This window comes from Comamonas sp. 14P8.1.4, from assembly GCF_057799285.1.
The window spans coordinates 57,067-112,534 of the sequence record NZ_JBYOKN010000004.1; the positions used below are offsets into that span (position 1 = coordinate 57,067).

General features: G+C 61.1%; 54 protein-coding genes and 1 riboswitch (2 of these 55 running past the window's edge). Of the genes, 38 read left to right on the forward strand and 16 right to left on the reverse strand.

From position 1 onward, the window contains the following. Together AC27VO_RS09530 and AC27VO_RS09535 are read right to left on the reverse strand one after the other, a co-directional pair. Window positions 1-1,681, reverse strand: partial view of a retention module-containing protein gene (locus AC27VO_RS09530; protein WP_488666474.1) — the 5' end (the start) only. Its footprint begins 3,098 nt before the window's first position; 1,681 of the gene's 4,779 nt are visible here — the first part of the coding sequence; its start codon is at window positions 1,679-1,681; the stop codon falls past the left edge of the window. Between the two features lie 265 nt (window positions 1,682-1,946). Continuing rightward, complete coding sequence (locus AC27VO_RS09535; RefSeq protein ID WP_488666475.1) at window positions 1,947-2,252, reverse strand: c-type cytochrome; 306 nt, start codon at window positions 2,250-2,252, stop codon at window positions 1,947-1,949. 106 nt (window positions 2,253-2,358) lie between these two features. On the opposite strand from AC27VO_RS09535, the gene AC27VO_RS09540 reads away from it, so the two are divergent. The 3 genes from AC27VO_RS09540 (at window position 2,359) to AC27VO_RS09550 (ending at window position 5,863) form a co-directional block, all read left to right on the forward strand. Beyond that, complete coding sequence (locus AC27VO_RS09540; RefSeq protein WP_488666476.1) at window positions 2,359-2,613, forward strand: TIGR04438 family Trp-rich protein; 255 nt, start codon at window positions 2,359-2,361, stop codon at window positions 2,611-2,613. 149 nt (window positions 2,614-2,762) lie between these two features. Continuing rightward, entirely contained in the window at window positions 2,763-4,622 is a 1,860-nt protein-coding gene (gene ilvD, locus AC27VO_RS09545) for a dihydroxy-acid dehydratase (RefSeq protein ID WP_488666477.1), read from the forward strand. Window positions 4,623-4,897: 275 nt separating this feature from the next. Next, the gene (locus tag AC27VO_RS09550; RefSeq protein WP_488666478.1) at window positions 4,898-5,863 is read left to right on the forward strand and encodes a Bug family tripartite tricarboxylate transporter substrate binding protein; all 966 of its coding nucleotides are present in this window, start codon (window positions 4,898-4,900) and stop codon (window positions 5,861-5,863) included. Between the two features lie 72 nt (window positions 5,864-5,935). On the opposite strand, the gene bfr is transcribed toward AC27VO_RS09550, so the two are convergent. Next, entirely contained in the window at window positions 5,936-6,412 is a 477-nt protein-coding gene (bfr, locus tag AC27VO_RS09555; protein ID WP_488666479.1) for a bacterioferritin, read from the reverse strand. A gap of 192 nt (window positions 6,413-6,604) precedes the next feature. On the opposite strand from bfr, the gene lgt reads away from it, so the two are divergent. The 4 genes from lgt (at window position 6,605) to AC27VO_RS09575 (ending at window position 9,670) form a co-directional block, all read left to right on the forward strand. Continuing rightward, window positions 6,605-7,450 carry a prolipoprotein diacylglyceryl transferase gene (gene lgt, locus AC27VO_RS09560; protein WP_488666480.1) on the forward strand — a complete coding sequence of 282 codons (846 nt, stop codon included), beginning with the start codon at window positions 6,605-6,607 and terminating at the stop codon, window positions 7,448-7,450. A gap of 5 nt (window positions 7,451-7,455) precedes the next feature. Continuing rightward, window positions 7,456-8,475, forward strand: coding sequence for a Bug family tripartite tricarboxylate transporter substrate binding protein (locus AC27VO_RS09565; protein ID WP_488666481.1), 1,020 nt, complete (start codon window positions 7,456-7,458; stop codon window positions 8,473-8,475). Between the two features lie 2 nt (window positions 8,476-8,477). Beyond that, on the forward strand, window positions 8,478-9,254 hold the full coding sequence (locus tag AC27VO_RS09570) for an enoyl-CoA hydratase/isomerase family protein (protein ID WP_488666482.1): 777 nt from the start codon (window positions 8,478-8,480) through the stop codon (window positions 9,252-9,254). A gap of 149 nt (window positions 9,255-9,403) precedes the next feature. Beyond that, window positions 9,404-9,670, forward strand: coding sequence for a hypothetical protein (locus tag AC27VO_RS09575; protein WP_488666483.1), 267 nt, complete (start codon window positions 9,404-9,406; stop codon window positions 9,668-9,670). Window positions 9,671-9,749: 79 nt separating this feature from the next. On the opposite strand, the gene AC27VO_RS09580 is transcribed toward AC27VO_RS09575, so the two are convergent. Beyond that, window positions 9,750-10,193, reverse strand: a complete 444-nt coding sequence (locus tag AC27VO_RS09580) for a universal stress protein (protein ID WP_488666484.1) — start codon at window positions 10,191-10,193, stop codon at window positions 9,750-9,752. Window positions 10,194-10,321: 128 nt separating this feature from the next. On the opposite strand from AC27VO_RS09580, the gene AC27VO_RS09585 reads away from it, so the two are divergent. From AC27VO_RS09585 to AC27VO_RS09625, 9 genes are all read left to right on the forward strand, one after another. Next, window positions 10,322-12,739, forward strand: coding sequence for a heavy metal translocating P-type ATPase (locus AC27VO_RS09585; RefSeq protein ID WP_488666485.1), 2,418 nt, complete (start codon window positions 10,322-10,324; stop codon window positions 12,737-12,739). Window positions 12,740-12,752: 13 nt separating this feature from the next. Then, entirely contained in the window at window positions 12,753-12,890 is a 138-nt protein-coding gene (gene ccoS / locus AC27VO_RS09590) for a cbb3-type cytochrome oxidase assembly protein CcoS (protein ID WP_488666486.1), read from the forward strand. Window positions 12,891-12,954: 64 nt separating this feature from the next. After that, window positions 12,955-14,394 carry a cytochrome-c oxidase, cbb3-type subunit I gene (gene ccoN / locus AC27VO_RS09595; protein WP_488666487.1) on the forward strand — a complete coding sequence of 480 codons (1,440 nt, stop codon included), beginning with the start codon at window positions 12,955-12,957 and terminating at the stop codon, window positions 14,392-14,394. A gap of 15 nt (window positions 14,395-14,409) precedes the next feature. Then, window positions 14,410-15,042, forward strand: a complete 633-nt coding sequence (gene ccoO / locus AC27VO_RS09600) for a cytochrome-c oxidase, cbb3-type subunit II (protein WP_488666488.1) — start codon at window positions 14,410-14,412, stop codon at window positions 15,040-15,042. A gap of 14 nt (window positions 15,043-15,056) precedes the next feature. Continuing rightward, window positions 15,057-15,194, forward strand: coding sequence for a cbb3-type cytochrome oxidase subunit 3 (locus tag AC27VO_RS09605; RefSeq protein WP_488666489.1), 138 nt, complete (start codon window positions 15,057-15,059; stop codon window positions 15,192-15,194). 26 nt (window positions 15,195-15,220) lie between these two features. After that, window positions 15,221-16,135: a cytochrome-c oxidase, cbb3-type subunit III gene (ccoP, locus tag AC27VO_RS09610; protein ID WP_488666490.1), complete on the forward strand. Its 915-nt coding sequence runs from the start codon at window positions 15,221-15,223 to the stop codon at window positions 16,133-16,135. A 71-nt stretch (window positions 16,136-16,206) separates the two neighbouring features. Continuing rightward, on the forward strand, window positions 16,207-17,637 hold the full coding sequence (gene ccoG / locus AC27VO_RS09615; protein WP_488666491.1) for a cytochrome c oxidase accessory protein CcoG: 1,431 nt from the start codon (window positions 16,207-16,209) through the stop codon (window positions 17,635-17,637). Window positions 17,638-17,703: 66 nt separating this feature from the next. Then, window positions 17,704-17,991 carry a FixH family protein gene (locus AC27VO_RS09620; protein WP_488666492.1) on the forward strand — a complete coding sequence of 96 codons (288 nt, stop codon included), beginning with the start codon at window positions 17,704-17,706 and terminating at the stop codon, window positions 17,989-17,991. A gap of 182 nt (window positions 17,992-18,173) precedes the next feature. After that, on the forward strand, window positions 18,174-18,425 hold the full coding sequence (locus tag AC27VO_RS09625) for a hypothetical protein (RefSeq protein ID WP_488666493.1): 252 nt from the start codon (window positions 18,174-18,176) through the stop codon (window positions 18,423-18,425). A 123-nt stretch (window positions 18,426-18,548) separates the two neighbouring features. Here the strand turns inward: AC27VO_RS09625 and fnr are convergent, their stop codons facing one another. Continuing rightward, window positions 18,549-19,274, reverse strand: coding sequence for a fumarate/nitrate reduction transcriptional regulator Fnr (fnr, locus tag AC27VO_RS09630; protein WP_312564539.1), 726 nt, complete (start codon window positions 19,272-19,274; stop codon window positions 18,549-18,551). A gap of 199 nt (window positions 19,275-19,473) precedes the next feature. Between fnr and hemN the strand changes: the two genes are divergently transcribed. Together hemN and AC27VO_RS09640 are read left to right on the forward strand one after the other, a co-directional pair. Next, window positions 19,474-20,853, forward strand: coding sequence for an oxygen-independent coproporphyrinogen III oxidase (gene hemN, locus AC27VO_RS09635; RefSeq protein ID WP_488666494.1), 1,380 nt, complete (start codon window positions 19,474-19,476; stop codon window positions 20,851-20,853). Between the two features lie 5 nt (window positions 20,854-20,858). Then, window positions 20,859-21,572 carry a sulfite exporter TauE/SafE family protein gene (locus AC27VO_RS09640; protein WP_488666495.1) on the forward strand — a complete coding sequence of 238 codons (714 nt, stop codon included), beginning with the start codon at window positions 20,859-20,861 and terminating at the stop codon, window positions 21,570-21,572. Window positions 21,573-21,794: 222 nt separating this feature from the next. Here the strand turns inward: AC27VO_RS09640 and AC27VO_RS09645 are convergent, their stop codons facing one another. Beyond that, entirely contained in the window at window positions 21,795-22,316 is a 522-nt protein-coding gene (locus tag AC27VO_RS09645) for a cell division protein ZapA (RefSeq protein ID WP_488666496.1), read from the reverse strand. Further along, a complete protein-coding gene (locus AC27VO_RS09650) occupies window positions 22,313-22,525 on the reverse strand; it encodes a DUF904 domain-containing protein (protein WP_488666497.1) in 213 nt (70 codons plus the stop codon). Before AC27VO_RS09650 ends, AC27VO_RS09645 begins: the two co-directional genes overlap by 4 nt. 171 nt (window positions 22,526-22,696) lie before the next feature. Beyond that, window positions 22,697-22,939: riboswitch (cobalamin riboswitch) on the forward strand. Between the two features lie 405 nt (window positions 22,940-23,344). On the opposite strand from AC27VO_RS09650, the gene AC27VO_RS09655 reads away from it, so the two are divergent. From AC27VO_RS09655 to cobT, 14 genes are all read left to right on the forward strand, one after another. Further along, the gene (locus AC27VO_RS09655; RefSeq protein ID WP_488666498.1) at window positions 23,345-24,736 is read left to right on the forward strand and encodes a cobyrinic acid a,c-diamide synthase CobB; all 1,392 of its coding nucleotides are present in this window, start codon (window positions 23,345-23,347) and stop codon (window positions 24,734-24,736) included. A gap of 12 nt (window positions 24,737-24,748) precedes the next feature. Further along, window positions 24,749-25,354, forward strand: a complete 606-nt coding sequence (gene cobU / locus AC27VO_RS09660; RefSeq protein WP_488666499.1) for a bifunctional adenosylcobinamide kinase/adenosylcobinamide-phosphate guanylyltransferase — start codon at window positions 24,749-24,751, stop codon at window positions 25,352-25,354. After that, window positions 25,342-26,250 carry an ABC transporter substrate-binding protein gene (locus AC27VO_RS09665; protein ID WP_488666500.1) on the forward strand — a complete coding sequence of 303 codons (909 nt, stop codon included), beginning with the start codon at window positions 25,342-25,344 and terminating at the stop codon, window positions 26,248-26,250. Before cobU ends, AC27VO_RS09665 begins: the two co-directional genes overlap by 13 nt. A 4-nt stretch (window positions 26,251-26,254) precedes the next feature. Beyond that, the gene (locus tag AC27VO_RS09670; protein WP_488666616.1) at window positions 26,255-27,271 is read left to right on the forward strand and encodes a FecCD family ABC transporter permease; all 1,017 of its coding nucleotides are present in this window, start codon (window positions 26,255-26,257) and stop codon (window positions 27,269-27,271) included. Between the two features lie 31 nt (window positions 27,272-27,302). Beyond that, a complete protein-coding gene (locus AC27VO_RS09675) occupies window positions 27,303-28,091 on the forward strand; it encodes an ABC transporter ATP-binding protein (protein WP_488666617.1) in 789 nt (262 codons plus the stop codon). A gap of 53 nt (window positions 28,092-28,144) precedes the next feature. Continuing rightward, the gene (cobO, locus tag AC27VO_RS09680) at window positions 28,145-28,714 is read left to right on the forward strand and encodes a cob(I)yrinic acid a,c-diamide adenosyltransferase (RefSeq protein WP_488666501.1); all 570 of its coding nucleotides are present in this window, start codon (window positions 28,145-28,147) and stop codon (window positions 28,712-28,714) included. A gap of 11 nt (window positions 28,715-28,725) precedes the next feature. Further along, window positions 28,726-29,457 carry a 5,6-dimethylbenzimidazole synthase gene (gene bluB, locus AC27VO_RS09685; RefSeq protein ID WP_488666502.1) on the forward strand — a complete coding sequence of 244 codons (732 nt, stop codon included), beginning with the start codon at window positions 28,726-28,728 and terminating at the stop codon, window positions 29,455-29,457. Further along, window positions 29,454-30,539: an adenosylcobinamide-phosphate synthase CbiB gene (cbiB, locus tag AC27VO_RS09690; protein WP_488666503.1), complete on the forward strand. Its 1,086-nt coding sequence runs from the start codon at window positions 29,454-29,456 to the stop codon at window positions 30,537-30,539. The genes bluB and cbiB overlap by 4 nt, the downstream gene beginning before the upstream one ends. Continuing rightward, a complete protein-coding gene (locus tag AC27VO_RS09695; RefSeq protein WP_488666504.1) occupies window positions 30,529-31,611 on the forward strand; it encodes an aminotransferase class I/II-fold pyridoxal phosphate-dependent enzyme in 1,083 nt (360 codons plus the stop codon). Before cbiB ends, AC27VO_RS09695 begins: the two co-directional genes overlap by 11 nt. After that, window positions 31,601-32,407, forward strand: coding sequence for a HipA family kinase (locus AC27VO_RS09700; RefSeq protein WP_488666505.1), 807 nt, complete (start codon window positions 31,601-31,603; stop codon window positions 32,405-32,407). Before AC27VO_RS09695 ends, AC27VO_RS09700 begins: the two co-directional genes overlap by 11 nt. Then, window positions 32,394-32,795: a DUF3037 domain-containing protein gene (locus tag AC27VO_RS09705; protein WP_488666506.1), complete on the forward strand. Its 402-nt coding sequence runs from the start codon at window positions 32,394-32,396 to the stop codon at window positions 32,793-32,795. The genes AC27VO_RS09700 and AC27VO_RS09705 overlap by 14 nt, the downstream gene beginning before the upstream one ends. A 20-nt stretch (window positions 32,796-32,815) precedes the next feature. Beyond that, window positions 32,816-34,261 carry a cobyric acid synthase gene (locus AC27VO_RS09710; protein WP_488666507.1) on the forward strand — a complete coding sequence of 482 codons (1,446 nt, stop codon included), beginning with the start codon at window positions 32,816-32,818 and terminating at the stop codon, window positions 34,259-34,261. A gap of 99 nt (window positions 34,262-34,360) precedes the next feature. Further along, complete coding sequence (locus AC27VO_RS09715) at window positions 34,361-34,861, forward strand: hypothetical protein (protein WP_488666508.1); 501 nt, start codon at window positions 34,361-34,363, stop codon at window positions 34,859-34,861. Window positions 34,862-35,015: 154 nt separating this feature from the next. After that, on the forward strand, window positions 35,016-36,104 hold the full coding sequence (cobT, locus tag AC27VO_RS09720) for a nicotinate-nucleotide--dimethylbenzimidazole phosphoribosyltransferase (RefSeq protein WP_488666509.1): 1,089 nt from the start codon (window positions 35,016-35,018) through the stop codon (window positions 36,102-36,104). Window positions 36,105-36,202: 98 nt separating this feature from the next. Here the strand turns inward: cobT and AC27VO_RS09725 are convergent, their stop codons facing one another. The 3 genes from AC27VO_RS09725 to AC27VO_RS09735 form a co-directional block, all read right to left on the reverse strand. Beyond that, window positions 36,203-37,552 (reverse strand): NAD(P)/FAD-dependent oxidoreductase, encoded by a 1,350-nt coding sequence (locus AC27VO_RS09725; protein WP_488666510.1) that lies wholly within the window; start codon window positions 37,550-37,552, stop codon window positions 36,203-36,205. A 288-nt stretch (window positions 37,553-37,840) separates the two neighbouring features. Beyond that, a complete protein-coding gene (locus AC27VO_RS09730; protein WP_488666511.1) occupies window positions 37,841-39,277 on the reverse strand; it encodes a sensor histidine kinase in 1,437 nt (478 codons plus the stop codon). Further along, the gene (locus AC27VO_RS09735) at window positions 39,274-39,990 is read right to left on the reverse strand and encodes a response regulator transcription factor (protein WP_488666512.1); all 717 of its coding nucleotides are present in this window, start codon (window positions 39,988-39,990) and stop codon (window positions 39,274-39,276) included. The genes AC27VO_RS09730 and AC27VO_RS09735 overlap by 4 nt, the downstream gene beginning before the upstream one ends. Window positions 39,991-40,162: 172 nt before the next feature. On the opposite strand from AC27VO_RS09735, the gene AC27VO_RS09740 reads away from it, so the two are divergent. From AC27VO_RS09740 to AC27VO_RS09750, 3 genes are all read left to right on the forward strand, one after another. Continuing rightward, window positions 40,163-41,125 (forward strand): Bug family tripartite tricarboxylate transporter substrate binding protein, encoded by a 963-nt coding sequence (locus AC27VO_RS09740; RefSeq protein ID WP_488666513.1) that lies wholly within the window; start codon window positions 40,163-40,165, stop codon window positions 41,123-41,125. A 114-nt stretch (window positions 41,126-41,239) separates the two neighbouring features. Then, complete coding sequence (locus AC27VO_RS09745) at window positions 41,240-41,791, forward strand: tripartite tricarboxylate transporter TctB family protein (protein WP_488666514.1); 552 nt, start codon at window positions 41,240-41,242, stop codon at window positions 41,789-41,791. After that, window positions 41,791-43,311, forward strand: a complete 1,521-nt coding sequence (locus tag AC27VO_RS09750) for a tripartite tricarboxylate transporter permease (protein WP_488666515.1) — start codon at window positions 41,791-41,793, stop codon at window positions 43,309-43,311. The genes AC27VO_RS09745 and AC27VO_RS09750 overlap by 1 nt, the downstream gene beginning before the upstream one ends. Before the next feature lie 66 nt (window positions 43,312-43,377). Here AC27VO_RS09750 and AC27VO_RS09755 read toward each other — a convergent pair whose 3' ends face one another. From AC27VO_RS09755 to AC27VO_RS09770, 4 genes are all read right to left on the reverse strand, one after another. Then, window positions 43,378-44,907, reverse strand: a complete 1,530-nt coding sequence (locus AC27VO_RS09755; RefSeq protein ID WP_488666516.1) for an SLC13 family permease — start codon at window positions 44,905-44,907, stop codon at window positions 43,378-43,380. A 125-nt stretch (window positions 44,908-45,032) separates the two neighbouring features. Further along, a complete protein-coding gene (gene nth, locus AC27VO_RS09760) occupies window positions 45,033-45,683 on the reverse strand; it encodes an endonuclease III (protein WP_488666517.1) in 651 nt (216 codons plus the stop codon). A 167-nt stretch (window positions 45,684-45,850) separates the two neighbouring features. Next, window positions 45,851-47,539 (reverse strand): ShlB/FhaC/HecB family hemolysin secretion/activation protein, encoded by a 1,689-nt coding sequence (locus AC27VO_RS09765; RefSeq protein WP_488666518.1) that lies wholly within the window; start codon window positions 47,537-47,539, stop codon window positions 45,851-45,853. A gap of 56 nt (window positions 47,540-47,595) precedes the next feature. Beyond that, on the reverse strand, window positions 47,596-48,828 hold the full coding sequence (locus AC27VO_RS09770; RefSeq protein ID WP_488666519.1) for a collagen-like triple helix repeat-containing protein: 1,233 nt from the start codon (window positions 48,826-48,828) through the stop codon (window positions 47,596-47,598). A gap of 338 nt (window positions 48,829-49,166) precedes the next feature. On the opposite strand from AC27VO_RS09770, the gene AC27VO_RS09775 reads away from it, so the two are divergent. Both AC27VO_RS09775 and AC27VO_RS09780 read left to right on the forward strand, forming a co-directional pair. Beyond that, on the forward strand, window positions 49,167-50,363 hold the full coding sequence (locus AC27VO_RS09775) for an aminotransferase-like domain-containing protein (protein WP_488666520.1): 1,197 nt from the start codon (window positions 49,167-49,169) through the stop codon (window positions 50,361-50,363). Beyond that, complete coding sequence (locus AC27VO_RS09780) at window positions 50,360-50,587, forward strand: SlyX family protein (protein WP_488666521.1); 228 nt, start codon at window positions 50,360-50,362, stop codon at window positions 50,585-50,587. The genes AC27VO_RS09775 and AC27VO_RS09780 overlap by 4 nt, the downstream gene beginning before the upstream one ends. A 319-nt stretch (window positions 50,588-50,906) precedes the next feature. On the opposite strand, the gene AC27VO_RS09785 is transcribed toward AC27VO_RS09780, so the two are convergent. Continuing rightward, complete coding sequence (locus tag AC27VO_RS09785) at window positions 50,907-53,498, reverse strand: [protein-PII] uridylyltransferase (protein WP_488666522.1); 2,592 nt, start codon at window positions 53,496-53,498, stop codon at window positions 50,907-50,909. A 184-nt stretch (window positions 53,499-53,682) separates the two neighbouring features. Further along, complete coding sequence (gene map, locus AC27VO_RS09790) at window positions 53,683-54,498, reverse strand: type I methionyl aminopeptidase (protein ID WP_488666523.1); 816 nt, start codon at window positions 54,496-54,498, stop codon at window positions 53,683-53,685. A gap of 242 nt (window positions 54,499-54,740) precedes the next feature. Between map and purL the strand changes: the two genes are divergently transcribed. Beyond that, window positions 54,741-55,468: the start of a phosphoribosylformylglycinamidine synthase gene (gene purL, locus AC27VO_RS09795; RefSeq protein ID WP_488666524.1), read on the forward strand. Its footprint extends 3,283 nt past the window's final position; the window shows 728 of its 4,011 coding nt (coding positions 1-728); it begins with the start codon at window positions 54,741-54,743; its stop codon lies beyond the right edge, outside the window.

A 55,468-nucleotide genomic window follows, 5' to 3' on the forward strand; every position in this document is an offset into this window, starting at 1 on the left:
GGCCGCCGGTGAACAAGTCGTTGGCCACGGGCACGGTGACCGAGCCGCTGGTCTGGCCAGCGGGGATGTCGATGGTGCTGCCATCGGCCAGCTTGAACTGCACGCCATCGTGCTGGCTCAGATCGGCGCCCGCAGGGCCGCTGAGGGTGATGGTGTAGGTGATCTGGCCACCTTCAGCGACGCTGGCGGTGTTGGCTGTCAGCGTAGCGGTCACGGGGCTGATCGTATCGGTGACCTGCACCGAGGCGGCAGGGCCGTAGCTGGGGTTCTCCAGCAGCGAGCCATCAGCGGCCTTGGCCCCTTGAATCTCTACGCTCAAGGGCGAAGCGTCGTTGTACACATCCTCGCCTTGGGCGGCGGCGGTGTAGACCACGCTGGTGCTGTTGGCGGGGATGGTGACAGTTGCGCCCGTGCTGAGCGTGACCACCAGATCCTTGGGCAGGGGCCGGTCGATGGACACCGTAAATTGCGGCTGCTGTGCCTCGGTGTAGGAGGGTTGCACAGGGGCAATCGACACGAGCACCGCATTGGCAGCGCTGGCGGGGTCGTCGCTGACGCTCACGCTGGTGTTGCCCGTGGTTTGCAGCAGCTCGAACTCGTTGTCCGAGTCGTTGAGCACTTCGGTGATCTGGTTGGTGATCGTGGGCTGGCCGCCGGTGAACAAGTCGTTGGCCACGGGCACGGTGACCGAGCCGCTGGTCTGGCCAGCGGGGATGTCGATGGTGCTGCCATCGGCCAGCTTGAACTGCACGCCATCGTGCTGGCTCAGATCGGCGCCCGCAGGGCCGCTGAGGGTGATGGTGTAGGTGATCTGGCCACCTTCAGCGACGCTGGCGGTGTTGGCTGTCAGCGTAGCGGTCACGGGGTCTTGGTCATCGACGACGTTCGTGGACGCTGTGCTGTTGGTGTTGAGCGCATCAAAGCCACCACCTGCAGTGCCAGCGATGGAAAAATTCAGGGTCTCAGTGCCTTGGACATGGATGTCGTCTGGGCGCGATGCAATAACGACTTGCCCTGAGGTAGCACCCGCAGGAATGCGGATGGTGTGGCCGGTGTTCAGGGTGATCAGCAGGTCGCTGCCAACGGGGGGGCGATCCACCGTGGCAGTGACCACAATGTCGTTGCCTTCAGTCAGTTGAGTGGGAGCGCTGAGGGTGACTGTGCCGGCGTAAGGGGGCTCCGGCTGCGCAGTCGCTGCGCCGCCTTCAATGCCGCTGCCAGGCAGCAACCGCGTGGTGTCTGTGGTGTTGGCGGGGCTGGGGTAGGCCAAAGCCAGGGGAACGGTCAGCTCCAGCACGCTGTTCAGACGCACAAAGGTGCTGCCAGAACCCTCACCGCCAGACAGTGTGGCCGCCGTGGGGTCCAGGGCGTCGAAGGGGTCTTGCTCAGCGTTGATGACCGCCAGCAACTGGTTCACATCTTGCTCGGATGGCTGGCTGATGGCGGCTTCAGCGCTGGCTGGTGGGACGAGCAAATCTTCCGAAAGCTGTACGTCCTGGTTGGCACCCAGCTGAACGGGGAGTTCACCTTCTGCCTGCACCAGGATGCTGCTGTCTGCACCAGTGATGAGCTGTGCATCAGCGGGAATCCGCATACCAGCGTGTACGGGTACCAATGTGCCTTCTGCTCCGCGCATCCATACCTGACCCACAACTTCCGTCACCAGCACTGTTAAAGACATTCCAATTTCCACTCAGTAGTTGAACTTACGCATCCGTTTGTCTAGTTCATTCACTAGGCATCGGGTAAATACTAATTACATGAAATTGATTTGTATATTGGCGTTGACGCCAATAGGGGTGAGCGGCTGCTTCCTTTGGCGTGGCCGCTACACCGTGAAATGCGTGTAGAGGCGGGGCTTGGATGGCAGTTTCTTTTTGTAAATTTATTGATCTGCACGCTACAAAAAAAGCCGCTGAAAGCGGCTTGGGGGGAGGGGGAGCTGGTTATTTCAGGCTGAGCACCCAGGCTGCCAGTTTTTGTGCCTCGGCTTCGCTCACCTGGTTGTTGGCGGGCATGGGTACAGGGCCCCACACACCGCTGCCACCTTTGACGATTTTGCTGGCCAGTTTGGCGCTGGCATCGCTTTGGCTGGCATAGCGGTTGGCCACATCTTTGAAAGAAGGGCCCACCAGTTTTTTATCTACCGCGTGGCAAGCCATGCAGTTCTTGGCGGTGGCCAGGGCCTGGTCAGCCATGGCGGGGCAAGCCACACTCAGGGTCAACGCAATGGTGATCAAAGAACGCTTCATCGCTACACTTTCCTCTAGTGGGTAATTGTTGGCGCATTGTAGAGCGCAGGGCATGCACGCGTGGATCGCCTCAGTGGGTGCATGGAGAAGAGAGGAGTAACCAATTATGTGGCTGTTGAGTGCGGTAACGCTGGTGGCATTGTTAAGGGCGCTGGCCCATCTGGATGTGGTGGATGTCGCAGGGATTTCTGCGTTGTCCTGGTGGTGGGTGCTGGGGGGCTTTGCCCTGAGTGCTGGATGGTTTGCCTATGCCGACTGGTCGGGGCTGACCACGCGCAAGGCCATGGAGCGCATGGAGCGGCGCAAGCAAGAGCGCGTGAAAAAGCAGCGGGAGTTGCTGGGTTCACGGCGCAAACGCTGAGAGGCCTGCATTCTCCAATCGCGAAGGCCGCAGCGGGCGGCCTGCGGGGTGTCACGTACCTGCGCGGCGCATGGGCTGGGCCATAATGGCCGGATGGGCTGCAAGTGCCCGCTCACGAGACATTTTCCACTCCAAGAATTAGCTCCACCATGCCTGTTTACCGTTCCAAGACCTCTACCGGCGGCCGCAACATGGCCGGTGCCCGCGCCCTGTGGCGTGCCACTGGCATGAAAGATGGCGACTTTGACAAGCCCATCATCGCCATTGCCAACTCTTTCACCCAGTTCGTGCCCGGCCACGTGCACCTGAAAGACATGGGGCAGTTGGTCGCGCGTGAGATTGAAAAAGCGGGCGGCGTGGCCAAAGAGTTCAACACCATTGCGGTGGACGACGGCATTGCCATGGGTCACGACGGCATGCTGTATTCGCTGCCCAGCCGCGATTTGATCGCTGACTCCGTCGAGTACATGGTCAACGCCCACTGCGCCGATGCGCTGGTGTGCATCTCCAACTGCGACAAAATCACCCCCGGTATGTTGATGGCGGCGATGCGCCTGAACATTCCGGTGATTTTTGTCTCCGGTGGCCCCATGGAAGCGGGCAAGACCAAACTGGCCAACCCGACGACCAACGTCATTGAGTTCAAGAAGCTGGACTTGGTGGACGCGATGGTGATTGCGGCCGACGACCGCTTTACCGATGAACAAGTCGCGCAGGTGGAGCGCTCGGCGTGCCCCACTTGCGGTTCGTGCTCGGGCATGTTCACGGCCAACTCCATGAACTGCCTGACTGAGGCATTGGGTCTGTCTCTGCCCGGCAATGGCACCGTGGTGGCCACGCACGCTGACCGTGAAGAGCTGTTCCTGACCGCAGGCCGCCGCATTGTGGAGCTGGCCCGCGATTACTACGAAAACGACAACGAGCGCGTGCTGCCACGCGCTGTGGGTTTCAAAGCGTTTGAAAACGCCATCACGCTGGACATCGCCATGGGCGGCTCCACCAACACCATCTTGCACTTGCTGGCGATTGCCAAAGAGGCCGAGATTGACTTCACCATGGCCGACATCGACCGCCTCTCGCGCGTCGTGCCGCAGCTGTGCAAGGTGGCGCCCAATACCCAGAAATACCACATCGAAGACGTGCACCGCGCGGGCGGCATCATGGCCATCCTGGGCGAGCTGGCGCGCGCTGGCAAGCTGCACACTGATGTGCCCACCGTGTACGGCGCCAGCATGGCTGAAGCGTTGGCCAAGTGGGACATTGCTGTGTCGCAAGACGAAGCGGTCAAGCACTTCTATCTGGCGGGCCCCGCCGGCATCCCCACGCAAACCGCGTTCAGCCAGAACACCCGCTGGCCCAGCCTGGATCTGGATCGCGCCAATGGCTGTATTCGCTCGTACGAGCACGCGTTCAGCAAAGAAGGTGGCTTGGCCGTGTTGACCGGCAACATTGCCGTCGATGGCTGCGTGGTCAAGTCCGCCGGTGTGGACGAATCCATCTTGGTGTTTGAAGGCACAGCCCACGTGACCGAGTCGCAAGACGAGGCGGTGGCCAACATCTTGGCCGACAAGGTGAAAGCGGGCGATGTGGTCATCGTGCGCTACGAAGGCCCCAAGGGCGGCCCTGGCATGCAGGAAATGCTCTACCCCACCAGCTACATCAAGTCCAAGGGCCTGGGCAAAGCCTGCGCGCTGCTGACGGATGGCCGTTTCTCGGGCGGTACATCCGGTCTGTCGATCGGTCACTGCTCGCCCGAAGCGGCAGCGGGCGGCGCCATTGGCCTGGTGGAAAACGGTGACCGCATTCGCATCGATATTCCCAACCGCACCATCAACGTGCTGGTCAGTGACGAAGAGCTGGCGCGCCGCCGTGAAGTGCAAAATGCCAAGGGCTGGAAGCCTGCCAACCCCCGCCCACGCAAGGTGTCGGCAGCACTGAAAGCCTATGCGGCCCTGGTGACCTCTGCAGATACCGGCGCGGTGCGCGATCTGTCCAAGCTGGACGATTGATGGCCGCAATGGCTCAGCCATGAAGCCGCCCCGTGACGGCGGCTTTTTTTATGCGCCTATAGGCCAACGCTAGGTGCTGCGGCGGCACAGGGCGCAGGAAAAGGCGCAGTGTGCTTTAAAAAAGAGAGCTGTTTGCGCACGAAAAATAAGACTTTTCATGTGAAATGGATGCAAAAGCCTTGTTTTTGGTACGCTGGCAGCTCATTTTTTAGGTGATGGCTGTTGGGGGAATGGTGATGAAAGCTCCGTCTGCATGGTTGCATCGCATGGTGTGCATGGCCGCTTGTTGGGGCAGTGCATGGGTGGCAGTGCCTGCGGCGGCCCAGGGCACGGCCTACCCGCAGCGTCCCATCAAACTGGTGGTGCCTTTTGTGGCTGGCGGCTCGACCGATATCGTCGCGCGCCTGGTGGCTGAGGGCATGCAGGCGCAGTTGGGGGAAACCGTCTACATCGAAAACATGGCCGGTGCAGGCGGCATGGTGGGCGCAGAGCTGGTGGCGCATGCCCCGCCCGACGGCTATACGGTGGGGTTGGGCTCCATCAGCACCTTGGCCGTGAACCCCGTGGTGCTCAAAGCGGCGCGCGTGCAGCCGCTGCGAGATTTCAAAATGGTGGTGCCATTGGCCTCCATCGCTTCGGTGTTCGCGGTACCGCCAGCCGCCGGGGTGCATGACTTCGCGCAGTTTTTGCAGGTGGCGCGCCAGCAGGGTGATGCCTGGGCCGCAGGCTCATCGGGCGTGGGCTCCATCGGGCATGTGATTTTGGAAGCGCTGAACGCAGAGCTGGGCTTGCAACTGCGGCACATTCCCTTCAAAGGCCAGGGCCCCGTCGTGCACAGCGCCTTGGCCGGGCAAACGCAGGTGCTGAGTGATCAGTACCCTTCTTCTGCGCCGCATATCCAGGCGGGGCGGCTGCTGCCTTTTGCCGTCGCGGCCAAGGCGCGGCTCACGCAGTTGCCGCAGGTGCCTACCTTGGCGGAACTGGGCTATCCGCGCCTGAATGCGCTGGCCATCACCTGGTTTGGGCTGGTCGTGCCAGCCGCCACCCCAGATGCTGTGGTGGAGCGCTTGAATCACGCGGCCAATGCTGCGTTGCAGCAGCAGGCCTTGCGTGCCCAGCTGGAGCGTGTGGGGGTGGAGCCGATTGGCGGCTCCGCGCAGGATCTGACCAAGATGGTGGAGCAGACCACGCAGCAAGTGCAGGCGCTGGTGCGCCAGCGCGGCATTACCGACGGTATGTGATGCGCAGGCTGCAGGCGCAAAAAAGCGCCCGGTAGGGCGCTGGTGGAATGGGCCTCAGGGCCGCGTGCTGGGTTATGCCGTCGTGCCCATTTGTGCCTGCAGGTAGTTGGGCAGGCCCATCTTCTTGATCAGCCCCAACTGCTTTTCCAGCCAGTAGGCGTGGTCTTCCTCGGTGTCCTTGAGCTGTGCCAGCAGCAGATCACGGGACTGAAAGTCCTGGTGCTTTTCGCACAGCACCATGGCTGCACGCAGGTTGTCGCGCACCTGGTACTCCACGGCCAGGTCTTTGCGCAGCATGGCTTCCACCGTATCACCGGCGGTGAAGGCGTGTGGGCGCATATCGGGCTTGCCGCCGAGGAACAGAATGCGGCGCAAGATCACATCTGCGTGCAGGGTTTCTTCTTCCATTTCATGGCCAATACGTGTGTACAGGCGCATAAAGCCCTGGTCTTCGTACTGGCGCGAGTGGATGAAATACTGGTCACGTGCAGCGAGCTCCCCGCGCAGGAGTTCGTTGAGGCAGGAGATGACTTCAGGATGGCCTTGCATGGTTCTTGTTTTCTGGAAAGTGTCAGTAAGAGCAAGTATGGCGGCAAGCCACGGGCACATCAAATAGGGCGGGCCTAAATCCCCCCATTCTGTGGATTGCATGCATGCAAAACTCAGAATCATTCGCGATTGGTGGCTGCGCGGCATCGTAGATGCACGCAGCGGCTACAGGCCTGCGGCACAATGCACACCATGCTGATGTACCCACAGATTGATCCTGTCGCCCTGCAACTGGGGCCGATTGCCATTCACTGGTATGGCCTGACTTATTTGGCCGCGTTTGGTCTTTTCCTCTGGTTGGGAACGCGCAGGCTCAAGCACCCGCCCTTCAATCGTCTGCAAGGTGATGCCGCATGGACGCGGCGTGATGTGGAAGATCTGCTGTTCCAGGGGGTGGTCGGTGTGATTGTGGGTGGGCGGCTGGGCTACTGCCTGTTTTACAAACCCGCGTATTACCTGAGCCATCCACTGGAAGTGCTGGCCGTCTGGGAAGGCGGCATGAGTTTTCATGGTGGCTTGGTCGGCGTGATCGTCGCCATGGTGTGGTTTGCCACCAAGCGCAAGCGCTCATGGTTGCAGGTGGTCGACTTTGTAGCGCCCTGTGTTCCCACGGGGCTGGCTGCCGGCCGCATTGGCAATTTTATCAACGGCGAATTGTGGGGGCGCATGGCCAATCCGGATCTGCCCTGGGGCATGGTGTTTCCCCAAAGTGACTCCATGCTGCCGCGCCATCCCTCGCAGATCTACCAGTTTCTGATGGAGGGCTTGCTGCTGTTTGTGCTGTTGTGGCTGTATGCACAGAAGGAACGCAAGCCAGGGCAAGTGGCCGCTGCATTTTTGATGGGCTATGGATTTTTCCGGTTTGTGGCGGAGTATTTTCGTGAGCCAGACGCCTACTTGGGCATTCTTTCGATGGGTATGAGCATGGGGCAGTGGCTGTGCGTGCCCATGATGCTCGGTGGTGCGGCCATGTGGCTGTGGGCCCAGCAACGCCCGGTGATGCAAAGCGGTCAACACACTCCCACATCCAGAAAGTAGGCCGCGTGCTAGAGCGACGTGCGTATCTGCAATGGCTGGCCGCGTTGGCTGCGCCAGCCCCTGTCTGGGCACAAACTGCGGCTGTGCGGCGCACTGCGCCGCAGTGGCCCAGCCAACCTGTCAATTTGATCGTGCCTTTTCCGGCAGGTGGCCCCAGCGCCATCTTGTCCAAGCAGCTGTCCCAGTCGTTTGAGCGCGTGACGCGCCAGCCCCTGCGGTTGCAGTACCAAGGCGGGGCAGGCGGCTTGCAAGGGGCCAACTTTGCGGCCAAAGCCGAAGCGAATGGCCAGAACATCTTCATTGGCGGCAGTCACTTGGCGGTGGCCCGGGCGTTGCTGACCAATGATGAGTTTGATTTGATCGAGGATTTGCGCCCTTTGGCCATGGTGGCTGAGGTGCCGCAGGTGCTGGTGATCAATCCCACACGCATCCGTTCACGCACCGTCATGGAGTGGTTGGCCGACATGGGACGAAAGCCCATGCGTTACCGCATGGCAACAGCCGGGGTGGCTTCATCCAGCCACATTTCTGCTGAAATTTTGCGGCTGCATGAATCCTTACGCTATGACTTTGTGCATTTTCGCGGTGCGGGCCCTGCTTTGCAGGATCTGCTGGCGGGCTCGGTCGACATGATGATTGATGGCCTTGTCTCGTGCCTGCCGCACATTCGCTCGGGCCGTTTGAAGGCGCTGATGGTGACCGGCACGCAGCGTGCCTCGGTTTTGCCGGATGTGCCATGTGCCCAGGAGATGGGGGTGCATGTGCTGGATCGGGTGACTTGGTATGGCTTGTTTGCACCGATTCAGCTTAGCCATCCCCAGGCCCAGGTGATGCAGGACGTTTTCATGCGCATGGGGCATGACCAGACGCTGCTCGATGGCTTTGAGGCCATGGGTATTCGCTGGGGAGGGCTCTATGGCGAAGCATTTGCCACGATGGTGCAGCAAGAGACTTTGCTGTGGGCGCAGCGGGTCAAGAGCCTTGGTTTGAAGCAGCTGTGGCTGAAAAATACGGAAGAGAGTTGAGCGTGCACGATCAGATCACGGCCAAGCCCTGGGTGAATGAACAGGGGGACACCACGGGCGTGTGGTGTGTGGAGATTGCCAACCCCGGCAAGCTCAATGCCATGACGCGTGGGATGTGGCGGCAATTGCGGGCCGTGTTTGAAGCCATCCAGGCAGACCCTGCCATTCGCTGTGTGTGCTTGTCTGGCCAAGGCAGTGCCTTCTGCGCAGGCGGTGATATCTCTGAATACCCTGCATTTCGGTTCGACCCTGTGACGCTGGCTGCTTTTCACGAAGAGGACGTGTGGGGCGGGCTCAGCGCCATCCTGGCGTGTGATGTACCGATCGTGGCCAGTATCGATGGTGCATGCATGGGCGCTGGCGTGGAGATTGCGAGTTGCTGCGATGTGCGTGTCGTGGCCGATGTGGCCAAGTTTGGCGCACCTATTGCAAAGTTGGGGTTTCCCATGGCACCTAAAGAGCTGCAGCTGGTGGCCACGTCGCTGGGTGGTCATACCGCCAGGCGGATGCTGCTGGAGGCGGCCACTTTCTCTGCGCACGAGATGGCGGCGCTTGGGTGGTGCATGCAGCCCATCCCTGCGGCACAGCTGCAGGCACAGGCACGACGGACGACGCAGCGCATTGCCAGCCTGGCGCCCCAAGCCGCACGCTTGAACAAGCAGACATTGCGTAGCCTGGGTCAGGCGCACGCCCTGTCGTCACCTTATGGCTATGCCAGCTCGGCAGAGCATCGCGAAGGCGTGGCTGCATTTTTGGACAAGCGAGCGCCGGTTTTCTGAGTCCAAGCCCTTGTGCATTTGGGCACAATGCGCGCATGTCCGATGCGATTTCAAGTGTTTCTTTGAGCGGCCCGTGGCAGGCTTACATACAGTCTGTCTCTGCGCTTTTGCAGTCAATCCCTGTGCCTGGCGGCGCTTGCATATTGCTGGTGCTTGCAGCGCCTGAGTCGCAGTTCATGGTCAGTGCAGCTGCTGCGCTAGCGGGTGGCACGTGCGCCGTGCTGCCGGCTGATGCGCCCCAGGCCGCAGTGGCACAGGCCGTGGCGCAACATCAGCCTGCCGTGGTGGTGTGTGCACCAGACGTATTTGGCTGGGTCTCCAAGCTGGCATTTCTGGGTGGAAGCGCTGCCATCTACACCTGTGGAGCCGATGGTGAGGGTACGTTGCTGGATCGCGCCTCTCATTTTGAGAGCTAGTAGGTCTTGCTGGTAGAACGTTTGAGGCTATTTTGATAGATTAAAAAGGGATCCTGCAGATCCCTTTTTTTGTTTCAACTTAGCGCAAGACCAGCACAGGCACTTGGGAGTGCGTCAGCACGTGCTGGGTTTCGCTGCCCAGCAGCAAGCGCTTGATGCCTTTGCGGCCGTGCGATGCCATGACGATCAGGTCTGCCTTTTGCTTTTCGGCTGCGGCAATGATGGACTCCGCAATCAGATCTGATTTGGCAATGCTGGTTTTGACGCTGACGCCCACGGCCTTGCCATCGACTTTGATCTTGTTCAGCACTGCTTGTGCCTGATCTGCCCACTGCGCTTCGATGCGCTTGATTTCGGACAGATCAACCGTTGCACCACCCTCCAGGTAGCTGCGTGGATAGCGAGGAATCACTTTCAATGCAATGACCGAGGCACCCGTCAGCTTGGCCAAGTCCATGGCGTGGCTGACGGCCTTGTCAGACAGGGGGGAACCATCAGTCGCAACCAGAATACGTTCGTACATTTTATTGATCTCCAAGTGGTTTTCTAGGGTCTAAGGGTCGTGCAATGAGGTCAGCTTAAAGCGTAGTGTTGGTTGCGTCTTGATGTAAGTCAATGTCTTGGGGAAGGCTTGTGGATACGCTTGCCAGCATGTCCCAAGACCCTCAACAGCCGCTTCTGGATCAGGAGGGAGCGGTATTTACCCCGGATCTCGCACGCGCGTCGAAAGCTTTGCATTTGCTGGACGACCCCGCAGAGTGGGACAGCTTTGGCCGGCCCTATGGGCAGTCGCATGCGCAGCCAGGCCATCCGGCGGATGTCGCGAGCTGGGATTCGCAAGTAGCGCTGGATGGCATGTATTGCTCGACCTGTGCACTGACGATTGAAGATGCGCTGCGTGCCGTGCCTGGTGTGTTGGTCGCAGAGGTCAGCGCAGCTGCCAAGCGTGCCAGAGTGGTGTGGCAGCCCAGCCAGGTGCTGCCCTCTCAATGGATCAAAGCCATTGAGGCGGCGGGCTACAGCGCCGTTCCTGCCCATGATGCTGCGGCACGTGAAATCCGGCAGTCCCAGCACAGGACGGCGTTGTGGCGTTGGCTGTTGGCCACGTTCTGCATGATGCAGGTGATGATGTATGCATGGCCCTCCTACAGTGCCAAGCCTGATGACCTGATCATGGAATATGAGCGGCTGCTGCGCTGGGCTTCATGGATGATTTGCATTCCCATGTTGATTTTTGCCTGTGGCCTTTTTTTCAAGGGCGCTTGGCGCGATTTGAAACACCGCCGAATTGGTATGGATCTGCCAGTGGCCTTGGGCATGGCGATCACTTTTGCGGTGAGTTCTATCGGCACTTTCATGCCCGAAGGTGTTTTTGGCCAAGAGGTCTTCTATGACTCTTTGACCATGTTCGTCTGCTTTTTATTGACAGGGCGCTGGCTGGAGGTGCGCCTGCGAGATCGCACGGCTGGGGCATTGGATGCGGTGCTCAACCGCTTGCCTGACAGTGTGGAGCGGCGGCTGCCTGATGGCCAGTTTGAGCGGGTTGCGCTGCGTCGCATTGGCGTTGGTGACGTGCTCAGGGTGCTCCCAGGTGAAGCATTTCCGGCAGATGGCAGGGTGGTGAAGGGGCGCACCCAAGTTGATGAAGCCTTGTTGACGGGGGAATCACACCCTGTGTCTCGTGCAGAAGGTGAAGTCGTGATTGCGGGCAGCTACAACCTGACGGCGGCGGTAGAAATGCAGGTGGAGCACAAGGGCGAACAGACCAAGTTTTCGCAAATTGTGGGTCTGATGGAGAGTGCGGCAACGCAAAAGCCAAGACTGGCGCAGCTGGCAGACCGAGTGGCCGCTCCCTTCTTGGCTGTGGTGCTGGGGCTGGCGGCTGCATCGGCCATGTACTGGTGGTCTACAGACCCCGGTCAGGCTTTGATGATTGCTGCGGCGGTGCTGATTGTGACGTGTCCCTGTGCCTTGTCGCTGGCCACGCCGGTGGCCATGTTGACGGCAGCCGGAACCTTGGCGCGCCATGGCGTTCTGGTGCGCAATCTGCAGGGCTTGGAAGCCTTGGCATCGGTGGATAGCCTGGTCTTTGACAAGACGGGCACTTTGACACGCGATGGCATTCAGGTCTCACGCATGGTGGCTGCAGAGGAGGCAGAGGCACTGAGCTTGCAAGGTTTGGCAGCTGCTATCGCGGGCCAGTCCAGGCATCCTGTGTCCCAAGCCGTGGCTGCCTATGGGCAGTCTTGGGTTTCCAAATGGCAGGTCCTGCGGGTGGAGGAGATCAGCGGCCAAGGCTTGAGCGCGCAGGTGCTGCTGGTCGGTGTGGGTGCGGCGGAACCCCTGTGGGTGCGTCTGGGGTCTCGCCAATTCGCGGGGGCCGAGCAGCTGGCCTGTGATGCGCAGGCGGTGTATCTGGCACGCGAGACCGGGGCACAAGACATCCAGCCGCTGGCGTTTTTTGAGTTGAATGAAGGTGTGCGGCCCGAGGCGCGCGACGTGATTGCGGGCTTGCAGCAGCAGGATGTGGGTGTGCAACTGTTGTCCGGAGATGGTCATCAAGCGGTGGCGCGCATTGCTGCGCAATTGCGCATCCAGCACTACACCGCGGAGTGTTCGCCGCAGTCCAAGCTGGCAGCGATCAAGGCCTTGCAGGCAGCTGGCCATCGTGTCGCAATGGTGGGCGATGGCTTGAACGATGGCCCTGTTCTGGCGGGCGCAGATGCTTCCTTTGCGTTTGGGCGTGCGGTGCCCCTGGCGCAAGCAAAGTCAGATTTTGTGGTGTTGAGTGACAACTTGCAGCTGGTGCAACACACCGTGTTGCTGGCGCGCAAAACGTTGCGTATTGTTCGGCAGAACTTATGGGGCTCGGCGCTCTACAACGCCGTATGCATTCCGCTGGCCATGGTGGGCTGGATGCCGGCATGGCTGGCGGGTCTGGGCATGGCGTTGAGCTCGTTGCTGGTGGTGCTCAATGCGGCGCGTTTGGCAAGGCCATTGAAGCTCCAGTCTGCCTCGGCCCACGTACCCCAGCCAGCAGCGCCCGTGGGTGCTGTGGCGGCGGCTTAAAGAAAGACAAGTTGTGGAAATTCTTTATCTCTTGATTCCTCTGTCCGTGGTGCTGGTCTTGATCATTGCCGGGGGGCTGTGGTGGGCCATTTACCGCGGGCAATTCGAGAGCGTCGAGCAAGAGGCAGAGCGCATTCTTCGAGACGATTGATGTTTGTCAACAACGCAAAAACCATAACAGTGAACACTTTCGCTTGCATATTAAGAGGTGCCCGATGGATTCTCTAAAAACCAGTGCTGCACACTACAGTGATACCGTAGTCAGGCAGTTTTCAATCATGGCCGTCGTGTGGGGGGTAGTAGGCATGTTGGTCGGCGTTTTTATCGCCGCCCAATTGGCTTGGCCCGAACTCAACTTCGGTATTTCTTGGCTTAGCTTTGGGCGTCTGCGTCCATTGCATACAAACGCGGTGATTTTTGCGTTCGGCGGAAGCGCCTTGTTCGCAACAAGCTACTACGTGGTGCAGCGTACCTGCCAAACCACGTTGTTCCTGCCCAAGCTGGCTGCCTTTACCTTCTGGGGTTGGCAACTGGTGATCGTGGCTGCAGCAGTGTCTTTGCCACTGGGTTTCACTTCGGGCAAGGAATACGCCGAGCTGGAATGGCCCATTGACATTCTGATCACTCTGGTCTGGGTGTCGTACGCGATTGTGTTTTTTGGCACAGTCGGTACACGCAAGGTCAAGCACATCTACGTGGCCAACTGGTTCTTTGGTGCGTTCATCATTGCAGTGGCATTGCTGCACGTAGTGAACAGCGCAGCCATTCCTGCCGGTTTCATGAAGAGCTACTCGGCCTATGCCGGCGTGCAAGATGCCATGGTGCAATGGTGGTACGGCCACAATGCGGTCGGCTTCTTCCTGACCGCAGGCTTCCTGGGCATGATGTATTACTTCGTGCCCAAGCAAGCAGGCCGCCCTGTGTACTCGTATCGTCTGTCGATCGTGCACTTCTGGGCCCTGATCTTCACTTACATGTGGGCGGGTCCTCACCACCTGCACTACACCGCACTGCCTGACTGGACACAGTCTGTCGGCATGGTGTTTTCGCTGATCCTGCTGGCACCTTCGTGGGGCGGCATGATCAACGGTGTGATGACGCTGTCTGGCGCCTGGCACAAGCTGCGCGAAGACCCCATCTTGCGCTTCCTGATCGTGTCGCTGTCGTTCTACGGTATGTCCACCTTTGAAGGCCCCATGATGGCCATCAAGACGGTGAATGCCCTGTCGCACTACACCGACTGGACAGTGGGTCACGTGCACTCCGGCGCTTTGGGTTGGGTGGGCTTGATCACCATGGGTTCGCTCTACTACCTGATTCCCCGCTTGTTTGGCCGCAAGGAGATGTACTCCAAGTCCGCCATTGAGCTGCACTTCTGGATGGCCACGATCGGTATCGTGCTGTACATCGCTGCCATGTGGATCTCTGGCGTGATGCAAGGCCTGATGTGGCGCGCAGTGAATGCCGACGGTACTTTGACGTACACCTTTGTGGAAAGCGTGAAGGCTTCTTACCCCTTCTACGTGATTCGCATGATCGGTGGTCTGCTGTACCTGATCGGTATGTTGATCATGGCTTGGAACGTGATGAAGACTGTGGCTTCGGGTCGTTCTGCGAAGGTCGCAGTGCCTGCCGTTAACCCAGCACACGCCTAAGACGAGGAGCCCAAAATGTCTGTAAACAACAATAAGGCTTCCAAGGGTTTCACCCACGAGAAAGTGGAAACCAGCAACTTCTTGATGATCGTTTTGATCTTGCTGGTGGTCGCTGTCGGTGGCCTGGTGGAAATCGTTCCTTTGTTCTTCCAAAAATCGACCACAGAGGCGGTGCAAGGTGTTGAGCCTTACCAGCCTCTGCAGTTGATGGGGCGTGATGTCTACATCCGTGAAGGTTGCTACAACTGCCACTCGCAGATGATTCGCCCCTTCCGCGCTGAGACCATGCGCTATGGCCACTATTCGGTTGCCGGTGAGTTCGTGTACGACCACCCCTTCCAGTGGGGCTCCAAGCGTACCGGTCCTGACCTGCACCGCGTGGGCGGCAAGTACAGCGACGAATGGCACCGTGTTCACCTGAACAACCCACGCGATGTGGTCCCAGAGTCGAACATGCCTGAGTACCCATGGCTGAACAAGAACACGGTGGACCACACCGTGGTTGCTCAGCGCATGAAAGCACTGCGTACCGTGGGCGTGCCCTACACCGATGAGCAAATCGCCGGTGCAGCGGAGCAGGTCAAAGGCAAGACCGAGATGGAAGCAGTGATTGCTTACCTGCAAGGTCTGGGTACCGCACTGAAGTAAACAAGGAGAGGGCTATGGATATCACCACCATGCGCATTGTTGCAACTTTGGTGTCGATGGCGTTGTTCATCGGTATCTGGTGGTGGGCCTACGCCCGCCGCAACAAGGAACGTTTTGACGAAGCGGCGCAACTGCCGTTTGAGCAAGACTGATTTCTCCTCCAGAACGAGAACATCCCATGAGCGATTTCGTAAATAACTTCTGGTCGGTCTACGTCGCTGGCATTACGGTGGTGGGCATCATTGCCTGCTTCGTACTGCTCATCATCACTGCCCGTAAGAAGGTAGCCGCTGACAGCGACAACACCACTGGCCACGTGTGGGACGAAGACCTGCGCGAACTGAACAATCCGATGCCACGTTGGTGGGTCTGGATGTTTGTGATCACCCTCGTATTTGGCTTGCTGTACTTGCTGGCATACCCCGGTTTGGGTGCCTATGCAGGCAAGATGCAGTGGAGCCAAGTGGGGGCCTATGAGGCGGAAGTGGACAAGGCCAAGGCGGAGCTGGAGCCTTTGTACGCACGCTTTACGGCGATGAATGCACAAGACATGTCCCAGGACAGCCAGGCCATGGCTGTGGGCGAGCGCTTGTTCATGAACAACTGCGCACAGTGCCACGGCTCGGATGCTCGCGGCAGCAAGAGCTTCCCGAACCTGACTGACAGCGACTGGCTGCACGGTGGCGCGCCTGAGAACATCAAGCAGACCATCACCGAAGGCCGCATGGCCATGATGCCTCCCCAGGCTGAAGCGGTGGGTACAGCCGACGATGTGCGCAATCTGGCGCACTACGTGCTGAGCCTGTCGGGCAGCCCCCACGATTCCTTGAAGGCTTCGTTGGGCAAGTCCAAGTTCACGGTGTGTGCGGCATGCCACGGCATGGATGCCAAGGGCAACCCTCTCTTGGGTGCCCCCAACCTGACCGACGATGTGTGGCTGCATGGCTGGGGTGAGCAAGCGATCATCGACATGATCACCCATGGCAAGATGAACGAAATGCCTGCGCAGAGCAAGAAATTGACACCTGCACAGATCGACGTTCTGACCGCCTATGTGTGGGGCTTGTCCAACAAGCCCAAAGCAGGTAACTGAGCGTTGTGACGATGTGGAAGGCGGCACTCTGTGCCGCCTTTTGCTTTGGTGCAATTTAGGGAGTGTGACGCATGAGTTCCGAGCAACAAAAACCGCAAAAAATCATTCCGATCCAAGCGGATAGCCAGGAAAAGACCATCTCGTTTTTTGAAGCGCACAAGAAGGTTTATCCGCGCTCCATCAGCGGCAAGTTCATGAATTGGCGCTGGGCCATGGTGCTGCTGACACAGTTGCTTTTCTACGGCTTGCCGTGGCTGGAGTGGGGGCAGCGCCAGATGGTGCTGTTCGACCTGGGCACGCGCCGTTTTTATTTGTTTGGCCTGGTGCTGTACCCGCAGGACTTTATCTACCTGACGGGCTTGCTCATCATCAGTGCCCTGGCGCTGTTCTTGTTCACGGCGGTGGCCGGGCGCCTGTGGTGTGGCTTCACCTGTCCGCAAACGGTGTACTCCGAAATCTTCATGTGGATTGAGCACAAGGTCGAAGGTGACCGCAGTGCGCGAATCCGCCTGGACCAAGGAGGCTGGACGGCCGAGAAAATCTGGAAAAAGTCGCTCAAGCAACTGCTCTGGATTGCCTTGGCGCTGTGGACGGGCTTCACGTTCGTCGGCTACTTTGTGCCCATTCGTGAACTAGGCGGTGAGCTGCTGGTTCTGGACGGTGGCTGGCAAATTTTCTGGGTGCTGTTCTACGGTTTTGCCACCTACGGCAATGCGGGCTACATGCGTGAGCAGGTGTGCAAATACATGTGCCCGTATGCGCGCTTTCAAAGCGCGATGTTTGACAAAGACACGTTGATCGTCAGCTATGACGCACCCCGCGGTGAAGCGCGTGGTCCACGCAAAAAAGAGTCCGATTACCGCTCCCAAGGGCTGGGTGACTGCATTGACTGCAAGCTGTGTGTGCAAGTCTGCCCGGTGGGCATTGATATTCGCAACGGCCTGCAGTACGAGTGCATCGGTTGTGGCTTGTGTGTGGATGCATGCAACAACGTGATGGATAACATGAACTATCCACGTGGCCTGATTCGCTTGACCACCCAGAATGCGGTCAGTCAGGGCTGGTCGGGCGCGCAAATTCTGCGTCGTATTGTTCGGCCTCGTGTATTGATTTATTCAGCCATTTTGCTGGCGCTGTCGGTGGCCATGGTGGTCAGCATGGCTGTGCGTGAGCCGCTGAAAGTCGACGTGATTCGTGACCGTGCCTCGCTGGCGCGCATTGCCTCGGGTGGCAAGCTGGAGAATGTGTACCGCCTGCAGGTCATGAATGCGACAGAGCTGGCGCAGACCTATGTGGTCACGGTCAAGGGGCTGCAGGGCATTGAGGTGGCGGAAGCTACGGCTGTTGCGGTAGATGCAGCGCAGACGCGTGGGGTTGCGGTGCGGGTGCAGATCCCATATGGGTCTGCGCAGGCGGGCTCACACCCGATCGAGTTCGAGATCACGGCGCAAAGCGGCCAGGGTCACGTGCTGGAGAAGTCGGTGTTTATCGTGCCGCGCTAAAAGCGGTGCATGGTGTGTGGAAGGCGTAGCCCTTGCACACCCTGTTTGATTCAAAGAGAGTTTGGTATGTCTCAGATTGCAAAGAAGCTGGAAAAGAAGTCGGGCCCCTGGTGGAAATACGGGCACGTATGGCTGGTGCTGGCAGGCCCTGCGATTGTCGTGGTGGCCGGTGTGACAACGGCCATGATTGCCATGCGCGGTGCAGATCCGGTGGTCGATGAGAACTACTACCAAAAGGGGCTGCATATCAATCAGGAGCTGCGACATGCCGAAAAAAGCCTGGCCCCAGCCGGTGCGGCACGCAACCATGCCACCACGCCGGATGCAGACTTGCCTGATCTTTCACCCAAGTAAAACGGGTGCTTCACTATCAGTAGCTGCTAGCGCTTGGTATGCAATGGCTTGAGGATTGAATCCATTTCAAATCATTGCTTGATAAGCGCTTGCAGCTATTGTTTTTATTGAGTGTTTCTCCCACACACCAGCCAAAGGATCGATGTTCACAATAGGTACAGACTTCATGCGAAGGAGGGTGTATGTGGACACGTCGTTTAATGTGGATTCTGTGGCCTGCCTTCTTGGCGGCCGGTGTGATGGAAATGCTGGTGTTTGCCGCCTTTGATCCGCAAGACATGTTGTGGCTGGGGCAGGGTGTGCAGCTGTCCCGCACGGCCATTTACACCTTGGCATTTTTTGCATTCTGGGCCGTGTTTGCGGCGGCGGGTTATCTGACGGTGCTGCTGTCCATGTCTGCCGCTGAGGTGAATGCACAGCCCTCTGCACTGTGAAGTGAAGCGCCTGGCCGCATAAGTCGCCTGCGCTGGCGCTGCGCCGCTGGTTAGCCTGAACGTTGGCCATAAAAAAACCTCCCTGGCGAAAGCGGGGAGGTTTTTTTTGATGGTGGGTAGCGCTTATTTATTGCATTCGTGCTGGCTGTTGACCAGACGTTGCAGGGCCGCCGTATCCAGAATGCGCACGTGGCGCTGTTTGACTTCCACCATGCCTTCTTCCACAAACTTGGAGAACGTGCGGCTGACGGTCTCCAGCTTCAGGCCCAGGTAGCTGCCGATTTCTTCACGCGTCATGCGCAGCACCAGCTCAGAAGACGAGAAACCGCGGGCATGCAGGCGTTGCACCAGGTTCAAAATGAAGGCAGCCAAGCGCTCTTCGGCGCGCATGCTGCCCAGCAGCAGCATCACGCTGTGCTCACGCACAATTTCGCGGCTCATGACTTTGTGCACATGGCTTTGCAGTGCGGTCACTTCGCGCGAGATTTCTTCCAGACCATCGAAAGGCATCACGCACACTTCCGCGTCTTCCAGTGCGACGGCGTCACAGGTGTGGTGGTCATTGACAATGCCATCCAAACCAATGATTTCGCCGGCCATCTGGAAACCGGTCACTTGATCGCGACCATCTTCTGTGGCGACGCAGGTCTTGAAAAAACCGGTTCGAATGGCGTAGAGCGATGTGAATGCTTCTCCATTGCGAAACAGCGTTGCTCCGCGTTTGACTTTGCGGCGCGTGGCCACAATGTCATCAATGCGCTGCAGCTGCTGCTCATTCAGGCCTACGGGCATGCAGAGTTCGCGCAGATTGCAGTTGGAGCAGGTAACTTTGATGGTTGGAGGAGTCATGTACTCAAAAGCCCGGGGTCTTGGAGAGATCAAAGGCTTGTGCGGTTAAAGATCAGAAAAAAGAAACTATCGAATTGCTCGCAGTTGCTATGAATGATGTAAGTTAAATTGTGACATCGCTTGTACAGCAACCTCTTGATGCACGTCAAGGATGAAGGTGGCCAATTGTTGCAAAGTCCTGTCATCAAGGAAGAACTTCATGACAGTTGTCACCCCCGAGCTCTTGCGTCGCTATGACGTGCCAGGTCCACGCTACACGTCCTACCCCACAGCGGATAGGTTTGTGGAGGCGTTTGGCGATAGTGACTATATCTTGGCCCTCAAGCAGCGCAAAGTGGCCGCTGCGGCCAAGCAGCCGATGTCGCTGTATGTGCACATCCCGTTTTGCGATTCGCTGTGCTACTACTGCGCCTGCAACAAGATCATTACCAAGCACCATGAGCGTGCGGTCACCTATATGCGCTATCTGGAGCGTGAGGTGGATCTGCACCTGCAGCATTGCGGTCGTGGCCAGGCGGTGAGCCAGTTCCACGTCGGTGGTGGGACACCAACCTTTCTGACCGATGATGAATTGCGCGCGCTGTGGGGCATGCTGCGCGAGCGCTTTCAGTTTGACCCTGCGGGGGAGTATTCGATTGAAGTCGACCCACGCACTGTCACGCGAGAGCGACTGGCGGTACTCAAGGAAATCGGCTTTAACCGCCTGAGCTTTGGCGTGCAGGACTTTGATCCCGAGGTGCAAAAAGCCGTGCACCGCGAGCAGCCCGCAGAGCAGGTGTTTGATTTGGTGGCGGCTTCGCGCGAGCTGGGTTTTGAGTCGATCAACGTTGACCTGATCTACGGACTGCCCAAGCAAAATCCGGAATCGTTCGCGCGCACGCTGCAGCAGGTGGCGCAGTTGCGGCCCGATCGCATTGCGCTGTATGCCTATGCACATTTGCCAGAACGCTTCAAGCCTCAGCGGCGCATCTTGCAGGCCGATTTGCCATCCGCGCCCGACAAGGTGGGTATGTTGTCGGCCGCGATTGAGAGCTTTATGGCTGCGGGTTACGTCTATGTGGGCATGGATCACTTTGCCCTGCCGGAGGATGCATTGGCAGTGGCCAAGCGCCAAGGGCGTTTGCACCGCAATTTCCAGGGCTACAGCACGCAACCCGATTGCGACCTGATTGCGCTGGGCGTGTCTGCGATTGGCCGTGTGGCAGCAACGTACAGCCAAAATGCAAAAACGCTGGAAGAGTATTACGACCTGTTGGACCAAGGGCGCTTGCCCGTGGTGCGTGGTTTGGCCTTGTCACGGGACGACACCATTCGCCGCGCGGTGATCATGACCATCATGTGCCAAGGCGAGGTGTTCTATGAGTCCATCAACAGTGCGTGGCTCATCGATTTCAAAAAATATTTTGCAGCAGAAATTGAGGCGCTGGCAGACCAGCAGGACGAAGGTCTGGTGACGATTTCCGATGACTGCATCACGGTCACCCCCAAAGGGTGGTTCTTTGTACGTGGCGTGGCCTTGGTGTTTGACCGTTATTTGCAGGCAGATCGCAATCGTGCCCGATTCTCGCGGATCATCTGATCCCTATGATTCTTTCCTTGCTTTGGACCGCATTTTTCATGGGGCTCGTGGGTGGGCCCCATTGTCTTGCCATGTGTGCGGCACCTTGCCATGCGGTGATCCAGGGCCATGGTCAAGTCGTGCAGATGCATGCAGCATGGTCACCGCAACGCCGGGCCTGGAGCTGGAGCACCTGCCAGTTTCATCTGGGGCGCCTGCTTGGCTACGCTTTGCTGGGCGCCGTGGCCGCTTTGGCCATGGAGCAAGTGGCCTGGTTTTCGGATCAAACCTCTGCCTTGCACCCTGTATGGGTCCTCATGCACCTGGCGATTTTGGCCTGGGGGCTGCTCATGCTGTTTCAGGGACAGCAGCCCGTGTGGCTGGAGCGCGCAGGGCGTGTGGTCTGGGCCAAGGTGCAGCCTGTGTTGTCTTTGCGCGGTGGTGCCTTGCTGGCGGGAATGGCCTGGGCATGCATGCCCTGTGGCTTGCTTTATTCGGCGGTTCTGGTCGCGGCACTGAGCGGCTCTGCATGGACGGGGGGCATCAGCATGCTGGCATTTGGGGTGGGCAGTGGGCTGTGGCTGCTGGCTGCACCACTGGCGTGGCGCTGGCTCAGCGGGAGGGTCAACCGCTGGCGTTCAGAGTGGGGAACACGCGCTGCAGGCCTGATGCTGGTGGCCGTATCACTGTGGGCGTTGTGGATGGACTTGGTCTACAAGCCGTCCCTGTGGTGCCGCTAGAAGGGAAATCGCTGGGGGGTGGTGCCGAATGGCGAATGAAGGTGTCTGCAAAACCACCGAGCCGTCATCCTGAACCGGGGGTTCAGGTGGGCGAGAGCAACCTAACGTTGGGTTCGTCTGACGCGAGACGATCACGCTTGCTAGGCAATGTATCAAGCCCGTGCTCAATGAGCATTGGTTCAAGGCAATATAAAGCCCGGCGGATTGCAGACAGGTGCGATTTTACAGGCTTTCCGCAGGCGTGGAGGGCAATTCCACTTGAGCGGCGTTGTCTAAATCTGTGTCGATGCCGATATCGGTGGTTGCGGGCATTGCGTCTACCATGGCTTCCATGGATGGCTGCGTGTGCGCCAGCGGTTGGCTTGCCTGCGCCAAGGCTTGATCGATGCGATCCACCAAGGCACTGGCAAGCGCCTGATCGTGGCTGGCTTGGGCTTCCAAAGCGTGCAAACGCTCGGCATCGGCGTCAGTCAGTGCTGCACCATCAGTGTCCTGGGCACCTTGCAGTGCAGCAAGTTGTTGTTGCAGGGCTTGCAGCTGGTTGCGCAGCTCCAGGCTTTCAAACGCCAGATTGACGGCCAGCAACACACCAATACGCTCGCGCGAACGCAGCTTGGTGTTGTCCAGCATTTGCTGGAACTGGTGATCCACCCGTTCCACCGCCTCGAGCAGCTGTGCTTCCTGTCCGTCAGGGCAGGTCAGCAGATAGTCCTGGTGCAGGATTTGTGTTTCTAGCTGGCTCAAGATGCCTCCTGATTGACCGGCAAACGTTCGATCAACTCATCCACGCGTGCCCGCGCAGCTTTCAGGCGTGACTTCAGCGAGTCACGCTCCTTGTGCAAAGCCTGGATCTCTTCGCTGAGTTGGCGATTCGCGTGCTGCATAGCTTCGTACTGCTCCAGTAGCAGCTCTACACGCCCTGCAACGGGGTCAAGAATGGATGGTGTCGTCATGGATTGCTCCAATTGTAGGACTGCCCTTTTGAAGGGAATCGCAAATTTAGGGCAGATCGCAAGATATAGCTACAAAAGCTTGTTTCAAGCTGTCAATGCTGGCGTGCATTGGGCCCGGTGCGGGCTGTGAATGCCGGTTGCGCTGCCCAGCAGACTTTTTCCAGCATTAGAATCGACCACTCAAATGTTGGTGCTCGCAGCTTGGTTCACAAGTTTGCAGTTCAACGGGAAGCAGGGTGGCGGTGTTGACCTTCAGCACCACCTAGCCTGCGCTGCCCCCGCAACGGTGAGTTCTTGGCGCTAGTCATAGCGCCCATCCATCATCACAAGCCACTGAATGCCTTGAACAAGCATTTGGGAAGGCGATGGACCTGAGGAACCAGCCCGGATACCGGCCAACATTGGTGTGCCCGCTTCGGTGGGCATGGTTACCCATTGCTGGCGGGGAGGCTGGCGCGGGTCGATATCTCCAAAATCCCCCATGTTCTTGATGAATCCACGGTGCGCTGGTGTCGTTGCATTGGCATTGCGTCGTTCTGCTGCGTGGTGCATGCCGTGGCGTAGCTCGGTGGGCTTTCAGCATCTGTGCAATGCCACGGCAGGGTCGTGGCCGGCACATCGTTCGCAACGGCATGCCACGTTGGGTGCTGAAACCATGGCGCCAGCTTGGAAGCCGGGCACGAAAGTGCAGGCGGCCAGCTGCCATGACAAGGGTGGGGGGCGTGCACCTGCTGGTGGGTTGTGGCTTGGAGAGCGTCTCGGATTCAGCAACCATCACCAAGGTTCATTTTTATCTTGCTACGCATTGCCCGTTGCTCCATGACCCAGTCTTCAACATCTCCTTCCTGTGTGGCGCTTTTGATTGCCGCCCCCGCATCGGGGCAGGGAAAAACGACTGTGACGGCTGCCTTGGCCCGCTGGCACACGCGCCAGGGGCGCCGGGTGCGGGTGTTCAAGTGCGGGCCTGATTTTCTGGATCCTTACTGGCACCAGCTGGCCAGCGGAGCCACGGTGCACAACATTGATGCCTGGATGGTGGGCATGGAGGAGGTGCGGGCCCGTTTGGCCGATGCCGCACGCCATGCCGATGTGCTTTTGATTGAAGGCGTGATGGGGCTGTTTGATGGCAGCCCCACGGCTGCTGATCTGGCTGCACAGCTAGGGATTCCGGTGCTGCTGGTGATTGATGCAAGCGCCATGGCAGGCAGTTTTGGCGCCTTGTTGCTGGGCATGCAGCAGTATCAGCCAGGGTTGCCCTGGGCGGGGGTGCTGGCCAACCGCGTGGGCAGCAGCATGCATGCCCAGATGCTGCAAGCCAGCGTGCGCGATCCCGGCGTGTGGCTGGGCGCTTTGCAGCGTGTGGGAGAGGGCAAAAACGCGCAGTTGCTGCCTGAGCGCCACCTGGGTTTGGTGGCTGCACACGAGCTGCCCGACGCCATGGAGCGCCTCAATGCAGCGGCCGATGCGCTGGCTGCCACGGCCTTGGGGCAAATGCCCTGGCAGGAATGGCAGCAGCGCTGGTCGGTGACGTTCCCTGCAGAGCCTGCTGCGCTCATCCCACCCATGGAGCCTTGGCTGCAAGGCCGTACCGTGGCGGTGGCACGCGATGCAGCATTCAGCTTTATCTACCCCGCCAATCTGGATTGCTTGCAGGCCATGGGCGCGCGCCTGGCGTTCTTCTCGCCTTTGGCGGGAGAGCGCTTGCCGGCGTGCGATGCACTCTGGTTGCCAGGCGGTTACCCAGAGCTGCACGCCGCCACACTGGCTGCGAATACGGCCCTTCAGCAAGATGTGCGTGCCCATGTGCACGCAGGCAAGCCAGTGTGGGCCGAATGCGGTGGCATGCTGGCGCTGGGCGACAGCATCCAGACCGCGTCGGGTGAGGTCTACCCCATGTGGGGCATCCTGCCCGGTACGGCGCAGATGCAGCCGCGCCTGGCAGGCCTGGGCATGCAGCAATGCGTGCAGCAGGGTGGCGTGCTGCGTGGCCATACCTTCCACTACTCACGCTTTCACAGCCCGGTGGCGGTCATGGCCCGCACCAGCCGCGCCCAGCAACCGGTGCAGGCGCAGCAAGGCGAGGCGGTGTACCAGCACGGCAGTGTCCACGCCAGTTACTTTCATGCCTGGTTTCCTTCCCACCCACGCGCAGTGGCGGCCTTGCTGGGCGCGCACGCTGTGGAATGGTCGGCTGCGGCAGCCCCGGCATAATTTGCAACTCTTATGAATGCTTTGAACAACAGCACTGTGACGCCCTGGCAAGAATTGATCCTGGGTGGTCAAAAAAGCGGCAAAACCCGCCGCGCGGAGCAAGCTGCGCGTGACTGGCTGGACGCGGCGGCAGGTCGCAGTGCGGTGTACCTGGCGACGGGGCAGGCGTGGGACGCCGAGATGCGCACCCGCATTGCACGCCACCAGGCCGATCGCGCCGCACGTGTGCCCGGTATGCAGACGGTGGAGGCACCGCTGCAGCTGGCACAGGCCCTGCAAGCCCACAGCCAGGCGCAGACGCTGGTGGTGGTGGATTGCCTGACCTTGTGGCTGACCAACTGGATGATGCCTGCAGAGGAATTGGAATCTGCCTCTAATTCGGCTCAAACCGAGGACTGGAGCGCGCAGCGTGCTTTGTTTTTGGAAGTTCTGCCCCAGTGCCCGGGCCCCGTGGTGGTGGTGGGCAATGAGATTGGTATGGGCGTCATTCCCATGGGCCAAGCCGTGCGTGCCTTTGTGGATGCGCTGGGTAGTTTGAACCAGGACGTGGCGCGCGTATGCAGCCGCGCCACTTTGATGGCAGCAGGCTTGCCGCTGCAACTGAAATGCAACCATTGATACGACGTAGCCTGCATCTGCTGCTGTGGGCATGTGCCGCCCTCGGTGGTGTGACCCATGCGCTGGAGGTGCCAGAGGCCGCGCGCCGCGATGACCGGGGCCGCGCCATTGCCCAGGCGCAACCGCCACAGCGCATTGTCAGCCTGCTGCCTTCGCTGACCGAAACGGTCTGTGCCCTGGGGGCGTGCAACAAGCTGGTGGGGGTGGATCGCTATTCCAACTGGCCGGTCACGTTGCAAACCACCTTGCCCGTGCTGGGTGGGGGCATGGACCCGAATGTCGAAGCGATTGTGGCGCTCAAGCCCGATGTGGTGCTGCTGTCCAACGCCTCGCGGGTGGTGGCGCGGTTGGAGTCGCTGGGCCTGCGCACCCTCACGCTGGAAACCCGCACACAGGCCGATGTGCACCGCGTGCTGCAAAGCATGGGCTTGCTGTTGGGGCTGCCGCCCGAGCAGGCAGAGCGCGAATGGCAGCGTGTGCAAGCTGGCATGGATGCAGCCGCACAGTCGCTGCCCACGGGTGTGCAAGGGGCCAAGGTGTACTTTGAGGTCAGCCGTGGCCCGTACGTGGCTGGGCCTTCCTCCTTCATTGGAGAGCTGCTCACGCACATGCGCGTGGGCAATGTGGTGCCGCCAGAGATGGGGCCTTTCCCGCGTCTGAACCCGGAATTTATCTTGCGGGCCCGCCCTGACGTCATTTTGATGGGCAACCACAGCATGCAAGTGGCGCACACCTACCCGGGCTGGGGCACGCTGGGTGCTGTCAAGCACCAGCGCGTGTGCGCGTTCGATGCGCAAGAGTCCGGCATCATCGTGCGCCCCGGCCCCCGCATGGATGAGGCTGCCCGCATCATTGCCCGCTGTTTGGCGGAGAAAGCCCCGCGCCGTGAACATTGAAACGATGCACCACGGCGGCACGGATCGCCGCAGCCACTGGCTGGCGCTGGGTTTGCTGGTGCTGACTGCCGTGCTGGTGCTGCTGGGCGCCAGCGTGGGTAGCACGGGCTGGGAAAGCGCGCTGCGCATGCACAGCGACCCTGTGGCGCAGCAAATTGTCTGGGACATTCGCTTGCCGCGCACCCTGGGGGCATGGCTGGCCGGGGCCTTACTGGGCCTGGCTGGCGCGGTGGCGCAGGGCCTGTTTCGCAACCCCTTGGCAGATCCCTACCTGCTGGGTAGCGCATCGGGCGCTGCGCTGGGCGGTGCGGTGGCCATGGTTCTCAGCGGCACGGCCGCAATGGGGATGGAATGGATGCAGCGCCTGGGCATGACGGGCATGGCCTTTGCGGGCGCTGCCGCTGCCGTGCTGCTGACGCTGATGCTGGCGCAAGGCGTGCAAAACAGCTTGCGCCTGCTGCTGGCAGGTGTGGTGGTCGGCGTGGTGCTGGGCGCGGTGCGCGACATGCTGGAGATGCGCTACCCCGATATCTTGCAGCCCATGAAGGCGTTTGGCCTGGGCAGTACTGCCTTCATTGGCTGGGCCTCCTGTGCCTTGATGCTGGGGGCCTGGGCATCGTGCGCGTTGCTGGCCTGGGGCCTGGCGCGTGTGCTCGATGGACTGACGCTGGGGGAATCCACCGCCGCCAGCCTGGGCTTGCCACTGGCGCCCATGCGTGCGGGGCTGATTGCTGTGATGGCACTGGCCACCGGCACGGCCGTGGCACAGACGGGATTGATCGCTTTTGTCGGGCTGGCCGCCCCGCACCTGGTGCGCAGCATGGTGAGCGTGGGGCATGGCCGCAGCACCTTGCTCAGCAGCCTGATGGGCGGTGTGGTGCTGTTGACCGCAGACGTGCTGGCGCGCTGGGTGATGGCGCCCGAAGAATTGCCCGTGGGGGTGCTGACAGCCTTGCTGGGCGGCAGCTATCTGTTGTGGTTGATGCACCGTGGCCATGCCGCGCGGCAGGGCAGGGGGTGATATGGCTCAAGTGCTAGATCCCGTACGCGAGATGCCTCCGCTGGCCTTGCAAGCGCAGGGTGTGCAGGTGCAGGCAGGCGCCCACCAGCTGCTGCATGGGGTGGATATGTATGTGCCCGCCCAGCAATGGACAGCGATTGTGGGCCCCAACGGAGCGGGTAAATCGACCTTGCTGCGTGCGCTGGCGGGCTTGCAGCCGCGCAAGGCGTGGCAGGGGCAGGTGCAACTGCTGGGCCGCCCGCTCGGTGGCTGGGCAGTGAAAGAGCGTGCACGCACGCTGTCGTGGCTGGGGCAGAACGAGGCCGTTTCGCAAGAGCTGTGCAGCTACGACGTGGTCATGCTCGGGCGTTTGCCGCACCAGGCCTGGCTGGCAGCGCCCAGCGCGCAAGACCATGCGGTGGTGCAGGCCTGCCTGCACACCACCCAGGCCTGGGCTTGGCGCCACCGCCCCTTGGCCGAACTGTCTGGCGGCGAGCGCCAGCGCGTGCTGCTGGCACGTGCCCTGGCAGTGCAGGCCCAGGTGCTGCTGATGGACGAACCCCTGGCCAATCTGGACCCCCCGCACCAAAGTGCCTGGATGGACACGGTGCAGGGCTTGGTCGCCAGTGGCCAGACCGTCGTCAGCGTGCTGCATGAGCTGGGGATTGCGCTGCAATCGGACCACATGGTGGTGATGCAGGCCGGGCGGGTGCTGTACCAGGGCGCTACACACGATGTGGCCACGCACGCGGCGCTGGAGGCGGTGTTTGACCACCGCATCCGCATCCGCGCGGTCGATGGCATGTGGATGGCCTTGCCGATGGTGGCCAGGTTCGCGTGAATATTTTTTGAAGAAAAGTGTCGCTAGCCCTTATGGGGCAAACGCTGTTAGCTATGCAAATTGAGAATCCACCCTCAGAAAAACCTTACGAGAAACCAGAGGGCGAGCGCCGTGGGCTGGTCATCGTCAACACGGGCGACGGCAAGGGCAAAAGCACGGCCGCCTTTGGCCTGGCGTTTCGCGCCACCGGCCGTGGCAAGGCGGTCAAAGTGTTTCAGTTCATGAAGGTGCCCACGGCACGCTTTGGTGAACACCGCCTGGCCGAGCAAGTCGGCCTGCCCGTGGAAGGGCTGGGCGATGGTTTCAGCTGGAAGAGCAAAGACCTGGAGCAGTCGGCCCAACTGGCGCGCGATGGCTGGGAAAAAGCCAAGGCCGCCATTGTGTCGGGGGACTGGTTTTTGGTGGTGCTCGATGAAATTACCTACCCGCTGATCTATGGCTGGCTGCCGCTGCAAGACGTGCTGGACACCCTGCAGGCACGGCCCAAGCACGTGCACGTGTGCCTGACAGGGCGCCGCTGCCCGCCAGAGATCATTGAGATTGCCGACACGGTCACCGAGATGCAAATGATCAAGCATGCGTTCAAAGCAGGCATTCCTGCACAACGCGGCATTGAGGACTGACAATCCCTGTCATGAGCCAAGCCAACGATCCCACACACGACCTCGATCACTACCAGACCATTGCTGCCACGCCTTTTTCAGACGCTGAGCGGGCAGCGGTCTATCGGGCCATTCATGAGCGGCGCGACATGCGCCACTTCGCCCCGGGTACGGTGAGTGACGAGGTGCTGCTGCGCCTGCTGCGCGCGGCGCACCATGCGCCCAGCGTGGGGTTCATGCAGCCGTGGCGCTTTATTCGCATTCGCTCGCGCAGCATGCGCGAAAGCATCCATGCGCTGGTCGAGCAAGAGCGCGTGCTGACCGCGCAGGCGCTGGGCGTGCGCCAGGAAGACTTCATGCAGCTGAAGGTGCAGGGCGTGCTGGACGCGGCCGAGGTGCTGATCGTGGCGCTGCCACCGGGGCGCGAAGCCCATGTGTTTGGCCGCCGCACCATGCCTGAGATGGACATGGCCTCGGCCGCCTGTGCCATCCAGAACATGTGGCTGGCAGCGCGCGCCGAGGGGCTGGGCATGGGCTGGGTCTCCATTTACGACCCGGTGGCCCTGGCCCAGTGCCTGGAGATGCCTGAAGGCAGCTACCCCCTGGCCGTGCTGTGCCTGGGCCCGGTGCAGGCGTACTACACCGAGCCCATGCTGCAGCAGGAGAAATGGGCCGCCCGTGCGCCGCTGCAGGACATGCTGTTTGATGAGCGCTGGGGCCAGGCCGCGGTGACCACAGCTGTGCCCGCACCCGACGCCCCATGACCACCATCGATTTGACCACCACGCTGGCAGTGGCCCTCAGCCCGGCTGCATGGGTCTACCAGCTGTGGGACGCGCAAGGCGCGGCACAGGTTTTCTGGGCGCAGCAAATCATGGCTGCCGCCTTGGCGGTGCTGGTGGCGCTGCTGCTGGACCGCTTGTGGGGCGAGCCCCCGGCATGGCTGCACCCCGTGGTGCTGATGGGCAAGCTGCTGGCCGCCTGCGGCGCACGCTTGGCCCCGCGCACAGAGCGGGCCAAAGACTATGTGTCTTTTTGGCTTGCAGCCATTGTGTGGTTTGCGCTGGCAGCTCTTGTTTTTATGTTTTATGCGTTGTGCCAGTGGCTGTTGCCGCCTGCGCAGTGGTGGTGGCATGGGCTGGTGGTGGGCGTGTTGCTCAAGCCGCTGCTGTCGTGGCGCATGCTCAAGGACGAGGTACTGGCGGTCGAGGCCGCGCTGCAGCAGTCGCTGCCTGTGGGGCGTGAACGCTTGTCTTGGCTGGTCAGCCGCGACACCAGCCAGCTGGATGCCAGCACGGTGCGCGAAAGCGCCATCGAGACACTGGCCGAGAACCTGAGCGACTCCGTCATCGCCCCCTTGTTCTGGTTTGCGCTGCTGGGCCTGCCCGGCGCGGCGCTCTACCGCTGGGCCAACACGGCCGACGCCATGTGGGGCTACCCCGGCTGGCGCGGGCAAGGCGCCCAGCGCCGCTACTGGCAGTGGGCCGGTAAATGGGCCGCCCGTGCGGATGACGTGCTCAACTGGCTGCCCGCACGTGTCACAGCAGCCTGGCTGGCCCTGGTGGGCGGCGGCCTGGCGTGGCAGGGCTTGCGACAGGACGCGGCTGTGACCCCATCGCCCAACGGTGGCTGGCCCATGGGCGCCATGGCCCAATTGCTGGGTGTGCAGCTGTCCAAACCCGGTGTCTACCGGCTGCACCCCCAGGGCAGAGCGCCCGGGGCGCAGGATGTGCAGCAGGCTGTGAAATTGGCATCAAAAGTGGTTGTAGCCCAGGTGGTGTTTGTGCTGATAGCTATGGTTTTGATGCTTGTGTGGACGATGGGGTGGGGCGACCATGGGGCATAAGCCGGGCACAGTTGTGCATGGCGGCACCGATGCGTTGGGTGTGCCCGCGCACGACTTCTCGACCAATCGCAATGCCTGTGGCCCGTGTCCGGCAGCGGTGGCGGCCTTGCAGGCGGCGCACAGCGCCCAGTACCCGGACCCCAGCTACACCGCCTTGCGCGCACAGCTGGCGCAGTTTCACGGGGTGGATGCACAGCGCATCGTGATTGCCGGCAGTGCCAGTGAATTCATTCACCGCATCACCATGCATGCCGTGCGCCAGGGCGCACATTGCGTGACCTTGCCCCCGCACTACTACGGCGACTATCCGCAGGCCGCGCAGCTGTGGGGCCTGGCCCCCATGCCGCGCGCCAGCCATGCAGCCGGTGCGGGCCTGCACTGGGCCTGCGCACCATCCAGCCCCCTGGGGCGCGACGATGACATGGGTGCGGTCTGGGCCAGTGCCCCGCCAGCAGGGGCGTGGCGCGTGGTCGACTGTGCCTATGCGCCGCTGCGTCTGGGTGCTGCGCCTGCGGCCCCGCTGCCGCCAACGGCCTGGCAGATGTGGACCCCGAACAAAGCCCTGGGCATGACGGGGGTGCGTGCTGCCTATGCGATTGCCCCGGTGGGCACCGACGAGGCCACGCTGGCCGCGCTGCGCCAGCTGGCACCCTCGTGGCCCGTGGGCGCGCACGGCGTGGCCCTGCTGCAAGCCTGGGTGAGCCCCGAGGTGCAGCACTGGCTGGCCCACAGCCTGCGGACACTGCAGGACTGGAAAACGCAGCAGCTGGCCTTGTGCGCGCGCCTGGGCTGGCAGGTGCTGGAAGGCCACCAGGCCAACTATGTGACGGCCCAGTGGCCGCAGGCGCTGCATGCGGTCTTGCCGCAGCGCCTGGCGGCTTTGCGCGCCCACAGCATCAAGTTGCGCGACTGCACCAGCTTTGGCCTGCCCGGGCATGTGCGCATGGGGGTGCTGCCACCCGCCTCGCAAGCGGTGCTCGAACAGGCCTGGGTTACCGGGCTGGTGCCAGGTGCATCGACTGCGCCCGCGGTGCCCGTTGTGCAAACAGGTAGTATTTCGTATGAACTCTGAAACCTTCCAACTGCCGACGGTGATGGTGGAGCGTTATGTGACCCCGCTGCGCGAGGGGGGCTCCATGCCCGCCATCGTGGAGGCCGATGACCTGGGCACCTATGTGCTCAAGTTCCGGGGCGCGGGCCAGGGCGTGCGCGCGCTGATGGCCGAAATCATCGCTGGCGGCATTGCGCGGGCACTGGGTTTGCCCATTCCGGAGATGGTGCTGGCGCAGCTGGACCCGCTGCTGGCACGTACCGAGCCAGACCCCGAGATTCAAGACCTGATTCGCGCCAGCGCGGGCCTGAACGTGGCGCTGGACTATCTGCCGGGGGCTATCAACTTTGATCCGTCGGTGGATGTGGTGGATAGCGATCTGGCCTCGCGCGTGGTCTGGTTTGACACCTTGGTCAGCAACGTCGATCGCACGGCACGCAACACCAATATGCTGATGTGCCGGGGGCAGCTGTGGCTGATCGATCATGGCGCCAGTCTGACGTTTCACCACGCGTGGAATGGGCAGGTGGCAGACCCGGCCAAACCGTTTGCCCCCAGTGCCGAGCATGTGCTGCTGCCGCGCGCCAGCGCTCTGGCTGAGGTAGATGGACCGCTGGCCCAGCGTTTGTCTGTGGATGTGCTGCAGGCGATTGTGGCTGCGGTGCCCGACAGCTTTTTACAGCTGGCTGCGACCGATCTGGAAGATGGTGCGCTGCATGATGTACAGGCCCACCGGGCGGCCTATGTGAATTATTTCCAAGCCCGCCTGCAAGCGCGTGGCCGCTGGTTGCAAGGAGTGATCGATGCACGCGCATGAGCTGTACGACTACGCCATCGTGCGCGTGGTGCCACGCGTGGAGCGCGAAGAATTTGTCAATGTGGGGGTCATCCTCTCGTGCCAGCGCACAGGCTTTTTGCGTGCGGCCATGGCGCTGGATGCCGCGCGGCTGAAGGCGCTGGACCCGCAAGTGGATCTGGATGCCGTGCGCCGTCACCTGGGGGCCATGGTGGCCATCTGTGAAGGTGCGGCAGACGGTGGGCCGATAGCGCAGCTGCCCCTGCGTGCGCGTTTTCATTGGCTGACGGCCAAGCGCAGCAGCATCATTCAGACCTCGGCCGTGCACACCGGAATGTGCCAGCAGACCGATCAGGCGCTGGAGCGCATCTTGCAGCGCATGGTGCTGCCGGTGGCGGTGGGGGCGTGACGGTGGCGGCACGGTGCATCATGGTGCTGGGCACCAGCAGCGGTGCGGGCAAAAGCTGGGTGACCACAGCCTTGTGTGCCTGGTTGCGTGCGCAAGGCCTCAAGGTGGCGCCTTTCAAGGCCCAGAACATGAGCAACAACGCCCGCGTGGTGGCCACACCGAACGGGGATTGGGGTGAGATCGGCACCGCCCAGTATCTGCAGGCACTGGCAGCAGGATGTGAGCCCGATGTTCGCATGAACCCGCTGCTGCTCAAGCCCGAGGCCGATACACGCAGCCAGGTGGTGCTGATGGGGCAGGCGGATGCGGCGCTGTCCACACTGCCGTGGGGTGAGCGCAGCAAGCATGTGTGGCCGCACATCACCCGTGCCCTTGACAGCCTGCGTGCTGACTACGATGTGGTGGTGATTGAAGGTGCTGGCTCGCCCGCTGAAATCAATCTGCATGGCAGCGATGTGGTGAACATGCGTGTGGCCAGGTACTGCCAGGCGCACTGCCTGCTGGTGGCAGACATTGACCGGGGCGGTGCGTTCGCTCACCTGTACGGCACCTGGGCACTGCTGCCGTCTGAGGAGCAAGCGCTGATCCGCGGCTTTGTGCTCAATAAATTTCGGGGCGATGCCGCCTTGCTGGCCCCGGCGCCGCAGATGCTGCAAGAGCGCACCGGGGTGCCCACCGTGGCCACCATTCCCATGCAGCAGGGCCATGGCCTGCCCGAAGAAGATGGCGTGTTTGATGCCCGCAGCACCGGCAGCGGCCGCATTCACACCACGATCGCCATCGTGGCCTACCCGCGCATGAGCAACCATGACGAGTTTCAGCCGCTGCTGAGCGTGCCCGGCGTGCGCGTGGTGTGGGCACGCAGCCCGGCAGACATGGCGGGGGCGGACTGGGTCATCCTGCCTGGCTCCAAAGCCACCGCCGCCGATTTGCAGTGGATGCGCACCCAGGGGCTGGATGCTGCCGTCGTGGCACACGCCCATGCGGGCCGGCGTGTGCTGGGGATCTGCGGTGGTTTGCAAATGCTGGGCGAGGCGCTGATCGACTTGCACGGCATTGACGGCAATGAGGCAGGTTTGGGCCTGCTGCCTTTGGTGACGGTGTTTGCACCGCAAAAAACGGTGCGCCGTGTGTCGGTGCAGCTGCCGGCACTGCGCGGGGCCTGGTCTGCGCTGGATGGGCTGACGTTGCAGGTGTATGAGATTCACCATGGCCAGACACAGCTGCGTGCCGACATGGAGGCCTCCCAGGCGCAGCGCGCTGATGCGCCGGTGCCAGGCCTGGTGTGGCAAAGCGCGCAAGGCCATGTCTGGGGGACGTACTGGCACGGCATGTTTGAAAACACGGCCCTGCTGCAGGCTTTGTGGGGCGCAAACACGCCGTCGCTGGACGATGTATTTGCGCGCATGGCGCAGGGGGTGGATCAGTGGTTTACCGCGCATAGTGAGCAGCTGCTCTCGGTGTAGGCCTGAGACTGCAAGGGCTGTTGGGCTGAACTGATAGGCGTGGCCAGGGGCTTGCCGGATGCTGGAGCATCTGCACTGTCAACCTAGGAGAACACGTCAATGAAGCTGCATCTGATCTCTTCCTTCCGTATCACCCTGTGTGCCATGGCGGTCATGGGGGCTGCGGCAGCCCATGCGCAAGCACAGCCGGCATCTGCGCCTGCACCAGCTGCTGCAGCGGAAGCGCCCCAACCGGTGCACAAAGCCATGCCCAAACACAAAGCGCCGCACAAACCCATGCACAAAGGCAGCCACGGCACATACGCGACGCCTGAGCAGCACGAAGCAGCGGCTGTGGCGGGCGAGCGCCACCGGGGCGCTCGCCCGTCCAACCACGGGGCAGCGCAAGGCAATGCGTTTGAGCACAACGCCCTGCGCCGTTGTGACATTTTTAAAACCGATGACGACCGCCGTGCCTGTGTCGAGCGGGTGCGTCAGCCCCAGATTTCCGGCAGCGTGCAAGGCGGTGGTCTGATTCGCGAGTACACGCAGACCGTGCAAGTTCCGCCACCTCCAGCCCCTGCGCCCATGATGGTTCCGCCCGTGCAGCCTGTGCGCTGATCGGCGCGCCAGCGTCACCCATCTCACCACCCGGCTTTGGCCGGGTTTTTTCATGGGGGCGGATTGACGTGGTTCACGCCAGCGTCTTGCGGGAGGCGGCATACTGGCAGCAAGGCGCTTCGGCGCCATCTTTGTTTGCTCTGAGAGGACCCCCATGTCTGCCGTGATTCCCGAAATCGCTTCCATCCACGATGCCAGTTTTGCCGCCCATGTGCAAGCCTTGCTGGACGACAAGACCAAGCCTGTGGGCTCTTTGGGCGTGTTGGAGCAGCTGGCGCACCGCATCGCTTGCATTCTGGGCACGGACCAGCCGGTGCTGCACGCCCCCCAGATGGTGGTGTTTGCGGCCGACCATGGCCTGGCGGCGCGCGGTGTTTCGGCTTACCCCGTGGATGTGACCTGGCAGATGGTGGAGAACTTCATGGCCGGTGGCGCAGCCGTGAGCGTGCTGGCGCGCCAGCACGGCATTGCCCTGAACGTGGTGGACTGTGGCGTGGCCCGCGACTTTGCCGTGCGCGAGCAAGATCCGCATGACAAGCTGCCCAAGGCCGGTGCTCCGCGCCTGTGGCGCCGCAAGGTGGCTTATGGCACGCAGGATTGCAGCCAGGGCCCGGCCATGTCCGAGCAGGAATGTGCGCTGGCCCTGCGTAACGGCGCAGAGCTGGTCAAGCAGCTGCCGGGCAATGCGCTGCTGCTGGGCGAGATGGGGATTGGCAATACCTCCACCGCCTCGCTGCTGCTGGCCAAGCTGTGCGGCACCTCGGTGGCGGAAGTGACGGGCATGGGCACGGGGCTGGACGCTGCAGGCATTCAGCGCAAGGTGGCCGTGCTGCAGCAGGTGCTGCAGATGCACCAGGACGTGACCGACCCGCTGCAGGTGCTGGCGGCCATGGGCGGGCTGGAAGTGGCCACCATGGTGGGCGCCGTGCTGCAGGCCGCGCTGGAGCGCCGCGTGATTGTGGTGGATGGTTTCATCACCACCGCGGCCGCGCTGGTGGCCAGCCGTTTGCAGCCAGCGGTGCTGGAGCGCTGCGTGTATGCCCACCGCTCTGGCGAGCGCGGTCACACGTTGATGCTGCTGGAGCTGGGCGCGCAGCCCTTGCTGGACTGGCAGCTGCGTCTGGGAGAGGGGTCGGGCGCGGCCACCGCGTGGCCTTTGCTGCCCGCCGCCTGCGCCATCTTGCGCGAGATGGCCAGCTTTGCCACAGCGGGCGTGGCCACCAAGGACGCTGGAGCTGCATAAAAAAGGAGCTGGCAGCGCGCGTGCGATCTGATGATTCAGGCGATTAAGGCCTGAATGCTAGATGGGGCGGGCGCAAGCAGCTCCTTTTTTTTAAGAAATTAATCCAGGCGGATGGTGGGGCGCAGGCGGGAATTCATCAAATCCACCAGCCACAGCAGCCCACCGCGCCAGAAGCCGTACAGGCGCGCCTGGTGCGAGCGGTACAGCCAGATGTGGCTGAGCATGGCCATGCGGCCGCGAATCAGCCCGCCGTTGAACAGCCCGAACTTGCCCAGCGACCCATAGGCGTCGTAATGCGCCAGCGAGACCAGCGCGCCAAAGTCGCGGTAGGCAAAGCCGCGGCCCGCATAAGGCTGTGGGCTGGCCAGCACCTTGGGCAGCAGCTCAATCAAATAGCGCGCTTGCTGGTGGGCCACCTGGGCGGTGGGCGGCAGCGGCTGTTGCTGGCCGGGCAGGGTGTAGCTGGCGCAGTCGCCCACGGCGTAAATGTCGGGGTCGGCGGTTTGCAGATCGTCGTTCACGATCAGCTGGTTACCGCGTGTGGTCGGCAGGCCTAAGGTGGACAGAAACGCCGGAGCCTTCACGCCCGCGGCCCAGACGCTCAGGCCCGCGGGGACCAGCTCGTCACCGTCCAGCACCAGGCCGTCGGCGCGGGCGGCTTGCACCCTGCGGTTGACCAAGACTTGCACGCCCAGGTGCTCCAGGCGTTGCTGCGTGGCCTGTGAAATCTCTTCGGGAAAGCTGGGCAGAATGCGCGCGCCGGCTTCGATCAGCACGATCTGGAATTTGGCTGCCTTGCCCAGCGCACCATAGGCCTCGGCACTTTCGGACAGCTGCACCAACTCGGCCGCCAGCTCCACGCCCGTGGCCCCTGCGCCGACGATGGCTACTTGCAGGGTTTCGCCTTCGGTCATGCCGCGCAGCATGCGCAGGCGGATTTCGCTGTTGAAGTCATCAGCCTTGCGGCGCGAGTCGATCATGAAGCAGTGCTCCAGCACACCGGGGGTGCCGAAGTCGTTGGCACCGCTGCCTACGGCGATGACCAGCTTGTCGTAGCCGATGCGGCGCGCAGGCACCACTTCACGGCCGTCCTCGGCCATGATGGGGTCCAGGATGACTTCCTTGCTGGCCCGGTCCAAGCCTGACATGGCGCCGGGCTGGTAGGCAAAGTGCGCGTCAGTGGCCTGGGCCAGGTAGGTGGTTTGCTGCTGCGCCAGGTCGCGCGTGCCTGCGGCAATGGTGTGCAGCATGGGCTTCCAGACGTGGGCAGAGTCTGCATCGACCAGTGTGACCGAGGCGATATGGTCATCGCCCAGCTTGCCAAATGCAGAGGCTATCTCCAGCCCTGCGACGCCCCCGCCCACGATGAGTACGCGTGCGGGTTGGATGTGTTGTTGATCGCCCATTGCTGATTCCTTGCCTGTTTGGTTATGTGTTTTGGCTGGCATGCAGTTGATGCAAGGCGCCGATTGTGATTCCTTTTTTTATAGCGCTCAGCGCTTGTATTCATTGGCTTTTCTTTGAATTTATGTCTTACATGAGAGTGCTACGCAATACATAGCTGCACATCGAGTGTTCATGCGTGTTTTGCTGCGGTGCAGCAATTTCAGCGGCAACAGCACGTGGATGCCCATGCAGTGTGGCTGGGTATTGGGCGCGGGAATGTGGGGCAAGACGCCAAATTCGCAGCAGCCAAAAGGCCTGCGGGCAGGCTGGTCAGTGTGCTGTGGACCGTGTCAGGCGTCAGGGGTGCTGGCCAGAGGCAGTGTGGCCACGGCCAGCAGCCCTGGCATGGGCTGCGTGGGGCGGTGGTTGCGCAGGGCCAGGTCACCGTCCAGCGCACGGATGATTTCCATGCAGATGGCCAGCCCCAGACCGGATCCATGGCGGCTGTCGCCCGCCGAGAACGGCTGGTACAGGCGCTGGATCAGTTCTTCGGGCAAGCCGGGGCCTTGATCCAGAGTGCGCAGACACACCTGCGGGCGCCCCGGTACGGGCGCCAGCGTCACCAGCAGGGCGCTGCCTTCGGGTGCGTGGCGGATGGCGTTGTGCAGCAGGTTGCGCACCAGTTCGCGCAGCATCCAGTCGTGGGCGTTTACAGCCAGCGGGGTGTCGGCCTGCAGCTCAAAGTCCAGCGCCTTGTCGGCAATCAGCGGTGCCAGATCCAGCGCCACTTCACGCACAATGGCATCCCACGCTGTGGTTGGCGCTGTTTGTTGGCGCAACTGCTCGACCTTGGCCAGCGATAGCATCTGGTTGGCCAGGTTGGTGGCGCGGTCCACGGTGGCTTCGATGTCTTGCAAGGCCTCAGCGGCGGGCAGATCGCCGCGGCGTGCCGATTGCACCTGCACCTTCAGCACGGCCAGCGGGGTGCGCAGCTGGTGGGCGGCATCGCGGACAAAGCGCTTTTGGTGCAGCAGCAGCCCGCGCAGGCGGGCCATGACGTGGTTCATGCCGTCGACCAGCGGTTGCAGCTCACGCGGGGCAGCGGTCAGCTGGATGGGACGCAGATCATTGGAGGGGCGGTGGGCCATGGCCTGGCCCACCGCACGGATGGGGCGTGTGGCGCGCTGCACCACGACCCAGACGGTGGCGGCAATCAACAGCAAAAGCACGCCGTGCTGCCAGATGGTCTCCGTCAGCAGGCGCCAGGCGGGTGTGCGGCGCAGCTGCAGGGTTTCGGCCACCTGGATGATGGCCATGCCCCGTCCGGTGGCGCTGGCCACGGGTTGCAGCAAGATGGCTATGCGCACAGGCTGGTCGCGGTAGTGGCTGTCATAAAAGTCGACCAGCGCCGCGTAGGGGGGCTGGGCGGGGATTTGTCCTCGCCACAGCGGCAGGTCGTCAAAGCCGGAGATCAGGCCACCATCGAGCGTGGAGACGCGGTAGTACATGCGCGTGTGCATGTCGGCTTCAAACGCTTCCAGCGCGGAATAAGGCACCACGGCTTCGATGTGGGCATGCGCGTCGTAGCCGTCCACCGTCAGCTGCTCGCCAATGGTCTTGGCCGATGCCAGCAAGCTGCGGTCATAGGCGGTGTGCAGGACCTCGAGCGAGGAGTGGTAGTCCCACCAGATGTTCAGGGCAATGCAGGCCGTGACGGGCAGCAAGATGCCGGTGAGCAACTGCTTGCGCAGCGACCAGGTGCGTGCAGTGGCAGCGGGCGTGCTCATGGGGCTGTCAGCGCTGAGGCTGGTGGCGTTGCGGGTTTAAGCAGATAGCCCAGGCCGCGCAGCGTAACTAGGTCGGTGCCGGTGCCGCTGAGTTTTTTGCGCAGGCGGTAGACCACCACTTCAATGGCCTCGTATTTCACGTCCACCTCACCGGGGAACACCAGTTCATACAAGCGTTCTTTGGCCAGGGCCTGGCCGGGGCGGGCCAGCAGGGCCTGCATCAAGGCCCGCTCACGGGGGGGGAAGTCCATGGTCTCGCCCAGGTGGTAGATGGCACCGCTGCTGCGGTCCAGCCGCAGGGTGCCAAACACCACGTCGGGTGGCTCTGCCGTGGCGGCGGAGTGGGCGCTGGCCGGTGTGCGGCGCACCAGGGCGCGCAGGCGCGCTTCCAGTTCGTCCAAATCAAAGGGTTTGGCCAGATAGTCATCGGCGCCGGTATTGAGCCCCAGTACCCGGTCACCGACAGTGCCGCGCGCGGTCAGGATCAACACCGGGGTGGTGGCGTGCTGGGCCCGCATCTGCTGGAGCACCTGCAGACCGTCCATGCCCGGCAGGCTCAGATCGAGGATCACCACATCGGGCTGCAGGTTGGACCAGAGGGTGGTGGCTTGCAAGCCATCGCTGCACAGGCTCACCTGCATGCCCCGGCGCGCCAGCGCGCGCTCCATGCTGGTGCGCATGGCTGTGTCGTCTTCCACCAAAAGAATGTGCATGCCGCACGTTAGCACTGTGCGCCGCCTGTGCAGCGCTGGTGGGCTGCGGGTTTTCACCAGCGTGGGCGGACAGCCGTTTGACAGGACGAGGGCGCATCATCGCTCCAAGCCGCGTACCGCACAGGTCGTGCGGCCCATCCTGACATTCCACAGCTACACAGGAGACACAACGATGCGTCGCGATACTTTTTTGAAGAGCATGGCCGCTTTGGCCGCAACCGGCATGCTGCCGCACACCAGCTGGGCGCAGGCAGCCGCCGTCAAGATGATGCTGCCTGCCAACCCCGGTGGCGGTTGGGACACCACAGGCCGCGCGCTGGGCAAGGCCCTGCAGGATGCGGGCGTAGCGTCCTCGGTAACGTATGACAACAAGGGTGGCGCTGCAGGCGCGATTGGCCTGGCGCAGTTTGTGAACGGCAGCAAGAACGATGCGAACGCCATGATGGTGATGGGTGCGGTCATGCTGGGCGGCATCATCACCGGCAAGCCGCCGGTCACGCTCAAGCAGGTCACGCCGCTGGCACGCCTGACCAGTGAATACAACGTGTTTGTGCTGCCCCCCAACTCGCCCTTCAAAAGCATGGCCGAGGTGGTGGCACAGCTCAAGAAAGACCCCGGCAGTGTGAAGTGGGGCGGTGGCTCGCGCGGATCAACCGAGCACATTGCGGCAGCCATGATTGCCAAGGCGGTGGGCGTGGACCCCGCCAAGATCAATTATGTGGCCTTCCGTGGGGGCGGAGAGGCCATCTCGGCCATTTTGGGTGGCAACGTTACGGTGGGCGGCAGCGGTCTGAGTGAATTTGCCGAATACATTGCCAGCGGCAAGATGAAGCCGATTGGCGTGACTTCGGCCCAGCGTCTGCCTTCGCTGGATACACCGACGCTCAAAGAGCAGGGCATCGATGTGGAAATTGGCAACTGGCGCGGGGTGTACGGTGCGCCTGGGCTGAACAAGACCCAGCGCGACGAGCTGGTGGCCAAGCTGGAAAAGGCCACCAAGAGCGCAGCCTGGCAAGAGGCCCTAAAGAAGAACGACTGGACACCGGCCTGGTTGGCGGGGGACGCTTTTGCCAGCTTTGTCGACAAGGAGTTTGCCGACCTGCAAGACACCATGAGCCGCGCTGGCATGGTGTGACCGCCGCAGCACCCTGCCGCAGGTGCTGCGGGGTGTGATTGCTTAGTTATTGATAGCTTCTAGCGTTTATTAAATAAGGGCTAGAGCCTGTTTTTGTGCTTAAAGGAGTGCGGCATGTCTGATCACGTGCAAGCCCCCCCATCCCCGGACGTGATGCCCACGGTCCCTTCCGCGCGCTGGCAGGCTGCCATGGGTGCGGCCGTGGTGGTTGTGGCCATTGGTATGGGCATTGGTGCCCGAATGATTCCGGGTGACGCAGGCTACGGCGGTGTCGGCCCTAGCTTTCTACCCTGGCTGTCCGCCGCGGTGCTGGCACTGTGCGGCGTGTGGCTGGTGTGGGAGGCGCTGTCGGGCGGCTACCGCCATGCAGCACCGCCCAGCGGCAGCCAGCGTGCAGACATCGGGCCGTTTGTCTGGGTCTCTGCGGGCCTGTTGCTCAATGCGGGGTTGATTGAGCATCTGGGCTTCATCCTCAGTTGCACGCTGTGCTTTGTGATGGCGGTGCAGGGCCTGCGCCGTGCCCAGGGACAGACGCAGACTTTGCGCTGCAGCGCCTTGCTCAAGGATGTGTGCATCGGGCTGGCCATTGCCGCCCCCGTGTTTTGGGCTTTCACACAATTTCTGGCCATTAATTTGCCGGGACTGACGCAAACGGGGTGGCTGTGATGGAACTTTTTGATGCACTGATGCAAGGCTTTGCCGTCGCCGCTACGCCGGTCAACCTGCTGTGGGCGTTGCTGGGTTGCGCCTTGGGTACGGCCGTGGGCGTGCTGCCAGGGATTGGCCCGGCCGTGGCGGTGGCGATGTTGTTGCCCATCACGGCCAAGGTGGAAATTACGGCCTCGATGATCTTTTTCGCGGGCATTTACTACGGGGCGATGTATGGCGGCTCCACCACCTCCATCTTGCTGAACACCCCGGGGGAGACGGCCAGCATGGTCACTGCCATGGAAGGCAACAAAATGGCCAAGAGCGGCCGTGCCGGCGCAGCACTGGCTACGGCAGCCATTGGCTCGTTTGTGGCTGGCACGGTGGCCACGGTGGTCGTGACCTTGTTCGCCCCGACGGTGGCCGACTTTGCAGTGCGCCTGGGGCCGCCCGAGTACTTCATGCTGATGGTGCTGGCTTTCACCACGGTGAGCGCGGTGTTGGGTCAAAGCAGCCTGCGCGGTATGACCGCGTTGTTTGTCGGCCTGGCCATGGGCTGCGTGGGGATGGACCAGATCTCTGGCGCCGCGCGCTATACCGGCGGACAGATGGAGCTGATGGACGGCATCGACATTGTGCTGGTGGCCGTGGGACTGTTTGCCGTGGCGGAGGTGCTGTATGCCGCTTTGTACGAAGGCAAAGTGGTCGAGACGCAAAATCGGGTGGCCCGGGTGCATATGACACGCCGGGACTGGAAGCGCTCGGTGCCCGCGTGGTTGCGCGGCACGGTGATCGGTACGCCGTTCGGTTGCATCCCCGCTGGTGGCACGGAGATTCCTACTTTCTTGAGCTACGCCACCGAGAAAAAACTGGCCAAAGGCGCCGACAAGGCCGAGTTTGGTACACAAGGTGCCATTGAAGGGGTGGCTGGCCCCGAAGCGGCCAACAATGCCACGGTGACGGCTGCGTTGATCCCGCTGCTGACGCTGGGCATTCCGACCAGCAACACCACGGCGGTGCTGCTGGGCGCCTTCCAGAACTACGGCATCAACCCCGGGCCACAGCTGTTCAGCAGCGCAGGGGCACTGGTGTGGGCACTGATTGCTTCGCTGTACATCGGCAACCTGATGCTGCTGGTGCTGAACCTGCCCATGGTGGGCTTGTGGGTCAAGCTGCTCAAAATTCCACGTCCGTACCTGTACGCCGGGATTTTGATTTTTGCCACCGTGGGTGCCTACGGCATGCGGCAAAGCACGTTCGATCTGTTCTTGCTCTACGGCATTGGCTTGCTGGGCGTGGTGATGCGGCGCTTTGATTTTCCGACGGCCCCCGTCGTGGTCGGCATGATTTTGGGGCCACTGGCCGAAGCACAAATGCGCAACGCCGTGGCCATTGGGGAAGGCAGCTTCGCCATCTTCCTGCAGCGACCCATGGCGTTGACGCTGGTGATCATTGTGCTGCTGGTGTTTGTGGTGCCGCGTGTGCTGCACCGCTGGTCGCAAAAGCGTGCGCTGCGCATGGAGCAGGCGGCAAGCTAAGCCGCATCGGGACGCTGCATGTCAAAAGCCCCGCATTGCGGGGCTTTTGACTGCTGTGTGCGAGGCTTAGCCTGCCGACTGCAGCGTCATGTAACCCATCATGGGCCAGTAGGTCAGTGCGAACACCACCAGCAGCGCCGTGGCGGCGACGGTCAGCACCAGGCCGGTGCGCACATAGTCTTTGATGTCAAAAGTGTCGGTGCCGTAGGCCAGCATGCCTTGCGGCGAGTTGACCGGCAGGATGAAACCAAAGCTCACCACGAACTGCAGCAGCATGGTCATGCCGATGGGGTTGATGCCCGGTGTTTCCACGGCTTGCAGCACGCTGATGATGATGGGGATCATGGTGGAAGCCAGCCCCGTGGCACTGGCAAAACCCAGGTGAATCACAATCAGGAACAGCGACAGCAGCATCAGAATGGCGAAAGCCGTGGCATTGGTCAGCCCCAGGTTGTCCACAATCAGCTTGGCCAACCAGGGCGCTGCCTGGGTCTTGAGCAAGGCCGAGCCCATGGCAATGCCGATGGCAAACAGCACCACTGTGCCCCACGGAAAGCCCTTTTGAGATTCCTTCCAGGACATGACGCCCAGACGCGGCATGAGCATCAGCGCAATGGCCACAATGGTGGAAGAAGTGGTGTCAATGTTGTGCAGCACACCTTCGGTGGCCCAGAAGCCCAGCAACACCAGCGTGATGGCCAGCAGCTTCCACTGGTTGAGCGTCATCTGACCCAGGGCCAGCAGTTGCTGGCGCACGGCTTCACGGCCTCCGGCAATGTGGTCCATCTCTGGCTTGAGCATGCGGGTCATGATGAAGTACAGCAGCACGGTCAAGCAGGCAGAGAAGGGCGCGCCGGCGACAAACCATTCACCCCAGGTGATGGTCTGGCCAAATTGCTTTTCGATGAAGCCGATGGCCACCATGTTCTGGGCGGCAGCCGTCTTGATGCCCACGTTCCACACGCTGCCGGTCTGGGCTGCGGTGATGACCACCAGGGCGGCAAACTTGCTGCGGCGGTCCGCACCAAAAGCGGTCAAAAAGCCCAGCATGATGGGCATCAGGCAGGCCACACGTGCGGTGGCGCTGGGCACGATGAAGGACAGCAGGAAGCCGACCAGAATGGCCCCCATGACCACGTGGTTGGCACGTGCCGGGACATAGGACAGCACTTGCAAGGCAATGCGCTGGTCCAGTCGTGTAGCGGTCATGGCTGCGGCAATAAAGCATGCCGCTGCAACCAGCACCACGGCGCTGTTGCTGAAACCATCGAGGGCATAAGGCAGGGCCGCTTTGGTGCCCATCATGACCGCGCTGATTCCCTCTTTGCCTGGCACAGGGCTGATGGCGAGCAAACCGATCATCAATGCGCCAATGACCAAAGCGGACACCGCGTAGTCCAGCGCCTCCGTCATCCACACAATCACGGCGAATGCCAAAATACCCAGCATCATTTGCCCTGCTTGGGGCAAGCCGGCAATGGGTGGCATGAAGACGATGGCCAGCAGGATGATGAAGGCCGCAGCGAGACCGATTCTCGGCATCAGCTTGGCGGGTGCAGGTGCGGCCGGGGTGGCGGCAACAGAGGCGCTTGACATTGAGGTCCCTCTTGGTGGGTGTTGGTGACCAGTTCAATGTACGAGAGCTAGGGTTAACGCTTATTGCTTTGCGTCAAGCCTTGGCGGAAGTCAAATTCACGAAATATTTTGTGACAAAGCGGTGCTCAGCGGCTGGCTTTGGGCGCTTCGCTTTTGGGCTGGAAATCGCACTGTTGGGTGACCAAGCATTCCCAGCATTTCGGTTTACGCGCCTGGCAGACATAGCGCCCAAGCAGAATCAACCAGTGGTGGGAGTCCACAGCAAACTCTGCAGGCACGCGCTTGAGCAGTTGTTTTTCGACTTCCAGCGGTGTTTTTCCTGGGGCCAGTCCCGTGCGGTTGCTGACCCGAAAGATGTGGGTGTCCACCGCCATGGTGGGCTGGCCAAAGGCGACATTCAGCACCACATTCGCGGTTTTTCGGCCAACGCCAGGCAGGGCCTCCAGCGCTTCACGGGTGTTGGGGACTTTGCTGTCGTGTTGCTCGACCAGAATCCTGCAGGCCTCCATCAAATGTTTGGCTTTGCTGCGGTACAGACCGATGGTTTTGATGTAACCCTCCAGCCCTTCCAGGCCCAGATCCAAAATAGCTTGCGGCGTGTTGGCCACTGGGAAAAGCTTGCGCGTTGCCTTGTTGACGCCCACATCGGTGGCTTGCGCGGACAGCAGCACCGCGGCGAGCAACTCGAAAACGGTGGTGTATTCCAGCTCGGTCTGGGGCGTGGGGTTGGCTTCACGCAGGGTGGTGAAGAAAGGCTCTATCGCAGATTTTTTCATGGGGCATAAAAAAGGATGGTCGTATTTTCTACGAACCATCCTGGGTGTGTGCGGGATTGCGCACTTAGGCCCACGCGAGCCATTTGCGGCACAGCTGTTTGGCCAACCCGTCTTTAGCGCTACGTTGGGGGGGGGACCTTGAGAGCGCTAGGTGGAGTGGGTGCCGCTTATTGACCTAACTGATACGTCAATGCCAGGCTATAGCGCAGTTTTTGCTCTGGGTTGTAGGGGCTTTTATCGCCATGGGGTTTAGAGACTGCCAGATCCAACGCGTAGTGCTTGCTATCGCTCAGGCGCACACCCAGACTGGTGGATTGCAGTGTTTGGCCTGAAAAATCGGCGCTGTGGAACCAAGTTTTTGCATGTTCGTAGAGCAGATAGGGCTCCAGTGTCTTCAGCCATTTTCCATCAGCGAATGAAAATTGGCGATTGGCTTCGAAGCTGACACCCAGCCCTTGGTCGCCTGCAGCCTCACCACTGCGATAACCATGACCAAACCGTGTGCCACCGAAGGAGATCCGTTCGGAGGTCGGCAGCGTATGCGATGTAGTTTGTCCGCCGAGCCCGAAACCTGCACCAAACATATTCTTGGCACGCCAGCGTACGTTGTAGTCAACGGACAGCCTCGAGAAATCCAGTTTGGCGTCATTGTTTCCCAATAGCACCGAGCGATTGAGCTCCGCTCCCAGTGCGTCAATACCTTGGGTAAAACTCAAGCCTGCAGATTGCTGTGATTGAGGGGATACCTTGATCCAGTTCCAGTGGGCTTGGATGGCCCGGACCTTCTCTTCGTCCATAAAGGCCAGGTTAAGTGCAGGGAACTCGTAGTTCTTTTTGTAGTTCAATCCAAAAACAGTAGCGCCAATCACGGTGCTGCCAGTGTTGGAGAGGTGAAGTGGGTGGGTGATGCCGGCACTGAGCTTGCGTTGCGATGTGGTGTCCTGCAAGGAGTTGCCAATGAAATTGTCTTGCCCACGGAATTCAGAGGCAACAACCGACAGGCGCGTGCCTTTGGCGTTCAGTGTTTGATTCAAGGTGGCAGAGACAAAGCGCTCCTTGTTCCAGTCATCCAGCAGCGAAGTGAACTGCCATTGAGAGCCTCCCCACAAGGGATCGCTCAAAGTGAGCGTCGCAACCGCTTTGGGGTCTCCCTGGCGCAAGTCGGCGCCTACATTGAAGAGCACGGGGGGTCGGTCCAGCATAAGGGTAAGTGGCGTGCCACCGTCGGTCGTGGTGGGCAGTGCCGCAGCAACGCCCACTTTCAGATTGTCTAGCCGCGACATCAAGAGTGTCTGCCGCTCAAACACTTCTTTGCTCAAGGGGCGCTGCTCAACCACGGGTTGAGCCATGGCCTCTAAGAGTTGCTGAGATTTGCCGCTATCCCCTTGCAGAACGACGCGGTTGATATGGCCTTCCACAGCCACCACTCGTACAACGCCCCCTTCAAAACTCTGCTCAGGCAGGTACACAAAGGAGAGGGCATAACCTGCTTTTTGGTAGGCATCGGTAGCTTGCGCTACTGCATTTGCCAAGTCTGCGATGGTGATGCGTTTGCCCGAGAGGGGTTGAAAAAAAGCAGCAATGGTTTCAAAAGGCAGGGCATGGACGCCGGAAATTTGAATATTGTTGGCTTGAACAGCTTGCTGCAGAGGTTGTACCGGCTGCAGCCCCTTGCTCAGGGTGAGCGCAGAGGCGGGCGTGCTCCAAGTTTGATTGAGCAGCTGCGTGGTTTGTGGCAGCGTATCCAGAGGGTTACCTGTTGGAGCACCAGTTTGTGCCCAGGCAGAAATGAGATTGGCTGTGCCCAAAGAGCACAGCCAAACAGGGTGACAAATCCAACCTAATTTAATTCGCATGGCACTCCCAATTATTTGGAGGGGGAAGTGCCTACCTCCCCCTCACCGAAGGCGATTTACTTTTTAGCGATGCTGCCCAAGCCATTGAGCAAGTTGAAGACAGGGCTCAACAATCCGTTGGATGTGGCGGTGCTCCCTGCGGTCGCGCTGCCCGCGACAGTGACTGTGCCACCGCTCAGCAAGCTGCCACCCAGCAATCCGCCATTCAGAAGGCCCCCTGTCAGACCGCCCAAAAGCCCTCCGGACAGTATCGTCCCGCCACCTGCCGTGGCGGAACCCGTAGAACCACCAAGCAGGCCACCGCCCAGCAATCCGCCACCCAGCAGGCTGCCGCTCAGCAGGCCGCCTGACAGCAGGCCACCTTGACCTAGCAAGCTGCCGGTGAGCAGGCCACCACTCAGCAAGCCACCGTTGCCGCTACCCAGCAGATTGCCGCCTAGGAGCCCACCAGTCCCTGAGGCTGTAGCGCCCGTGCCAACAAGGCCTCCCAGAGAGCCAACGACCTGGCCCACTTCTCCAACCAGCAAACCTACCGGTGCAATCACAGGCACCTGGGTGTTGTAAGCGGAAACACCGACGTTGGTGACAAGGCCTCCCACCATGGTGAGCAGGTTGTTAATGGGTTGTCCCAGGCCGGTGGTGTCACCCACTTGCTGCACAACGCCGACGGTATTGATCAGCAATGGGGCTGCCAGGTTGCTGACGGTGCCGGTGACGCTGCCCAGAGGCCCATCAGTAATGAGCCCGCCGACGGTGTGGCCCAGGTTCCCCACCACGCCGCCTACTTGGTTCACAGCACCGCCAGCCACATCGGTGACCAGCGCTACAGGCCCTAGGTTGGCGCCAACACCCTTGACCAGCCCGCCCACGCCAGAGACAGCCCCCCCAACGTGCACAACGGTACCTTCCAGGCCCGACAATGTGGTGCCTACAGGATCGGTGGTCTCACCAATTTTGCCGAGGCCGCTGCGCAGGCCCAGGGTCAGCGAGTCCACCGCTTTACCGGTTTCACTCAAAACCGTAGCGGTTGGCGCCGCCGCACTGGCAAGCACAGGGGCATTGCCTAAAACGCTGGTGGTAACACCCGCAACATCGGTAGTGATTTTGCTGACGGTGCCGGTGGTGTCGGCTGTTTCTTTGACGGTGGCCTGCAATGCGGCTACCGCCGCATTGGGCTTGGTCGTGGTCGTGCTGCCGCCGGGCGTAGAAGAGCCTCCGGCGCTGGAATGGACGGAACCGCTGGAGCCGCAAGCGGTGAGCGCTACAACGGCCGCAGAAACCGCTAACATTTGTGCAGTTCGGTGTAAGTGAAAGGTGGGTGAGCGCATGTTGGACTCCAGGTTGTAAAACTAAGTAAGTGCATGCTCTCTACTCGTGAAAATGTGTGCCAATTAATATTTTCGGTAAGTTTTTATATTTGAATAGTTGAAATTTAAATATTGAATAATCAAAATATTAAATATATGAATTATTAATAGTTTTTATATTTAATATATGACGCAATAATCCCTCCTCACGGATTTGTTCGAAAGATTAGCATTCGAATAAAAAGCCGCTTGTCGGAAATTGCTGATTTGCAAGACAGAATTCATAAGGCATTGAATTTTTAAATGAAAGGAAATTCTTGATGCAATTTGCCAAACGATTGGATAACGTAGAAACATCGGCCATACGCGAATTATTTAAACTGCTGGGTAAGCCAGGGATTATTAGTTTTGCAGGCGGATTTCCCGACAGCGCCATGTTTGACGTGGCGGGTATTCAAGACGCCTCGAATAAGGCCTTGGCTGAAAATGCCGGCCTGGCGCTGCAATACGGTGCAACAGAAGGTTTCGGCCCGCTGCGTGAGCAGTTGGCGGCCTTCATGGCAACCAAAGGCGCCAAGGATGTGTATGCGGAGCAACTGATCGTCACTACCGGGAGCCAGCAGGCGCTGGATTTGCTGGGCAAGTGCATGATCAGCCCGGGCGACAAGGTGATTGTGGAAGGGCCGACCTTCCTGGCCACCATCCAGTGCTTCCGTCTGTATGGCGCAGAAGTGATCAGTGCGCCGGTGGATGCGCAGGGCGTGATCGTGGAAGAACTGGAAAAGCTGATAGCCGAGCACCAGCCCAAGCTGGTCTACCTGATTCCCACCTTTGGCAACCCCAGCGGTGCCACTTTGAGCCTGGAGCGCCGCAAGCGTGTGCTGGAGTTGGCGGTGCAGCACCAGACACTGGTGGTGGAAGATGATCCCTACGGTGATCTGTACTTCGATGTGCCTCCGCCTGCCAGTTTGCTGGCGCTGTCCAGTGAGGTGCCAGGCAGCCGTGAATGGCTGGCGCACTGTGGCTCGCTGTCGAAGGTGCTGAGCCCTGGTCTGCGCATTGGCTGGCTGATTGCCAACCCCGAGCTGCTGGCCAAGGCCGTGATGTGCAAGCAATTCAGTGATGCCCACACCAGCACGTTTGCCCAAGCCACTGCTGCGCAGTACCTGCTGGCGGGTCATATGCCTGCCACTTTGGCCAAGGTGCGCAAGGTGTACGCCGCGCGTGCCCAGGCCATGATGGCGGCTTTGCGTGCGGAGCTGGGCGATGCTGTTGCGTTCACCGAACCGCAAGGCGGCCTGTTCCTGTGGGTTACGCTGACCGGTCAGAGCGGTAAACTGGCGGATGCGAATGTGTTGGCCAAAAAAGCGATCGAAGCCGGTGTGGCCTTTGTGCCGGGCGCTCCGTTTTTTGCGCAGCAGCCCGATAACGCGACCTTCCGTCTGTCGTTTGCTACGGCCGATGAAGACAAGATCCGCGAAGGCGTGGCGCGTCTGGCCCAGGCGATGGCAGCATGAGCGATGCCCCGTCTTTTTCCGCGCTGGAAGCGCGGGTGATGGATCTGGAGGTCAAGGCCAGTTATGCCGACGACCTGCTGGAGCAGCTCAATATGACCATCTACCGCCAGCAGCAGCAAATTGATGCGCTGATCAACGAGGTGCGCCAGCTGAAGCTGCAGGTGCCCGAAGGCGCCCAGGGTGCGTCCCGCAACCTGCGGGACGAGCTGCCGCCGCACTATTGACGGTGTGCCTCTGCCATCCGCAGGATGGCGGTGGTTTTGTGAAAAAAGTAGCGCCTAGCGCTGGTCTTTCAAGAATTTCAGATAGAAAACTATGTGAAATCCTTGGTAGGTCAGCGCCAGGCGCTCTTTATTTGTGGATGGCTGCCGTAGATGTTGGCGGATGGGAGTGATGGCGGCATGTGAGGAGGTCGCTGCTAGCTATCCGCTGTTCACGGTGCCTGCTGCGCCAGCAGACCTTGCGGTCGCCCTGTGTGCCAGCGCGGCTGTGCAGTCAGGCAAGCCCCGGCCAAGCCACCTTGGTATGAGCCTGAAAAAGCGCTTACTCCTCCAGCATCTGCACCAGCTGGGTCTCGATCTGCAGTTGCTTGGCGTTGTTGGCCAGGCTGGCGCCTTGCACCAGAAAGCTGTCTTCCACGCGCTCGCCCAGGGTGGAGACTTTGGCCAGCTCCACGCTCAGGCCGTGTGTGGCCAGAATGCGCGCTACCGAATACAGCAGACCGGCGCGGTCGCTGGCCGAGATGTTGAGCAGCCAGCTTTGCGCCTTCTCATCCGGCGTGAGGGTGACGCGCGGCACCATGGGGAAGCTGCGCACGCGGCGCGACAGGCGGCGTTTGATGGGCTCGGGCAGCGGCTCTTTGCTCTGAATGGCTTGGGGCAGGCCGTTTTCAATCAATGCAGTCAGCTCGCGATAGTGCATTTGTAGTTGTTCCGAGGCGATCTGGAAGGTATCCAGCGCATAGCCGTTGCGTGCGGTGTGAATGCGCGCGTCGACCACCATCAGTCCAGCGTTGTCAAAGTAGCCACAGATGCGGGCAAACAGGTCGGTCTGATCGGGTGCGTACACCAGCACCTGCACCCCTTCACCGGCCAGCGACTGGCGTGCCCGCACGATGGGCGTGGGGCTGCCTACGTGGCGTGAGAGCTGGCGCGTGTGCCAGGCGATGTCAGCAGGTTCGTGGCGCATGAAGTAACTCACGCTCAGCGTGTCCCACAGGGCTTGGTGCGACTCGTGGGGCTGGGCCGACAGCGCCAGTTGCACCAGCGCGTCGCGCTTGCGCGCTTCCACCAGTGACTGGGCATCGGGCGCGCGCCCACCCAGCACGCGCATGGTGTTGTGGAACAGGTCTTCCAGCAGCTTGGCCTTCCAGCCGTTCCAGACCTTGGGGCTGGTGCCGCGAATGTCGGCCACCGTCAGCAGGTACAGCGCGGTGAGTTGGCGCTCATTGCCCACGCGCTCGGCAAACGCACGGATGACATCGGGGTCTGACGTGTCCTGCTTTTGCGCCACGGTGCTCATCTGCAGGTGCTCGCGCACCAGAAACTCGACCAGTGCGGCGTCTTCGCTGCTCATGCCGTGCTGGCGGGCAAAACGCTTGACCTCGATGGCACCGATTTCGGAGTGATCGCCCCCGCGGCCCTTACCAATGTCGTGGAACAGGCAGGCCAGGTACAGCAGCCAGGGCTTGTCCCAGCCGCTGGCCAGCTGGGAGCACAGCGGGTATTCGTGCGCATGCTCGGCCATGAAAAAGCGGCGCATATTGCGCAGCACCATCATGGTGTGCTGATCCACCGTATAGACGTGGAACAGGTCGTGCTGCATTTGACCGACGATGCGGCGGAACGACCAGAGGTAGCGCCCCAGCACCGAGGTGGCATTCATCAGGCGGAAGGCGTGGGTCTGCCCGCTGGGTGCCTGCAGAATCTGCATGAAGGTCTGGCGGTTGACCGGGTCCTGGCGGAAGCTGTTGTCCATCAGGTCGCGGGCACTGTAGAGGGCGCGCAACGTGCGTGCGGACAAATCGCGTAGACCGGGGGATTTTTGGTAGGTCAGAAAGGTCGCCAGGATGGCCTGGGGGTCTTTTTGGTAGAGGTCGTCGCTGGAGACTTCGATCAGACCGTCCTTGTCGAAAAAGCGCTCGTCGATGTATTTGAGCTCGGCGTTGTTGGGGTACAGGTGGGCCTGAATGTTCAGCAGCAGAATTTGCTGTAGCTGCATCACCGCCTTGGCGGCCCAGTAGTAGCGGCGCATCAGCACCTCGCTGGCGCGCACGGGCATGGTCTCGCCGGCGGGCGTGTGGCTTTGAATGCCAAAGGATTCAGCCACGGCAGACTGCAGATCAAAAATCAGGCGGTCTTCGTGGCGGCCCGACAAAGCATGCAGCTTGGCGCGGATCAGGCTCAGTGTGGCCTCGTTGCGCTCCAGCTGGGTGGCTTCAAACTCGGTGGCAATCCCTGAGGCAGCCAGCTCGCGCCAGGTGCGCCCCAGCCCCGCCGCTTGCGACACCCACAAAATGGTGTGCAAGTCCCGCAGGCCGCCTGGCGATTCCTTGCAGTTTGGCTCCAGCGAATAGGGGGTGCCCTCGTGCTTGATGTGGCGCTGGCGCAGCTCCAGCGTCTTGGCGGTGAAAAAGGCCTTGGGGTTCAGGCTGGAGCGGTACTGCTTTTGAAACTCGGCAAACAGCGCCGCATCGCCGTCGATAAAGCGTGCCTCCAGCATGGCGGTCTGGATCGTGACGTCATTCTTGGCTTCGGCCACGCATTCGCTGATGGTGCGCACGCTGGAGCCAATTTCCAGACCGGCATCCCAGCAGGCACCAATAAAGCGTTCCAGGTCTTCCGTCAGGGCCGCGTGCTCTTCGGTGCGGTTGCCGGGCAGCAGCAGCAACACGTCCACGTCGGAGGCCGGGAACAGTTGCTCGCGCCCATATCCGCCCACGGCAACCAAGGCAATCTCCGCGGGCAGGGTGGTGGCTGTGCGGATGGCGCACAGGTGCTTGTCCGTCAGGCGTGACAGCTTTTGCAGCACGCCGCGAATGCCCCGGGTGCTGGCGGCGGGTGTGCGCAGCGCATCACTGATGGCTGCTTTTTCCTGGCGGTAAGCGGAACGCAGGGTGCCGAGTTCGGAGTTCATAGCGCAAAAACCTGTCTGACAAAAACTGGCAACAACCTAAGCAAGAAATATGCACACGCAAGCGGTGCTAGCGAAGATTGGCTCAAAGTGTGCACCAATCTCGGTGCCTGCGTGCCCAAAGTGGGGCACAAAAAAAGGCAGCGGGCCGGAGCGCGCTGCCTGGAGTATTCAGTACATGGGCTGCTTAGCAGCGGATGCTTTGAATGAAGTCCGGTGGGGTGGGCGAACCTTGGGACCAGGTCAGGATGTCGTAGCCGGTCTTGGTGACGGCCATCATCAGCTCCCACTGGGCCGACAGGCTGCGGTCCTTGGTGACGATGGTCCAGCCGTCCTGGCCCATTTCTTTCACATCGCGCTTGCCCAGGTTGAGCATGGGCTCAATGGTGAAGACCATGCCTTCTTCCAGCACTACGCCTTCGCCGGGCTTGCCGTAGTGCACCACCTGGGGTTCTTCGTGGAACTTCTGGCCAATGCCGTGGCCGCAGTACTCGCGCACCACCGACAGGTTGTTTTTTTCTGCAAAGGTTTGAATGGCGTGACCAATGTCGCCCAGCGTGGCGCCGGGTTTGACTTGCTGGATGCCCAGCCACATGGCTTCAAAAGTCAGTTTGTCCAGGCGCTTGCCGGCAATCGTGCCTTCACCGATCTGGAACATGCGGCTGTTGTCGCCGTACCAGCCGTCTTCGGTGATCACGGTGACGTCCACATTGATGATGTCACCCTTCTTCAAGGCCTTGTCATTGGGAATGCCGTGGCAAACCACATGGTTGGGCGATGTGCACAGGTGCCCTGGGTAGGGTGGGTAGCCAGGGGGCTGGTAGCCAATGGTGGCCGACTTGGTGCCCTGCTGGGCCATGCATTCGGCGCCCAGACGGTCGATTTCTGCCGTGGTGATGCCGGGCTTGATGTGGGGGGTGATGTAGTCCAGCACTTCCGAAGCCAGGCGGCCTGCAATGCGCATGCGCTCAATGTCTTCGGGTGATTTGATGGTGATGCTCATGGTGGGTGATTATTCCACTGGCTGGGTTTGGGCGACGGCGCAGGTGCACTTGTTGACATTGCTAGCAGGGTGTTGGGGATTGCGTGCAAGGCATACGTCTATTCCCCCTGCTCATATCGCTTTCCATATAAAGAGTATTCAGCCCGGTAAAATAAGCACTCTCTCGATTCAGCGCCCAGCTTTGCGGGTTGCCCCACGGGGCTGGACGCTTTTCACAAGCCTTCACATAAACAGGCCGCCTCGTGACCTTGCATTTGACTCAGTTGGAGGGTGGAAACGCCCTGAGCTCGTTCCGCGCCCAGCAACTCTTGACCGATCTGGTCGCCATCCATCCAAAGATCACGGGTATCGATGCCCGCTTCATCCATCTGGTTGCCACCGAGGCCGCCCCGACTGCTGAACAAACCCAGCGTCTGGCGGCCTTGTTGACGTATGGGGATCCGTATGTGGGCGCAGGCGACGGCGTGGCGCTGGTGGTCACCCCGCGCATGGGCACGATCTCGCCCTGGGCGTCCAAGGCAACCGACATTGCCCGTAACTGCGGCCTGAACGTGTTCCGTGTGGAGCGCATCACCGAGTACCGCGTGGCCCTGAAGTCCGGCTTGCTGGGCGGCACACCCGAGCTGAGCGCGGAGCAAACCGCACAGATCGCCGCCTTGCTGCACGACCGCATGACCGAATCGGTCTTTGCCACGCGTGCCGAAGCGGAGCAACTGTTCTCCGCCCTGCAAGCGGCGCCCATGGAGTTTGTGGATGTGCTGGGCGGCGGTCGCGCTGCCCTGGAAAAAGCCAACAAGCAATGGGGCCTGGCCCTGGCCGAGGACGAGATTGAATACCTGGTCAACGCTTTCAATGGTTTGAAGCGCAACCCCACCGATGTGGAGTTGATGATGTTTGCGCAGGCCAACTCGGAGCACTGCCGCCACAAGATCTTCAACGCCCAGTTCACGATTGACGGTGTGGCGCAAGA

Bases quoted from the DNA above. Each gene is read 5' to 3' on its own strand.
- AC27VO_RS09535 (WP_488666475.1), bottom strand. From the start codon at position 2,252: ATGAAGCGTTCTTTGATCACCATTGCGTTGACCCTGAGTGTGGCTTGC.
- AC27VO_RS09540 (WP_488666476.1), top strand. From the start codon at position 2,359: ATGTGGCTGTTGAGTGCGGTAACGCTGGTGGCATTGTTAAGGGCGCTG.
- ilvD (WP_488666477.1), top strand. From the start codon at position 2,763: ATGCCTGTTTACCGTTCCAAGACCTCTACCGGCGGCCGCAACATGGCC.
- AC27VO_RS09550 (WP_488666478.1), top strand. From the start codon at position 4,898: ATGGCCGCTTGTTGGGGCAGTGCATGGGTGGCAGTGCCTGCGGCGGCC.
- bfr (WP_488666479.1), bottom strand. From the start codon at position 6,412: ATGCAAGGCCATCCTGAAGTCATCTCCTGCCTCAACGAACTCCTGCGC.
- lgt (WP_488666480.1), top strand. From the start codon at position 6,605: ATGCTGATGTACCCACAGATTGATCCTGTCGCCCTGCAACTGGGGCCG.
- AC27VO_RS09580 (WP_488666484.1), bottom strand. From the start codon at position 10,193: ATGTACGAACGTATTCTGGTTGCGACTGATGGTTCCCCCCTGTCTGAC.
- AC27VO_RS09585 (WP_488666485.1), top strand. From the start codon at position 10,322: ATGTCCCAAGACCCTCAACAGCCGCTTCTGGATCAGGAGGGAGCGGTA.
- ccoN (WP_488666487.1), top strand. From the start codon at position 12,955: ATGGATTCTCTAAAAACCAGTGCTGCACACTACAGTGATACCGTAGTC.
- ccoO (WP_488666488.1), top strand. From the start codon at position 14,410: ATGTCTGTAAACAACAATAAGGCTTCCAAGGGTTTCACCCACGAGAAA.
- AC27VO_RS09605 (WP_488666489.1), top strand. From the start codon at position 15,057: ATGGATATCACCACCATGCGCATTGTTGCAACTTTGGTGTCGATGGCG.
- ccoP (WP_488666490.1), top strand. From the start codon at position 15,221: ATGAGCGATTTCGTAAATAACTTCTGGTCGGTCTACGTCGCTGGCATT.
- ccoG (WP_488666491.1), top strand. From the start codon at position 16,207: ATGAGTTCCGAGCAACAAAAACCGCAAAAAATCATTCCGATCCAAGCG.
- AC27VO_RS09620 (WP_488666492.1), top strand. From the start codon at position 17,704: ATGTCTCAGATTGCAAAGAAGCTGGAAAAGAAGTCGGGCCCCTGGTGG.
- AC27VO_RS09625 (WP_488666493.1), top strand. From the start codon at position 18,174: ATGTGGACACGTCGTTTAATGTGGATTCTGTGGCCTGCCTTCTTGGCG.
- fnr (WP_312564539.1), bottom strand. From the start codon at position 19,274: ATGACTCCTCCAACCATCAAAGTTACCTGCTCCAACTGCAATCTGCGC.
- hemN (WP_488666494.1), top strand. From the start codon at position 19,474: ATGACAGTTGTCACCCCCGAGCTCTTGCGTCGCTATGACGTGCCAGGT.
- AC27VO_RS09640 (WP_488666495.1), top strand. From the start codon at position 20,859: ATGATTCTTTCCTTGCTTTGGACCGCATTTTTCATGGGGCTCGTGGGT.
- AC27VO_RS09650 (WP_488666497.1), bottom strand. From the start codon at position 22,525: ATGACGACACCATCCATTCTTGACCCCGTTGCAGGGCGTGTAGAGCTG.
- AC27VO_RS09655 (WP_488666498.1), top strand. From the start codon at position 23,345: ATGACCCAGTCTTCAACATCTCCTTCCTGTGTGGCGCTTTTGATTGCC.
- cobU (WP_488666499.1), top strand. From the start codon at position 24,749: ATGAATGCTTTGAACAACAGCACTGTGACGCCCTGGCAAGAATTGATC.
- AC27VO_RS09665 (WP_488666500.1), top strand. From the start codon at position 25,342: ATGCAACCATTGATACGACGTAGCCTGCATCTGCTGCTGTGGGCATGT.
- AC27VO_RS09670 (WP_488666616.1), top strand. From the start codon at position 26,255: ATGCACCACGGCGGCACGGATCGCCGCAGCCACTGGCTGGCGCTGGGT.
- AC27VO_RS09675 (WP_488666617.1), top strand. From the start codon at position 27,303: ATGCCTCCGCTGGCCTTGCAAGCGCAGGGTGTGCAGGTGCAGGCAGGC.
- cobO (WP_488666501.1), top strand. From the start codon at position 28,145: ATGCAAATTGAGAATCCACCCTCAGAAAAACCTTACGAGAAACCAGAG.
- bluB (WP_488666502.1), top strand. From the start codon at position 28,726: ATGAGCCAAGCCAACGATCCCACACACGACCTCGATCACTACCAGACC.
- cbiB (WP_488666503.1), top strand. From the start codon at position 29,454: ATGACCACCATCGATTTGACCACCACGCTGGCAGTGGCCCTCAGCCCG.
- AC27VO_RS09695 (WP_488666504.1), top strand. From the start codon at position 30,529: ATGGGGCATAAGCCGGGCACAGTTGTGCATGGCGGCACCGATGCGTTG.
- AC27VO_RS09700 (WP_488666505.1), top strand. From the start codon at position 31,601: ATGAACTCTGAAACCTTCCAACTGCCGACGGTGATGGTGGAGCGTTAT.
- AC27VO_RS09705 (WP_488666506.1), top strand. From the start codon at position 32,394: ATGCACGCGCATGAGCTGTACGACTACGCCATCGTGCGCGTGGTGCCA.
- AC27VO_RS09710 (WP_488666507.1), top strand. From the start codon at position 32,816: ATGGTGCTGGGCACCAGCAGCGGTGCGGGCAAAAGCTGGGTGACCACA.
- AC27VO_RS09715 (WP_488666508.1), top strand. From the start codon at position 34,361: ATGAAGCTGCATCTGATCTCTTCCTTCCGTATCACCCTGTGTGCCATG.
- cobT (WP_488666509.1), top strand. From the start codon at position 35,016: ATGTCTGCCGTGATTCCCGAAATCGCTTCCATCCACGATGCCAGTTTT.
- AC27VO_RS09725 (WP_488666510.1), bottom strand. From the start codon at position 37,552: ATGCCAGCCAAAACACATAACCAAACAGGCAAGGAATCAGCAATGGGC.
- AC27VO_RS09730 (WP_488666511.1), bottom strand. From the start codon at position 39,277: ATGAGCACGCCCGCTGCCACTGCACGCACCTGGTCGCTGCGCAAGCAG.
- AC27VO_RS09735 (WP_488666512.1), bottom strand. From the start codon at position 39,990: ATGCACATTCTTTTGGTGGAAGACGACACAGCCATGCGCACCAGCATG.
- AC27VO_RS09740 (WP_488666513.1), top strand. From the start codon at position 40,163: ATGCGTCGCGATACTTTTTTGAAGAGCATGGCCGCTTTGGCCGCAACC.
- AC27VO_RS09745 (WP_488666514.1), top strand. From the start codon at position 41,240: ATGTCTGATCACGTGCAAGCCCCCCCATCCCCGGACGTGATGCCCACG.
- AC27VO_RS09750 (WP_488666515.1), top strand. From the start codon at position 41,791: ATGGAACTTTTTGATGCACTGATGCAAGGCTTTGCCGTCGCCGCTACG.
- AC27VO_RS09755 (WP_488666516.1), bottom strand. From the start codon at position 44,907: ATGTCAAGCGCCTCTGTTGCCGCCACCCCGGCCGCACCTGCACCCGCC.
- nth (WP_488666517.1), bottom strand. From the start codon at position 45,683: ATGAAAAAATCTGCGATAGAGCCTTTCTTCACCACCCTGCGTGAAGCC.
- AC27VO_RS09765 (WP_488666518.1), bottom strand. From the start codon at position 47,539: ATGCGAATTAAATTAGGTTGGATTTGTCACCCTGTTTGGCTGTGCTCT.
- AC27VO_RS09770 (WP_488666519.1), bottom strand. From the start codon at position 48,828: ATGTTAGCGGTTTCTGCGGCCGTTGTAGCGCTCACCGCTTGCGGCTCC.
- AC27VO_RS09775 (WP_488666520.1), top strand. From the start codon at position 49,167: ATGCAATTTGCCAAACGATTGGATAACGTAGAAACATCGGCCATACGC.
- AC27VO_RS09780 (WP_488666521.1), top strand. From the start codon at position 50,360: ATGAGCGATGCCCCGTCTTTTTCCGCGCTGGAAGCGCGGGTGATGGAT.
- AC27VO_RS09785 (WP_488666522.1), bottom strand. From the start codon at position 53,498: ATGAACTCCGAACTCGGCACCCTGCGTTCCGCTTACCGCCAGGAAAAA.
- map (WP_488666523.1), bottom strand. From the start codon at position 54,498: ATGAGCATCACCATCAAATCACCCGAAGACATTGAGCGCATGCGCATT.